54 protein-coding genes and 1 tRNA gene (1 of these 55 cut by a window edge) are annotated in these 55,483 nt (G+C 59.7%); 32 read left to right on the forward strand and 23 right to left on the reverse strand.

The genetic code is table 11. The features are described from left to right. Window positions 1-148: 148 nt before the first annotated feature. Together lpxC and GG26_RS06450 are read right to left on the reverse strand one after the other, a co-directional pair. Window positions 149-1,060, reverse strand: coding sequence for a UDP-3-O-acyl-N-acetylglucosamine deacetylase (gene lpxC / locus GG26_RS06445; RefSeq protein WP_414389492.1), 912 nt, complete (start codon window positions 1,058-1,060; stop codon window positions 149-151). 6 nt (window positions 1,061-1,066) lie between these two features. Beyond that, window positions 1,067-1,642, reverse strand: coding sequence for a hypothetical protein (locus tag GG26_RS06450; protein ID WP_011430773.1), 576 nt, complete (start codon window positions 1,640-1,642; stop codon window positions 1,067-1,069). A gap of 66 nt (window positions 1,643-1,708) precedes the next feature. Between GG26_RS06450 and GG26_RS06455 the strand changes: the two genes are divergently transcribed. After that, complete coding sequence (locus tag GG26_RS06455; protein WP_414389494.1) at window positions 1,709-2,518, forward strand: RNA methyltransferase; 810 nt, start codon at window positions 1,709-1,711, stop codon at window positions 2,516-2,518. A gap of 105 nt (window positions 2,519-2,623) precedes the next feature. Here the strand turns inward: GG26_RS06455 and GG26_RS06460 are convergent. After that, window positions 2,624-2,708 (reverse strand) — tRNA-Ser (locus GG26_RS06460). Between the two features lie 124 nt (window positions 2,709-2,832). On the opposite strand from GG26_RS06460, the gene GG26_RS06465 reads away from it, so the two are divergent. The 4 genes from GG26_RS06465 to GG26_RS06480 are packed head-to-tail and all read left to right on the forward strand — an operon-like array spanning window position 2,833 to window position 6,152. After that, a complete protein-coding gene (locus GG26_RS06465; protein WP_011430771.1) occupies window positions 2,833-3,396 on the forward strand; it encodes a hypothetical protein in 564 nt (187 codons plus the stop codon). A 3-nt stretch (window positions 3,397-3,399) separates the two neighbouring features. Further along, window positions 3,400-3,837: an SRPBCC family protein gene (locus GG26_RS06470; RefSeq protein ID WP_099813044.1), complete on the forward strand. Its 438-nt coding sequence runs from the start codon at window positions 3,400-3,402 to the stop codon at window positions 3,835-3,837. 37 nt (window positions 3,838-3,874) lie between these two features. Continuing rightward, window positions 3,875-4,456, forward strand: a complete 582-nt coding sequence (locus GG26_RS06475; protein WP_011430769.1) for a peroxiredoxin family protein — start codon at window positions 3,875-3,877, stop codon at window positions 4,454-4,456. Between the two features lie 37 nt (window positions 4,457-4,493). Continuing rightward, on the forward strand, window positions 4,494-6,152 hold the full coding sequence (locus GG26_RS06480) for an ABC1 kinase family protein (RefSeq protein WP_011430768.1): 1,659 nt from the start codon (window positions 4,494-4,496) through the stop codon (window positions 6,150-6,152). 534 nt (window positions 6,153-6,686) lie between these two features. On the opposite strand, the gene GG26_RS06485 is transcribed toward GG26_RS06480, so the two are convergent. After that, window positions 6,687-8,108 (reverse strand): FGGY-family carbohydrate kinase, encoded by a 1,422-nt coding sequence (locus tag GG26_RS06485; RefSeq protein WP_414389498.1) that lies wholly within the window; start codon window positions 8,106-8,108, stop codon window positions 6,687-6,689. Window positions 8,109-8,267: 159 nt separating this feature from the next. Then, window positions 8,268-8,753, reverse strand: coding sequence for a 2Fe-2S iron-sulfur cluster-binding protein (locus GG26_RS06490; RefSeq protein WP_099813046.1), 486 nt, complete (start codon window positions 8,751-8,753; stop codon window positions 8,268-8,270). Between the two features lie 179 nt (window positions 8,754-8,932). Here GG26_RS06490 and ylqF point away from each other — a divergent pair, with 179 nt between their 5' ends. From ylqF to GG26_RS06525, 7 genes are all read left to right on the forward strand, one after another. After that, a complete protein-coding gene (gene ylqF / locus GG26_RS06495; RefSeq protein WP_099813047.1) occupies window positions 8,933-9,802 on the forward strand; it encodes a ribosome biogenesis GTPase YlqF in 870 nt (289 codons plus the stop codon). Between the two features lie 217 nt (window positions 9,803-10,019). Continuing rightward, window positions 10,020-12,302: a RelA/SpoT family protein gene (locus GG26_RS06500; RefSeq protein WP_099813048.1), complete on the forward strand. Its 2,283-nt coding sequence runs from the start codon at window positions 10,020-10,022 to the stop codon at window positions 12,300-12,302. Window positions 12,303-12,396: 94 nt separating this feature from the next. Then, window positions 12,397-12,981: a photosystem II reaction center PsbP gene (gene psbP / locus GG26_RS06505; RefSeq protein ID WP_071813523.1), complete on the forward strand. Its 585-nt coding sequence runs from the start codon at window positions 12,397-12,399 to the stop codon at window positions 12,979-12,981. 217 nt (window positions 12,982-13,198) lie between these two features. Beyond that, window positions 13,199-13,993 (forward strand): 3',5'-cyclic-AMP phosphodiesterase, encoded by a 795-nt coding sequence (cpdA, locus tag GG26_RS06510; protein ID WP_041438436.1) that lies wholly within the window; start codon window positions 13,199-13,201, stop codon window positions 13,991-13,993. A gap of 134 nt (window positions 13,994-14,127) precedes the next feature. Then, window positions 14,128-15,282 carry a homocysteine biosynthesis protein gene (locus GG26_RS06515; protein ID WP_011430761.1) on the forward strand — a complete coding sequence of 385 codons (1,155 nt, stop codon included), beginning with the start codon at window positions 14,128-14,130 and terminating at the stop codon, window positions 15,280-15,282. A 143-nt stretch (window positions 15,283-15,425) separates the two neighbouring features. Further along, entirely contained in the window at window positions 15,426-15,950 is a 525-nt protein-coding gene (locus GG26_RS06520; protein WP_011430760.1) for a thermonuclease family protein, read from the forward strand. A 57-nt stretch (window positions 15,951-16,007) separates the two neighbouring features. Then, window positions 16,008-16,676, forward strand: a complete 669-nt coding sequence (locus GG26_RS06525; protein WP_011430759.1) for a cofactor assembly of complex C subunit B — start codon at window positions 16,008-16,010, stop codon at window positions 16,674-16,676. A gap of 38 nt (window positions 16,677-16,714) precedes the next feature. On the opposite strand, the gene bchI is transcribed toward GG26_RS06525, so the two are convergent. After that, window positions 16,715-17,773, reverse strand: a complete 1,059-nt coding sequence (bchI, locus tag GG26_RS06530) for a magnesium chelatase ATPase subunit I (RefSeq protein WP_011430756.1) — start codon at window positions 17,771-17,773, stop codon at window positions 16,715-16,717. A 339-nt stretch (window positions 17,774-18,112) separates the two neighbouring features. Here bchI and GG26_RS06535 point away from each other — a divergent pair, with 339 nt between their 5' ends. Both GG26_RS06535 and GG26_RS06540 read left to right on the forward strand, forming a co-directional pair. Beyond that, a complete protein-coding gene (locus tag GG26_RS06535) occupies window positions 18,113-18,526 on the forward strand; it encodes a DUF4168 domain-containing protein (RefSeq protein WP_011430755.1) in 414 nt (137 codons plus the stop codon). A gap of 111 nt (window positions 18,527-18,637) precedes the next feature. Continuing rightward, window positions 18,638-19,177: a DUF3611 family protein gene (locus GG26_RS06540; RefSeq protein ID WP_414389506.1), complete on the forward strand. Its 540-nt coding sequence runs from the start codon at window positions 18,638-18,640 to the stop codon at window positions 19,175-19,177. 164 nt (window positions 19,178-19,341) lie between these two features. On the opposite strand, the gene GG26_RS06545 is transcribed toward GG26_RS06540, so the two are convergent. Further along, window positions 19,342-19,479, reverse strand: a complete 138-nt coding sequence (locus GG26_RS06545; RefSeq protein ID WP_011430753.1) for a photosystem II reaction center protein K — start codon at window positions 19,477-19,479, stop codon at window positions 19,342-19,344. Window positions 19,480-19,604: 125 nt separating this feature from the next. After that, window positions 19,605-19,850 (reverse strand): photosystem I reaction center subunit PsaK, encoded by a 246-nt coding sequence (gene psaK, locus GG26_RS06550; RefSeq protein ID WP_011430752.1) that lies wholly within the window; start codon window positions 19,848-19,850, stop codon window positions 19,605-19,607. A gap of 340 nt (window positions 19,851-20,190) precedes the next feature. Here psaK and GG26_RS06555 point away from each other — a divergent pair, with 340 nt between their 5' ends. The 3 genes from GG26_RS06555 (at window position 20,191) to GG26_RS06565 (ending at window position 22,976) form a co-directional block, all read left to right on the forward strand. Then, on the forward strand, window positions 20,191-21,165 hold the full coding sequence (locus GG26_RS06555; RefSeq protein WP_011430751.1) for a fatty acid desaturase: 975 nt from the start codon (window positions 20,191-20,193) through the stop codon (window positions 21,163-21,165). Window position 21,166: 1 nt separating this feature from the next. After that, on the forward strand, window positions 21,167-22,048 hold the full coding sequence (locus GG26_RS06560) for a hypothetical protein (protein ID WP_099813051.1): 882 nt from the start codon (window positions 21,167-21,169) through the stop codon (window positions 22,046-22,048). Between the two features lie 70 nt (window positions 22,049-22,118). Further along, window positions 22,119-22,976 (forward strand): SDH family Clp fold serine proteinase, encoded by an 858-nt coding sequence (locus GG26_RS06565; protein WP_414389510.1) that lies wholly within the window; start codon window positions 22,119-22,121, stop codon window positions 22,974-22,976. Here the strand turns inward: GG26_RS06565 and GG26_RS06570 are convergent. Beyond that, window positions 22,973-23,692 carry a J domain-containing protein gene (locus tag GG26_RS06570; RefSeq protein ID WP_414389513.1) on the reverse strand — a complete coding sequence of 240 codons (720 nt, stop codon included), beginning with the start codon at window positions 23,690-23,692 and terminating at the stop codon, window positions 22,973-22,975. The genes GG26_RS06565 and GG26_RS06570 overlap by 4 nt on opposite strands. Window positions 23,693-23,739: 47 nt before the next feature. Here GG26_RS06570 and GG26_RS06575 point away from each other — a divergent pair, with 47 nt between their 5' ends. Beyond that, window positions 23,740-24,018 carry a DUF3082 domain-containing protein gene (locus GG26_RS06575; protein ID WP_011430747.1) on the forward strand — a complete coding sequence of 93 codons (279 nt, stop codon included), beginning with the start codon at window positions 23,740-23,742 and terminating at the stop codon, window positions 24,016-24,018. 239 nt (window positions 24,019-24,257) lie between these two features. Here GG26_RS06575 and GG26_RS06580 read toward each other — a convergent pair whose 3' ends face one another. Beyond that, entirely contained in the window at window positions 24,258-26,384 is a 2,127-nt protein-coding gene (locus GG26_RS06580; RefSeq protein ID WP_099813053.1) for a transglycosylase SLT domain-containing protein, read from the reverse strand. A 67-nt stretch (window positions 26,385-26,451) separates the two neighbouring features. After that, window positions 26,452-28,386: a S9 family peptidase gene (locus GG26_RS06585; protein ID WP_414389516.1), complete on the reverse strand. Its 1,935-nt coding sequence runs from the start codon at window positions 28,384-28,386 to the stop codon at window positions 26,452-26,454. Window positions 28,387-28,783: 397 nt separating this feature from the next. Here GG26_RS06585 and urtA point away from each other — a divergent pair, with 397 nt between their 5' ends. From urtA to urtE, 5 genes are all read left to right on the forward strand, one after another. Then, window positions 28,784-30,058, forward strand: a complete 1,275-nt coding sequence (urtA, locus tag GG26_RS06590; protein ID WP_414389519.1) for an urea ABC transporter substrate-binding protein — start codon at window positions 28,784-28,786, stop codon at window positions 30,056-30,058. A gap of 104 nt (window positions 30,059-30,162) precedes the next feature. Then, window positions 30,163-31,320 (forward strand): urea ABC transporter permease subunit UrtB, encoded by a 1,158-nt coding sequence (urtB, locus tag GG26_RS06595; protein WP_414389522.1) that lies wholly within the window; start codon window positions 30,163-30,165, stop codon window positions 31,318-31,320. 3 nt (window positions 31,321-31,323) lie between these two features. Next, window positions 31,324-32,532, forward strand: coding sequence for an urea ABC transporter permease subunit UrtC (gene urtC / locus GG26_RS06600; protein ID WP_414342394.1), 1,209 nt, complete (start codon window positions 31,324-31,326; stop codon window positions 32,530-32,532). A 170-nt stretch (window positions 32,533-32,702) separates the two neighbouring features. Continuing rightward, window positions 32,703-33,470: an urea ABC transporter ATP-binding protein UrtD gene (urtD, locus tag GG26_RS06605; RefSeq protein ID WP_414389525.1), complete on the forward strand. Its 768-nt coding sequence runs from the start codon at window positions 32,703-32,705 to the stop codon at window positions 33,468-33,470. A gap of 34 nt (window positions 33,471-33,504) precedes the next feature. Beyond that, complete coding sequence (urtE, locus tag GG26_RS06610) at window positions 33,505-34,269, forward strand: urea ABC transporter ATP-binding subunit UrtE (RefSeq protein ID WP_011430740.1); 765 nt, start codon at window positions 33,505-33,507, stop codon at window positions 34,267-34,269. 51 nt (window positions 34,270-34,320) lie between these two features. On the opposite strand, the gene GG26_RS06615 is transcribed toward urtE, so the two are convergent. Continuing rightward, entirely contained in the window at window positions 34,321-35,865 is a 1,545-nt protein-coding gene (locus tag GG26_RS06615) for an ABC transporter ATP-binding protein (RefSeq protein WP_099813057.1), read from the reverse strand. A gap of 59 nt (window positions 35,866-35,924) precedes the next feature. Next, window positions 35,925-36,620, reverse strand: a complete 696-nt coding sequence (locus GG26_RS06620) for a cysteine hydrolase family protein (RefSeq protein WP_011430738.1) — start codon at window positions 36,618-36,620, stop codon at window positions 35,925-35,927. A gap of 191 nt (window positions 36,621-36,811) precedes the next feature. On the opposite strand from GG26_RS06620, the gene mnmH reads away from it, so the two are divergent. Continuing rightward, window positions 36,812-37,861 carry a tRNA 2-selenouridine(34) synthase MnmH gene (gene mnmH, locus GG26_RS06625; RefSeq protein ID WP_099813058.1) on the forward strand — a complete coding sequence of 350 codons (1,050 nt, stop codon included), beginning with the start codon at window positions 36,812-36,814 and terminating at the stop codon, window positions 37,859-37,861. A 76-nt stretch (window positions 37,862-37,937) separates the two neighbouring features. Here mnmH and GG26_RS06630 read toward each other — a convergent pair whose 3' ends face one another. Next, entirely contained in the window at window positions 37,938-38,972 is a 1,035-nt protein-coding gene (locus tag GG26_RS06630) for an adenosine deaminase (RefSeq protein ID WP_011430736.1), read from the reverse strand. A 369-nt stretch (window positions 38,973-39,341) separates the two neighbouring features. On the opposite strand from GG26_RS06630, the gene GG26_RS06635 reads away from it, so the two are divergent. Next, window positions 39,342-40,949: an NAD(P)H-quinone oxidoreductase subunit 4 gene (locus tag GG26_RS06635; protein ID WP_011430735.1), complete on the forward strand. Its 1,608-nt coding sequence runs from the start codon at window positions 39,342-39,344 to the stop codon at window positions 40,947-40,949. 73 nt (window positions 40,950-41,022) lie between these two features. On the opposite strand, the gene GG26_RS06640 is transcribed toward GG26_RS06635, so the two are convergent. Both GG26_RS06640 and GG26_RS06645 read right to left on the reverse strand, forming a co-directional pair. Then, window positions 41,023-41,664 (reverse strand): Uma2 family endonuclease, encoded by a 642-nt coding sequence (locus GG26_RS06640; RefSeq protein ID WP_414389532.1) that lies wholly within the window; start codon window positions 41,662-41,664, stop codon window positions 41,023-41,025. Between the two features lie 43 nt (window positions 41,665-41,707). Continuing rightward, window positions 41,708-42,448 (reverse strand): rhomboid family intramembrane serine protease, encoded by a 741-nt coding sequence (locus GG26_RS06645; protein ID WP_414389535.1) that lies wholly within the window; start codon window positions 42,446-42,448, stop codon window positions 41,708-41,710. A 160-nt stretch (window positions 42,449-42,608) separates the two neighbouring features. Here GG26_RS06645 and GG26_RS06650 point away from each other — a divergent pair, with 160 nt between their 5' ends. Further along, complete coding sequence (locus GG26_RS06650; RefSeq protein ID WP_011430732.1) at window positions 42,609-43,283, forward strand: response regulator transcription factor; 675 nt, start codon at window positions 42,609-42,611, stop codon at window positions 43,281-43,283. A 5-nt stretch (window positions 43,284-43,288) separates the two neighbouring features. Here GG26_RS06650 and GG26_RS06655 read toward each other — a convergent pair whose 3' ends face one another. The 7 genes from GG26_RS06655 to GG26_RS06685 form a co-directional block, all read right to left on the reverse strand. Beyond that, on the reverse strand, window positions 43,289-44,476 hold the full coding sequence (locus tag GG26_RS06655) for a GNAT family N-acetyltransferase (protein WP_011430731.1): 1,188 nt from the start codon (window positions 44,474-44,476) through the stop codon (window positions 43,289-43,291). A gap of 176 nt (window positions 44,477-44,652) precedes the next feature. Then, a complete protein-coding gene (locus GG26_RS06660; protein WP_011430730.1) occupies window positions 44,653-45,711 on the reverse strand; it encodes an ATP-grasp domain-containing protein in 1,059 nt (352 codons plus the stop codon). Between the two features lie 45 nt (window positions 45,712-45,756). After that, window positions 45,757-46,488 (reverse strand): alpha/beta hydrolase-fold protein, encoded by a 732-nt coding sequence (locus tag GG26_RS06665; RefSeq protein WP_414389539.1) that lies wholly within the window; start codon window positions 46,486-46,488, stop codon window positions 45,757-45,759. Window positions 46,489-46,617: 129 nt separating this feature from the next. Beyond that, window positions 46,618-47,265: an LON peptidase substrate-binding domain-containing protein gene (locus GG26_RS06670; RefSeq protein ID WP_011430728.1), complete on the reverse strand. Its 648-nt coding sequence runs from the start codon at window positions 47,263-47,265 to the stop codon at window positions 46,618-46,620. 66 nt (window positions 47,266-47,331) lie between these two features. Continuing rightward, window positions 47,332-47,913 carry a crossover junction endodeoxyribonuclease RuvC gene (gene ruvC / locus GG26_RS06675; protein ID WP_414346959.1) on the reverse strand — a complete coding sequence of 194 codons (582 nt, stop codon included), beginning with the start codon at window positions 47,911-47,913 and terminating at the stop codon, window positions 47,332-47,334. Beyond that, window positions 47,867-48,439 (reverse strand): CDP-diacylglycerol--glycerol-3-phosphate 3-phosphatidyltransferase, encoded by a 573-nt coding sequence (gene pgsA / locus GG26_RS06680; protein ID WP_099813062.1) that lies wholly within the window; start codon window positions 48,437-48,439, stop codon window positions 47,867-47,869. Before pgsA ends, ruvC begins: the two co-directional genes overlap by 47 nt. Before the next feature lie 23 nt (window positions 48,440-48,462). Then, a complete protein-coding gene (locus tag GG26_RS06685) occupies window positions 48,463-49,395 on the reverse strand; it encodes a nucleoside hydrolase (protein WP_011430725.1) in 933 nt (310 codons plus the stop codon). Window positions 49,396-49,546: 151 nt separating this feature from the next. Here GG26_RS06685 and GG26_RS06690 point away from each other — a divergent pair, with 151 nt between their 5' ends. From GG26_RS06690 to GG26_RS06715, 6 genes are all read left to right on the forward strand, one after another. Continuing rightward, on the forward strand, window positions 49,547-50,548 hold the full coding sequence (locus GG26_RS06690) for a circadian clock protein KaiA (RefSeq protein ID WP_240527350.1): 1,002 nt from the start codon (window positions 49,547-49,549) through the stop codon (window positions 50,546-50,548). Window positions 50,549-50,551: 3 nt separating this feature from the next. Then, the gene (gene kaiB, locus GG26_RS06695; protein ID WP_011430723.1) at window positions 50,552-50,854 is read left to right on the forward strand and encodes a circadian clock protein KaiB; all 303 of its coding nucleotides are present in this window, start codon (window positions 50,552-50,554) and stop codon (window positions 50,852-50,854) included. Window positions 50,855-50,879: 25 nt separating this feature from the next. Then, window positions 50,880-52,484, forward strand: a complete 1,605-nt coding sequence (gene kaiC / locus GG26_RS06700) for a circadian clock protein KaiC (protein WP_011430722.1) — start codon at window positions 50,880-50,882, stop codon at window positions 52,482-52,484. Window positions 52,485-52,567: 83 nt separating this feature from the next. After that, the gene (gene thiL / locus GG26_RS06705; protein WP_011430721.1) at window positions 52,568-53,590 is read left to right on the forward strand and encodes a thiamine-phosphate kinase; all 1,023 of its coding nucleotides are present in this window, start codon (window positions 52,568-52,570) and stop codon (window positions 53,588-53,590) included. Between the two features lie 196 nt (window positions 53,591-53,786). Beyond that, on the forward strand, window positions 53,787-54,380 hold the full coding sequence (locus GG26_RS06710; protein ID WP_011430720.1) for a hypothetical protein: 594 nt from the start codon (window positions 53,787-53,789) through the stop codon (window positions 54,378-54,380). 84 nt (window positions 54,381-54,464) lie between these two features. Then, window positions 54,465-55,483: the 5' portion of a S10 family peptidase gene (locus GG26_RS06715; protein ID WP_011430719.1), read on the forward strand. The gene runs 511 nt beyond the window's last position; 1,019 of the gene's 1,530 nt are visible here — the first part of the coding sequence; its start codon is at window positions 54,465-54,467; its stop codon lies beyond the right edge, outside the window.

Genomic DNA, 55,483 nt, shown 5'->3' on the forward strand with positions numbered 1-55,483 from the left:
AGCGGGGCTTCCAGGACTACGTCCCGCTAGCGCGAACGGCGGATTAGCTAAAGCCCGCATGGGCGGGCATTGAACCCAAAGCAAGGCCGCACAGAGAAATTGCAGCAGGCCAGGAACTTTTCACCCATCCCAGCAGCCGGGATCCCCCTCAAAACGAAGAGCGAGATTCCACCCCACCGAGGCAAAGGGGATCCCTTGCTTGCTCTTGAGCTGGCTCCACCTGCAGGGATCCACTCTTGAGCAACTGCTCAGCCAAACGGTGGTGGAGGGCGTGGCCCGCCTTGTAGGCCACAATGTGCCCCTGCAAGCGGCAGCCCAACAAGCTGAGATCTCCTAGTAAATCTACCAGCTTATGGCGCACTGGCTCATCCGGGAAGCGCAACGGCCCCAACCACTCGGTTTTGCTGCAGACGATAGCATTTTCCAAGCTGCCCCCCTGAATCAGCCCCTGTTGGCGGGCCAGCTCCGCATCCTGTTGGCGGGCGAAGGTGCGGGCCGGGGCAATGGATTGGACAAAGTCCGCCCTGTTCTCCCGCCAGCTCAGCCACTGTTGGCCGATAGGGCAGTCGGCAAAATCGATGCCATAGGTAAAGCGAAACCCGGGGTAGGGCACGGCGCTGACAAAGGCTTCCCCTGCCCAGACCGTGACCGGCTCCTGGATCACCCCCAGCAGGGCCGGCTGCTCCTGGGCCAGGATCCCGGCTTGGGCAACGGCCTCCACAAAGGGCAGGGCGGAGCCATCCAGAATCGGCAGCTCCGGCCCCTCCACCTCGATGCGGCAGTTGTCGATGCCCAGCACGTAAAGAGCGGCCAACAAGTGTTCCACCGTCTGCACCTGGACAGGGGGGGATCCCTGCTGTAGACGGGTGCAGAGAGCGGCAGGGGCCAGGGATCCCAACCGAGCGGGGATGGGAGGGGAGCCCGGCTGATCCACCCGCACAAAGACTCGACCGCTGCTGGCAGGGGCCGGATGCAGGCTACAGCGAACCGGCAGGCCGGTGTGCAGGCCCACCCCCTCTAGGGAAATAGAGCTGGCCAAGGTGTGTTGTTGTTCTCTCATAGGTCTCTATGGCCAACGCTCTTGGCCCCGGTCGAAAACGCGATAGTAGAGTTCCCGATAGCCAACGCGCAGGCTGCTGCTGGCGTCTGCCAATTTGCCTTTGCGACTGCCGTAGGCGCTGAACACCTCGTAAGTATCTCCCTCAAAGAAAAACGAGGAGACATCGGAAACCTCTTCCCCCCCCAACAACTGCCAACGCCCCCCCCGAAATCGCAGCCGGTAGTGGGCCCTGTCCAAGCTACCGGAGGGGCGGTCGATGGCGGCGTCGATGCGGCCCTCGTACTCCGGCGGCTCGGCTCCTGCTATGGGTCGAACCTCGACGGAGATATCGCGGTAACGGCAGTTGGGGCGGCTGCACAGGCGGATCGAGCGCATGGCCTCGGCAATGGCTTCCAGCCGCTGTCGCGCCTCGGCCAGAGAAAAGTGCTCCGCACCGCTATCGCGAACGAGCTGGGGCGACACCTGAGTCGGCTCTGCTGCTGGGGAGAGCGACGAATGGGCAGCCAAGGCTGGGGATCCCCAGCAGCACCCCAGCAGCAATAGGCACATCCAACTCAGCCAACGGCGGTAGGCGGATCCCATCGGCGCAATCTATGACAAGATCTAACTCCTCTACTTTAGGGGATCCCTATCTGCGATTTCTGAGCAATGCCGGCATCGTCCAACTGGGCTCAGGAGCGATTGGCGCAGGTACGCCTTGTGTTAGTGCGGCCAGCAGGGCCGCGCAATCTCGGGGCCATTGCCCGCGTGATGAAAAACATGGGCCTGCAGCAGTGGGTGTTGGTGGATCCCCAATGCGATCCCCTCGACGCAGAAGCAGTCACCATGGCCGTGCATGCGACGGACTTGCTCCGCCAAGCCCGGCAGGTGCCAACCTTAGCCGAGGCCCTTCAGGGATGTGTGCAGGTATTCGGGACAGCAGGCCGCCGCGAGCCCTACCCGCCCGAATGGCAAATTCAGTCTCCCCGCCAGGCTTTCCCGGAGCTGCTGGCTGCCGGCCCTGCCGCTCTGGTGTTTGGCCCTGAAGATCGGGGCTTGAGCAACGAAGAGCTGGCCCTCTGCCATCGCCAGATCCAGATCCCCACCGATCCGGCCTACCCTTCCCTGAACTTGGCCCAGGCAGTGGGCATCTGTTGCTACGAGCTGCGCACCCTCCTCTGCCAGAATCTTCCCCCGCCAGTGACCAGCTCTGGGATCTCAAAGCCGGCTCCCTTCGAGCTGCTGGAGGGTTTTTTCGGCCACCTGGAGGCGCTGTTGCTGCAAATTGGCTACCTGCACCCCCACACCGCTCGCCGCAAGATGCTCAAGCTGCGCGCCCTCTTTCACCGCGCCGGCCTGACCGTGTCCGAGGTGGCCCTGTTACGCGGGATCCTGCGACAACTCCAGTGGAGCCAAAAATCTTCTCCTCGAGAACCCCCAAAAAAAGAGGATCCTCATCCTGCTGAGAGTGGATCCTAGCTGCCGCGGCCTCTGGCCGGCTGCCTCTGAAAACAAACCTCTGGGAACTGAGACAAGGGAATCCAGCTAGGTCTGGATGGTCTCCCTGCGGCAAACTTGATTTGACGGAGAGGGTGGGATTCGAACCCACGGTGGCTTGCGCCACGACAGTTTTCAAGACTGCTTCCTTAAACCACTCGGACACCTCTCCAGAACCTATCTTAGGCTGTGCAGTTGCCGCTTGTGCAGCTCGAGGGGTCCTGCTATCCCTGCTAACGGGTTGTGGGGAGGAATGGGGATCCGCTATAACCCACTGAGGGATCCCTGGCTATGCGATGAGAGGACATTTTTGCCCAGGTCAGGTGCAACTTCTGGCTTGGCTGTCGCTAGCGTTGTTGGCTGCCTGTCGCCCTTGGCCAGACGCATCTCCTTCCGAAGCTGCCCCCCCGGATCCGGTGCTGCGCCACATCGGCGAAGATGGCACCCATTTTGAGGCTTCCGTGGGCGATACCCGCGCTCTCCCTCCCCACTTCCCGCACCAGTTGCGCTTGCCCGACGCCACCGTCATCTCTTCGGGGCAAATTTGGGATCAGGAAGGAGGGCTTGCCTCCCTGATTTTGCAGACCTCTCAACCTCTCTCGGAGATCGCCGCCTACTACCGCCGCACCCTCTGGGGCCGGGGCTGGGATCTCCTCTCCGATCTCGAGCAGGCCGGCGGCATCCGCACACTGGTGTTCGAGTCTCCCCCTCGCCCCGACAGGCCGCCCCAGCAGGCGGTCATCCAAGTGGGATCCCCCCGCCGCGGGCCGGATCAGGTGGAGTATCGCGATATCCTGATTTTGCTGAGTACCGTCGTCCCTGGCGGCGAAGCGCAGCCTGCCGCTGCAGCCGCTCCCTAGAGCATGCCCGTCTATACTCAAGCGATTGAAATTGCCGCTGGCGTGGCCCAGGTGGAGCGCTGTCTAATCGATCCAGCGCTGATGCGGCGCTGGCTCAACCCCCTGTTGGGCTGTGAGGCGCTGGGATCCCCCACTGGGCAACTGGGCAGCCGCTACCGCTTTTTCCTGCGCCTGCCGCTGGTTTCCCCCAGCCTAGACTGCGTGATCGCCGAGCGGGCCGAGGGCCTGGTGCAGTGGCAGTTTGAGGGTTTTTTTCAGGGCACCGACCGCTGGGAATGTTGCCCCCAGCCGCTGGGAACGCTATTGGTAAACCGCTTTGAGTTTTGCATCCCCAACCCTTGGGTGGCGGCAGGGTTCTATCTGGTGGCAGCGGAGCTGACCCGGCACGACATGCGGGCACAACTGCGACGGCTAAAGGCAGTGGCCGAGGCTTTGGGTTAGGCTGGTGGCAGGTAGTAAAGAAACGTAAAAAATGGCAATGACCAGCAACAGCAGCCTGTTCAACCGTCGCTTTTTCGACAACTTCATCCCCCAGCCGGCCAACAGCCCTCTGCAGATTGGCGAGCTGGCCCCTGACTTTGAGCTGCCCAATGTGCACGGGGATCCCGTGCGCCTGTCGGACTACCGCGGCCAAAAGCCGGTGGTTCTGGCCTTTACCCGCATCTTTACAGAAAAGCTCTTCTGCCCCTTCTGCTACCCCCACATCCAGGAGCTGAAGGCCCGCTACGAGGAGATCCGGGCTCTGGGAGCAGAGCTGCTGATGGTTACCAGCACCGACCCGGTGCAAAGCCAACAGATCCAAGCCGACCTGGAACTGCCCTATCCGCTGCTGGTGGATCCGGAGTGCAAAACCTTTCGGCTCTACGGCGTCGGCCAAGCCCTGGGGGCGCCCCTGCCAGGCCAGTTCATCGTGGATCGCGAAGGGAGGCTGCGCTATAAGCACCTCTTCTCCTTTGCCGAGCCCAACGCCAGCACCGACGAGGTGCTGCGGGTCTTGCGAGAAGGGCTAGCCAGCGGCTGGGATGGAACCCGCCGGGTGGCTCCCGTGCCCTTTTTCTAAGCCTTCCTAGGCAAGCCCGGAAGAGGAGAGGAAAGAGGTGGTCTTTGCGCGGCTGGCCCAGAATAGCGCCCGTCAGGCGGAGATCCTAGAAGTAGTCCTGCGCCACGGCTGGGACTACATGCGGCGCTTGCTCTCTTTGGGCAAGGCGGAAGAGCCGCAACTGCCACCACCCCTGGTGCTGCGCAACATCCTGGTGGATCTGGGGCCGGTCTATGTGAAGCTGGGCCAGTTGCTGAGCACCCGCCCCGACCTGCTGCCGCGGGAGTATATCGAGGCCCTCAGCACCCTGCAGAGCAATGTGCCCCCCGTGCCCTGGAACGCGGTGGAGATCCTGCTGCGCCAGCAGTTGCGAAAGCCGCTGGAACAGGTATTCAGCAGCCTCGACACGGAAGCGGTGGCGGCGGGATCCATTGCCCAGGTCCATCGCGCCCATCTCGTCAGCGGCGAAGCGGTGGCCCTCAAGATCCAGCGGCCCGGCGTGGAGGCAATAGTAGAGCGGGATACAAGGCTCATCCGCAGCATTGCTGAATTGGTGGCGCAAACAGAATTTGGCCGGCTGGCAGACGTGGTGGCCTTGGCGGATGAGTTTTGCCGGGCCATTCAGGCGGAGCTGGACTTTACCCAGGAAGCCCGCCACACGGAGCAGCTGCGGCAACGCCTGCAGGCTGGCCGTTGGTTTGATCCCAACCAACTGGTGGTGCCGCGCGTCTATTGGGCTCTTACCACCCCCAAGGTGCTGACCCTGGAGTGGATCGAAGGAAAGCCACTCCTGGAGGCGGATCGCAGCGACGCCGAGCCGCAGCAGCTTGCCCGCCTGCTCACCCGCGCCTTTTTCCAGCAGATCTGCATCGACGGCTACTTCCACGCCGATCCCCACCCCGGCAACTTGTTCTATTTGGGATCCGGTCGCGTAGCCCTCTTGGACTGCGGCATGATTGGGCGGCTGGATCCGCGCACGCAGCAGATTGTGCTGGAGCTGATTTTGGCCATCGTCAGCCTGGATGCCCAGCGCTGTGCCGAACTCACCCTGGAGCTGGCCCTGCCGGAAAGCCCCAGGGGCCGCTTGCGGGATCCCGCCGTCAGCCTGGCCCAGTTGCAGCGGGAATACGAGCGTCTTTTGCGGCAGTACTACACCCTAACTGTGGCCGAGCTGGATTTTAGCCAGCTTTTCTCCGAGATCCTGCAAGCAGCGCGGCGCAACCAGATCCGCATCCCCGGCAACCTGGGGCTGTGCGCCAAGGCCCTGGCCAATCTGGAAGGGATCGCCCGCCAGCTCACCCCAGACTACAATCTGCCGGAGCAAATTCGCCCCCTGATGGCGGACGTGTTTCGGCAGCAGTTGCTGGGGGAAGCTCCCCTACCCTCGCTGCTGCGCACAGCCTTGGACCTGAAAAACCTCTCGCTGCAGTCGCCGCGGCAATTGGAAGTGCTGCTTAGCCGCATCACCTCGGAAACCCAACGCTGGAACCTCACCATCCAAGAGCTGGAAGACCTCCGCATCAGCCTGGATCAGTCGGCCAACCGCCTCTCCTACAGCATCCTGGTCGGATCCCTGATTATCGGCGCCGCCATCATCTCGGCGCAAACCCAGCGCTTCCAGGTCTTCTGGCTGAGCGAGCTGCTTTTTGGCGCCGCCAGCCTCTTGGGACTGTGGCTCATCCTCAGCATCCTCCGCTCCGGTCGCCTGCGCAATTAGCCCCTAGCTCGGACTTGCCAGGGATCCCGATCCTAGCCATGTTGCCAAAAGCACATAAAAACGGTATCAACGCTTTTGCGAGCGCCTCGCCAAAACCCGCAAAAGCCGATTTTTTCGTTGACCCGCTCGATGCCTTGCGCCACAAGGCTTTCAGGCCTCTCACCCCTCCTCTGCAAGGCCTTTTTTTGCCCTCTTCAACCGACCCCCTCGCAAATAGGCCTTGCATTCCTTGCCCCGCTTGGGTTTAATAAGGGTAGAGTTCCCCCTTCGGGGGGATCCCTAGAAATTGGAAACACACGAGGGTCAAAGATTCCAACCCACCGTGTAGCATGGTGTTCCCCCTTCGGGGGGATCCCTAGAAATTGGAAACGTTTCCTTCAACAACCAGCCCAGACAGCTGTGGTACTTGTTCCCCCTTCGGGGGGATCCCTAGAAATTGGAAACTTCAGGCGAAACTGAACGGGGCAGCCCACGAACACTTTCAGGTTCCCCCTTCGGGAGGATCCCTAGAAATTGGAAACAAAAGAAAACCTGCTACCCAGTGAGTAGCGGGTTAGTGGCTCTCCCTTCAGGGAATCTCCAGAAATTAGGAAGGCGGCTAAGGAACTCCGAGTAGATCTCGGTATAGGCCTTGACCCACTCGGGATCGGGCTGGATGAGGCGTTCCACCTGCACCAGCCGATCGGCAGCCTGCTGCACCGAGCAGCACCAATAGGCCGAGGCGGCCAGGACAGCTGCCCCTACGGCGGCCTCGGGGTGCTTGACCACTGCTAAGGGGCGGGCAAGGAGGCTGGCGCGCAGGCGCAGCCACAGAGGGCTTTTGCAGCCGCCGCCGGTGGTCAACAGCGTTCCCTCTATGGGGATCCCGTGGGCGGCCAAGGTCTCCAGCCCCAGCCGCTCCACCATTGCCACCCCTTCCAAGAGAGCTGCATAGAAGCGAGGGGATCCCACTTCCGCCTGGGGCAAGAAGCCGGCAAATTCACTATCCAGGATGGGAAAACGCTCGCCGGGTCGGCAGAGGGGATAGCTGACCAAGCCCGTGGGCAGATGGGCTTCCGCCTGCCGATCCAGGGCAGCAAAGTTGCCGCCGGGGAAGAAGTGGGGCAAGACCCCGCCGCCGCAGAAGGAGGCTGCTCCTGGCCACCAACTGGTTCGGTCGGGGTGCAGATGGGAGTAGAGGCTTTGCGTTTGCACGGGATAGGACTCCGTCCCGCTCACGCGAACAGCACTGTTGGCCTTGAAGATGAGGGTTGTGCCCAGGCTGGTGGCAACCTGCCCCAAGCGAGTAGCCCCTGCGGCCAACTGTCCGGCGCAGCCATCGGTGATCCCGGCAGCAATCAGCACCTCTGGCCCCAGCTCCCACTCCGCCCGCACCGTTCCCAGAACCGTTCCTGGCGCCACCACCTCAGGAAAGCGCTTGGGGTCGAGGCCATGGCGAGACAGCCACTCCCGCGGCCACGTGTAGGTTTCCAGGTCGAAGCCGCTTTTTAGGGCATGGGTGTGATCGGTTACCCGCCGGCGGCCTCCCAGTTGGCTTAGGAGAAAGTCCGCCGGGTGGGCCAAGTAGCTGTCCCGGTAGCGGTCGGGATGGGCTTCTGCCCACCACAGCCAGCGGCTGAGCCCCCAACTGGCCGGGATCCCCAAGCGCCGGGCCTGGGCCTGTCCCCGCAGGTCGGAATACAGCCAGGCCTGATCCAGCGGCATGCCCCGCCCGTCTACCGGCAAAACCGTGCCAGAGGTGCTACAGGCACTGAGGGCAACGATGGCGTAGCGATCCCCCAGTTGGGTCTTCAGGTGTGCCAGCAGCGTCTTCAGGGTGCGCAGCCAGCGGCCCGGGTTGGTTTCCGGTGGATCCCAGGAGCGCTCGCTTTTGCCCACTATCTCGCCTGCCTCCGAGAGGGCCACCACCCGCATCCCCGAAGTACCCAGGTCGATCCCAAGAAACACAGGGTTCATAAGGACTTGCTAGCAGAGTAAACTACCCGGCTCCGACCGCCCCCCTTCCCCCCAACCCCCCGTATACGGGGCGCAGGGGGGCGGGGGGATTGAGGGGGGTACGGTGCGGGGCTGCTGCGGTTTCTAGCTGAACTAGCGCGAAGAGCTTCCCTCAAATGGCTAAAAATCTCGGCTGCTGAGGGCCAAGGCCTCTTGGATATCCAGATCCAAATTCTTCACCGACTCCAGCACCGAGCGCGTAATCAGCTTGCCCGCTTGCACCAAAACGGCGCCAGTTACTGGGTGCAAAAGGGGCTGCTCCGCCCGCCGCCCAATCAACACCTCGATATCCTTAAAAGCGTTGATGTACATCCCCACCGGCAACTCCACCACCACCCCTTCCCCCAGAACCCGCGCTTGACAAGCTAGGCGGGAATTGGTCTTACGAGTGGTGATCACCTCCAAGGTGCGCTGCTCCCGGGGGGTCATGGCCGAGAGCGATTCCATCCCCTCTTTTACATACACATGACAGGTGGCGCAGAGGCCGCGCCCGCCGCACTCTTTCAAGACATTCAGCTCTTCCCGCAACAGCACCGAGAGCAAGTTGCTGTTGGTGGCCACTTCCGACACCTGAGCAATGGGATCCAACCGCACCCGCTTGACCATTGTCTCTCCTTCGTTGTTACATCCCTTAACGTTAGCTTGTCCTGGCAAGGGATCCTAGTCACACCTATACTGTATTATTTTTTACTCGCTCTGGGATTGGGAAGGAGCGGGCTGGGCAGGCTAAAGTAGATCCTGTCCTTGTTTGGGTAGCCGTCGAGCTTTTCCAAGGTTTTGGCGGCATGAGCTCTCCGCCCATCCAGTGGTATCCCGGCCATGTGGCCAAGGCCATTGGCCAGTTGCGGGAACAATTGCGGCTGGTGGACGTGGCAATTGAAGTGGTGGACGCGCGGATCCCGCTGGCCAGCCGTCACCCTGAGCTGGACAAGTGGCTGGGGGAAAAACCTCGCCTCTTGGCGCTTAACCGAGCCGATTCCATTGCGGCAAGGGATCTCAAAGCGTGGCAGGAGCATTTTTCGCAGCAAGGGATCCCGGTCTATCCCACCAACGGCCAATCGGGAGAAGGGGTGCCCCGCCTCAAGCAAGCCATCTTACAGATGGGGCAAGCGGTAAACGAGCGGCGGCAACGGCGGGGCATGCGGCCGCGGGCTGTCCGGGCCGTGGTGGTGGGCTTTCCCAATGTGGGCAAGTCTGCCTTGTTGAATCGACTTTTGGGACGGCGAGCCGTCGAGAGCGCCGCGCGCCCTGGGGTAACCCGGCAACTGCAGTGGGTACGGCTGGGAGGGGAGTTGGACTTGCTGGACTCGCCGGGCATCCTCCCGCCTTCGCTGCCGGATCAACAGGCAGCCTCCCTGCTGGCCATCTGTGATGACATCGGCGCCGCAGCCTACGATCCTGAGCAGGTGGCCGCCTACTTCGTGGATCAACTGCTGCAGGTGCAGCCCCAGGCCCAAGCCCTGCTGCAACAGCGCTACGGCTGGCCCGACCCGATCCCCCCTGGCAGCGTGGCAGTGCAAGATCTCGCAGAGCGGCGGTATCGAGGGGATGCCGAACGAGCGGCAAGGCAAATTCTCAACGACTATCGCAAGGGATGGCTAGGGCCTCTAGCTTTGCAACTCCCCCTAGCTGCTAGCCCTCCAGCAAGAGGCTAGTCCACTAGATTTTGGTATATCTTGCTCCGGAATGCTGCAAAGTGAGGGATAGGATAGGCGCAGAGCGTTAAGCTTTTCCCTGCACTTAGGGGCAGGTTTATTGCGCAGCTTTTTTCTTCAACCTGCCTGCAGGCGGCTTGAATCAAGGATAAGCTGTAAGGAACTCCAGTGATCGATACTAGAGGTAGCAGTTAAACCATCCTTTTTGCGGACTCCCATGGGTCAGCCTGCTGTTGCCACCAGCTTAGAAGGAGGCTTTGACCTAAATAGCCTGGATTTTGAGGTGCCGGGATGGCTGCGGGCTTTGCTTTCAGGCGCTGAAGATCTCGGCGATGGGCTGCGATCCTACACGGCGGAAGAGGCAGATTTGCTGCGCCGGGCCTTCGAGTTTGCCTACTGTTTGCACAAGGGCCAAAAGCGGAAATCAGGGGATCCCTACATCGCCCATCCGGTGGCCGTGGCCAGCCTGTTGCGGGAGTTGGGGGGTGACGCCGTTACCGTAGCTGCTGGCCTTCTGCACGATGTTGTCGAAGATACGGAAGTTACCCTGGAGGCCCTAGAGGCCGAATTTGGCCCTGAGGTTCGCCTGCTGGTGGAGGGGGTAACCAAGCTTTCTCAGTTTAATTTCTCCAGCAAAACGGAGCAGCAAGCAGAAAACTTCCGCCGCATGTTTGTGGCCATGGCCAAGGATATCCGGGTCATTGTGGTCAAGTTGGCGGATCGCTTGCACAACATGCGCACGCTGCAATATCTGCCCCCCCACAAGCAAAAACAGATTGCAGCCGAAACTATGGAGATCTTCGCCCCCTTGGCCAACCGGCTGGGGATCTGGCATTTCAAGTGGGAACTGGAAGACTTGGCCTTTAAGTACCTGGACTACGAAGCCTATCGCCAGATTCAAGAGCTGGTCAACGCCAAGCGTAGCGAGCGAGAGGCAGAGATCCAAGCGTTTATTGAAGAGCTGCGGAAGCACCTCATTCAAGGGGGGCTAGAGCACTTTGAGATTAGCGGGCGGCCCAAGCACCTGTACGGCATCTACCGCAAGATGCAGCAGCAGCGCAAAGAATTTCACGAGATCTACGATCTCCTGGCCGTGCGGGTTATCGTGCAAACCGTGAGCGAATGCTACCGGGTGCTGGCGGTCGTTCACAACTGTTTTCGCCCCATTCCGGGTCGTTTCAAAGACTACATTGGCTTGCCCAAGGCCAACCGCTACCAATCTTTGCATACGGCTGTGATCGGCCTACAGGGCCGACCGGTGGAGGTGCAGATCCGCACCGAAGAGATGCACCGCGTGGCCGAATACGGCATTGCCGCCCACTGGAAGTACAAAGAAGCCGGCAGCACCCCCGTAAAGCCCGAGGAAGAGCGCTTTACCTGGCTGCGGCAACTGTTGGAGTGGCAAAACGACCTCAAGGACGACAAAGAATACCTGGACACCATTCGCGAGAACCTATTTGAGAGCGAGGTTTACGTCTTTACGCCCAAAGGAGACTTGCTGGCCCTGCCCCAGGGATCCTGCCCGGTGGACTTTGCCTATCGCATTCACTCTGAAATTGGGGATCACTGTGCCGGGGCGCGGGTGAACAACAAGATCGTGCCCTTGAATACCCGCCTGCGCAATGGCGACATTGTCCAAATCATCACCCACAAGAACGCCCACCCCAGCCTGGACTGGATCAATTTTGTAGCCACCAGCTCGGCCCGCAACCGCATTCGCCAATGGTTTAAGCGCTGCAATCGCGAGCAAAACATCGCCCGGGGCCGGGACTTGCTGGAGCGGGAGCTGGGCAAAACGGGGTTCGATGCGCTGCTCAAGTCGGAGCGGATGCAAAAGGTGGCCGAGAAGCTCAACTACACCAGCGTGGACGACCTGCTGGCGGCGCTGGGCTATGGAGAGGTCACCCCCACGCAGGTGCTCCATCGGCTGCAGGAGGTGAGCAAGCCGGCAGTCTCTCCCCCGCCAGAGGAGGGATCCCTTGAGGAAGCCAAGCTGCTGCTGCCGCGGGCCGATGGGAGCCGAGGTTCCAGCCGATCCCAATCTCCCATCCTGGGGGTGGAGGGTCTGAAACACCAGTTGGCCAAATGTTGCAACCCGCTGCCAGGGGATCCCATCCTGGGCGTGGTTACCCGCTTCAAGGGTATCACCATTCATCATCGCGATTGTCCGCGGGTGGCTCAGGTTCCGGGCGAGCGGCTGGTGCCGGTGCGCTGGAACGAGGAGCAATTACGGCAGAGCACCCAGATCTACCCTGTGGAACTGCGCCTGGAGGTCATTGACCGCGTTGGCGTGCTGCGGGACATCCTTTCCCGTCTTTCGGATCAGAGCATTAATGTGCGCAATGCCAGGGTGCAGACCTTTGCCAACCGTACGGCTCTGATCGATCTCTGTATTGATGTGCGGGACAAAAAACAGCTCGACCAAGTTCAGAGTCAATTGCGCCAGCTCTCGGATGTGCTGGTGTTGCGCTCCCGCCACTACCAGAACGGATCCCGCTGAAGAACTTCTAGGGTCTTTTTTTCGCTGGTTCGAGAGGAGGCGCCCATATTAGGATGATTGAGATGGGTAACCAATCTGAGCGGAGGATCCCGGCATGTCAGCAGCACAAGGTGGGCATCTTGCCCGATTCGGACAGCGGCTCTCTGGGGTGTTGTTACTGCTCTGTGTTTGCCTCAGCTTGCTCACCGGTGCCTGCTCCGCAGGCTCTAACTTGCGCGCCTACAGGGATCCTGGCGGAGCCTTTGCCTTTGCCTATCCCAACGGCATGGTGGCAGTGAACTTGGGGCCAGGGAAAGGGCCAGCGGTGCTTCTGCGCGACTTGGTCTACGAGACGGAGAACGTCAGCCTGATGATTGCCCCCTTTGATAAGGGAGAGACGATTGCCGATCTGGGTGGCCCGGACGAGGTGGGGCAATTGGTGGCGGAGAAGATCATCGCCCCGGAAGGCTCTGGTCGCTCGACCAAGCTGTTGGCCGCCGAAGCTTTTGAGCGGCAAGGCCGGCCCTACTACCTGTTTGAGTACCAAACCGATATCGGATCCCAGCTCCGCCACGAGGTAGTGACGGTAACCGTGCGCCACCATCGCCTCTATACTCTGACTGCCTCCACCCAAGAATCCCGCTGGCCGCAGGTGCAGGCTGCCTTCAGGAATGTGGGCCATTCTTTGAATGTCTCTTAAGACTTTTCTCCAAGATTTTTTGAGAATCTTAGCTGCTCTAGGAAGCCTCAGCCAAGGCAGGCCTGATTGCAGAAATTGCATCAATGCCCAATCCATATAAAGGTTGTACCAATTGAGATCGATTTGGCTCTTCAGATCCCAGGCGAGACATCTGCTGCTAAAACGGTAATGTTTTAAATCTGCAGAGATGGGCTTCTATCCCCCTTCAGTCTGGTCTATGACCGTATACGTGGTTCAGATCAGCGACCTGCATCTGTTTGCCAAGCCGCACCAGCGGCTGTTGGGGGTGGACACGGAGACCTCTTTCCTGCAGGTGCAAAAGGCCATTGCCGCCTTGGATCCCTTGCCCGATCTGCTGCTGCTCACCGGGGATCTCGCCCAGGATGGCAGCGCCGCCGCCTATGCCCGTTTGCGGGAGCATCTGCGAGCTCTTCCCATCGACACCTATTGGCTGGCGGGAAACCACGATCGCCTTCATAACATGAACTCAGAGCTCTGCGCCGAGCGAGTACACCGGGAGAAAAGCTTCAGCCGAGAGAACTGGAGCTTTATTTTGTTGAACTCTCTGGTGCCGGGCAAAGACAGCGGCTACCTAACGGATGGCGCCTTGCTGTGGCTCCGCCAGGAGCTGCAGCGCAGCCAGGCTGCCCAGAACCATGTTCTCTTGGCCCTGCATCACCCCCCCTTCTCGGTGGATTCCGACTGGCTGGATCAGAGTGCCCTGCAGCAGCCGGAGCGGCTGTTTCAGGTTTTGGACGAGTTCGACCACATTCGCCTGGTGATCTTCGGCCACATCCACCAAGACCTGCACCGCCGCCGGCAGGGGGTCGATTACTTTGCCTGTCCCTCCACCTGTGTGCAATTTCGCCCCAAAAGCTCTCGGTTTAGCCTGGACGTGATCCCCCCGGCCCTGAGGCAGATATGGCTGGAGCAGGATGGCAGCTTCAAAACCCAGGTGCAACGGGTGGAAGCCGCCCTGCAAATGCCCAACCTAGCTCTGAAAGGGTACTGAAAGATCCCCCTCTCAGCCGACGGCAACCCTCCCCCCTCGAGCGCCTTTGGGCTCTCTAAGCTATTGATATTGATTGGCGCTGTGGCCCCTCTGGGAGGGAGATCTACCCAGACCCTTGCCATCTTTTGAAGGCGATGGAAAGAACTCTAGAAGAAATTAACCGGCGCATTGCCAAAGGCCAGGTGCGGGTGTGGACGGCCCTGGAAGCCAAGGCCAAGCTGGCCACCCTCAGCCTTGAGGAGGCCTTTGAGCAGGTGGATGTGGTAACCACGGGCACCTTTGAGCCGATGGAGTCGTCGGGGGCCATCCTCAACCTGGGCCATACGGATCCGCCGATCAAGATTCGCCAGGCTTGGCTAAATGGGGTGCCCGCCTATGCCGGCTTTGGCGCCGTGGATCTTTACCTAGGGGCAGCCCAGCCCAGCGAGCAAGCCGATCACCCCTACGGGGGCGGCCACGTTATCGCCGATCTGGTGGCCGGCAAGCGGGTGCACCTGCGGGCTGTTGGCCAGGTAACCGACTGCTATCCCCGCGCTGACTACGAGACCACCCTGACGCGGGATCAGCTCAACCAGTTCTACCTGTTCAACCCCCGCAACGCCTACCAAAACTTCATTGTCGGCGTCAACGGCGGGGATCGGCCCCTGTACACCTATTTGGGCCTGCTGGAGCCGCACCTGGGCAATGCCGTCTATTCCAATCCAGGTGAGCTCTCCCCCCTCCTCAACGACCCCCTCCTGCGCCGGGTGGGGATCGGCAGCCGCATCTTTCTGGGGGGCGGCATCGGCTACATCGCCTGGGAAGGCACCCAACACTTCCCGCGGCAAAAACGGCTGCCCAACCAAACCCCCATCGGCCCTGCCGCCACCTTGGCCCTCATTGGCGACGCCAAACAGATGCAAGCCGAATGGGTGCGGGGCTGCTACTTCCGCAACTACGGCCCCAGCTTGATGTTGGGGGTTGGGATCCCCATCCCCATCCTTTCCCCCGCCGATCTGGAGCCCATCGCCATCCGGGATGAGGAGCTGGTGGCGCCGGTGATCGACTTTTCCATCCCCCGGCGGGTGCGCCCCACCTTTGGCCTGGTGAGCTATGCCCAGCTCAAATCCGGCCACATCACCCTCAACGGCCGCAAGGTGCGCACCGCTCCCCTGGCCAGCCTGCGCCGCTCGATGCAAGTTGCTGAGATCCTCAAACAATGGATTGTAAGCGGTCAGTTTACGCTCACCCAGCCGGTTGCTCCCCTATCCTTGGATCGGGAGTTTCTCGCCCAGAACCCCCACCCATAGTAGGAATCCCCATCTCCCAAACCGGCCATCGGATCCCTGGCAAGGAGTTGTCTTCCAGGCAGTTGCCGCTACCATTACGCCTTAGGTGTTGCCGACAAACGCTCCCTGGGGGAGGGGAGCCGCTATCCGCAAGGGGGAAAGACATGTTCCGGCGTATTGCTGTTGGCTCTGCGGTGTTGGGATGGCTCTTGGCCCTGCCCGGCCACGGCTTTGGGGAGCGGCGGGTCGTGCCCGATACCCCCTTCTACTTCGACAACCACTACTTTGATCGCTACCCGGATGCAGTGGTGGTGAGCGTGGTCAACGGTGACACGCTGGTGGTGCAGGTCGAAGGGGAACAGAAATTGCGCCTCATCCGCCTGGCCGGGATCCAAGGTCTTAGCCCGGAGGAGGATCCCTTTTACCAGCAAGCAATTGAGCTGATGCGGGAGCGCATCCTGCACCGCACCGTCAAGCTGGAAGGGGATAAGCTGCTGCGCAATGTGGATGCCACCGGCTTGGTGGAGGCCTACGTCTGGCTGGAGGGCCAGCAGATGAACGCTATGCTGGTGCGCAACGGCCTGGCCCGCATCGCTCCCTACAGCCACAACATCAAATACGACAGCTACTTCGGTGGCCTGCAAAAAAGAGCCCGCCAAGAGCGCCTCGGCATCTGGAGCCGCCTCTGACGCCTTGGATAGCTCTAGACTGGGTTTACTGGGCACTCTGAGAGACGTCTGCCTGCTTTGAGGGTTAAATCCACTCCGGCTTCCCGGGATCCCAATCGCTGGCTGAGGCGGCTGCCTTTGGTGACCGGCCTTCTGGGCAGCGTCCTTGTGCTGGCCAATCGCCTGCTGTTTACGCCGGAGTTGCTGGCCAGCCAGTCCCGCTCCGACGCCTTGGGGATCCTCCTCAGCGCTGTTTTGATCTTGACCGGCCTGCTGTGGCAGCAGATCCAGCCGCGTCCTCCCCAGGCTGCCCCCCTGCAGGGAAGTCCAGGTTGCGACTGGCACCCGGATCTGTCCGAGAGGGAAAAACTGGAGCTGGCCTGGGCTTCCCACACCCTGCTCAGCACCACCGCCGCCCGCACCGTGGTGATCTGGGTGGAGGGGCGCACCCTGCTGCAGCGGGGGATCCTGGCCAGCCCCGGCCACTTGCCCTCCCTGCAGCTTCAGGGCACCCTGCAGCAGGTATTGGAGACACGTCAGCCCCTCTACCTGGGGGATCTGAGATTTTTCCCCGCCCGCGCCGAGTTCGACGGCCTGTTGCCCCCCGGATCCCAGGCAGTTCTCTGCCAGCCCATCGGCCAGAGGGGATGCCTCATTTTGGGCAGCGACAGGCCGCGCAGCTTCAGCCGCCAGGAGCGGGCCTGGGTTGCCGCCATCGCCGACAAACTGGAAGCCCTATTTGCCTAGCTCCCCTCTCCCAGGGGGAGAGGGGCTGGGGGTGAGAGCTAAGCGGCGCTCTCCAGGCTCACCTGAAACACCTCGCTAAAGGCCTTCTCGACCTTGTAGCCGGAGTCGATGGTTTCCAGCGGATCCTTGCGCAGGCGGTGGCGCAAACACAAGCTGATGACCCGGCGAATATCGGCAACGGTGACCTCGCTGCGCCCCTCCAGAGCTGCCAACGCCTTGGCTGCCCGGTTGGTGACGATATCGCCCCGCAGCCCATCCACCTCCAGCGCCGCACACACGCCGGAGATCTTCAGGCGCAACTCAGGATCCACCATCACAGTCGGCAAGAGGTGCTGGGCCTTTTCAATGCGCTCCCGCAGGCGCTGCTGGGCCTCGGCGTATTTGGCCAGAAAAGCCTGGGGGTCGGCGTCGAACTGGCTGCGCTCCTCCACGATCTGCACTCGCAGGGCCGGATCCCGCACCGTCTCGATGCGGACAAACATGCCGAAGCGATCCAAGAGTTGGGGCCGCAATTCTCCCTCTTCAGGGTTGCCGGATCCCACCAGGACAAAGCGGGCCGGGTGGCGAATGGAAATCCCTTCCCGCTCCACCGTGTTCCAGCCAGAGGCCGCCGCATCCAGCAAGACATCCACCAGGTGGTCGTCCAGGAGGTTGACCTCGTCCACGTAGAGGATGCCGCGGTTGGCCTTGGCCAAGAGCCCCGGCTCAAAAGCCTTCACCCCCTGAGACAAGGCGCGCTCGATGTCGAGAGTGCCGCAGACCCGGTCTTCCGTGGCTCCCAGGGGCAGATCCACCATCGGCACCTGGATCCAGGTGGTTTCCAGGGTTTCCCCCGCCTGCAGGCGCTCCCACACCTGGTCGCTCATCAGATCCCGCTGCCGCGGGTGGCTGTTGAACGGATCCCCCTTGACAACCTCGATCTGGGGCAGCAGATCGGCCAAGGCGCGGATGGTGGTGGACTTGCCCGTGCCGCGATCCCCCATGATCAGCACCCCGCCGATGCGGGGATCGATGACGTTGAGGAGCAGGGCCAACTTCATCTCCTCCTGGCCGACAATGGCGGTAAACGGGAAAACCGGGCGACGTTCCAAGTTCATAGAGGCAACAACGAGCATCTACCCCCATTATCCCAGAGGCCACTCCCCCTGGGCCGTCGAGATGGGCAGGAAAGAGATGGAAAGGCCGCACCAGGAACCTCAAGGCCGCTTTTCGGTCAAATAAAAAGCAGGCTCTGGGATCCCTGGCCTTTTGCCGGGAAAAACAGATAGCATCAGAGCCTATACCCGGAGTGGGTTGAAGCTGGGTAAAGGCGAGAGCTACACCAAAGTAGGGAGGATCCCAAAAGCGCCAGCAACCCTGTTGAAGACCAGTTATCGGGTGGGGAGATAGCAGCGGTGTCAGGTCAAGCAAGTCGGAGACGGTGGACAGCATTCTCCATGCCCAACTTGGCCCAAAAAGGGCTGGTGGGCCTGATCTGGGCCTGTACTTGGATCCCTGTCTTGGGCATTTCCCTTGCCGTAGCCCAAACCCCGGCCACCTCTCTGGTTTTGACCGATGAACAGGTCGCCAAGTACGCCCGCATCGTCCTGGAGATGGAGCCCCACCGACAACAGGCCCAGCAGCGCTCCCAGGCCACCGCGGATCCCGCCAGCAAAGATCAAATCCGGCGGGAGTTCATTCGCACCGCCACCGAGATCATCACCCGCCACGGCATGACCGTGCCCGAATACAACCGCATTACCTTGTGGATTCGCTCCGAAGAAGGCAAAACCCTCCGACATCGCATCGAAGCCGAAATCCTGCGCCTGCAAAGCGGGGATCCCAGCGTGAGCCCTAGCCCCAAACCCTAACCCCCCTTGGATCCCCTGCAGCGCTTTGGCCTGGATGTGACGGAGGACGGAAGATAGCGGTAGGCTGGAAGCGGAGGTCAGTGCTCGTCCGTAGAGAGCGGGGGGAGAGCGATGAACGAGCCTATGTCGCCGTCAGTACGGGTGGCTGTCGAGCGCATGAAGTCTCGCTTGCGCCTGACGCGCCGCTTCGGGCTCTGGTTTCAGGCGGTTCTGGGGGCAACAGCTCTGCTGCTCTGGCTGGGATTTTTGGTTGGCCAGAATACCCTCTATCGCGACGACTCGACGGGGGCCTTTATCGCCTTCTGGTTTACCCTGTTTACCCTTCTAACCCTGGCAGCCGGTCTCTTCTTTAACTGGCGCTACCTGCTCCAGGCGGAGCGCCGCTCAGTATCCGCCGCTACCCCAAGCCAGTTGGATCTGCCCAAGCAGTTGCAATGGGTTACCTATGTCAGCCTGACCGGCGCTTTCTTGGCCCTCATCGCTATGGAGGCGCAGGTGGGAGAGCTGCTGGTGCGGCTGTTTACCCGCACGCTGAGCACCCAGACGGCAGGAGTGCTGCTGCTGGCTGCCAATATCAACGTTACCTTTGCCCACTTCGTCTGCTTGGCAGGGGTGCTCTGGATTACCGGCGCCCTCGACCGCGAGCCCTGAACCCCAGCCAGCCAGTCTCAGCTTTGCAAGGCAGAGAATCAGGCCTGCGGCGCAGCGGCCTGCCCCAAACCTGCCCCAACTAAAACTACCCCCCCGCCAGAACAAGAGGGGTAAGCAAAAGCAGTCCCAAAGTCCGTAGTTGCCAATCGCAGATTCCGAGGGCTTCACTTAAAGCCCACCGCCGCCTGCCAAACAAAAGCCAGCAGGAAAAACAAAACGGGGATAATCGGCAAAATGTCGATCAGGGGATCGAACAACTCATAGCCTTCTGGCAAAGCCGCCAGGAGCATCATCGCAGGCATGACAACAAACCTCGACAAGAAGGAAGTGGAGCTGGAGAAACTGCTCTTTTTCAGGATTGATAGAGAGTTTAACATTGCCGGGCGGAGATTCCCGCTAAGGTCAAGAAATGTAAACGGAAAATGCCTCAGAGAACCCCCATATTGGAGAGGCCCAAGATCACCCCCACGCCCAGCAGATGGCCGAAGCTGGCGACCCCCAGCACTTCCGGCCAGGTCATCCCCAACACAGGCCCGGTTTCTGAAGCCACACCCGAAGAGGACTTGAAGCTTAGGTAGGCCAGCCCTGTGCAGAGCAGGATAATCACCGCGCTCAGGGGAGACCAAGGGCTGGTTTGGGCAGTCATAGCCAACGGCGCAACAATGGGCAGCATGGTTTTCCTCCTCAGCTCAGGTTAACCGCCCCCTAGATTACCCCCATTCCGCAACTCCCAAAGGGATCCCCACATGAATTGCAACAGAGGCCGCAACAAAACCTCACACTGTGGCTTCTTCTGGCCTCATGGCCGATCTACCCCTCGCCGGGAACGGTCGAGACGGGCTGGAGTTGGCAAGAAAAATCCGGCCTGGGCCAACGAGGGGAGCAGCTCTCTGCCGTATACTAACGAAAGTTAACAAATTGTTCTCTTCCCCCGCTTTTGAGGTGATGACCTGGCTTTGTTGCCTTAATCCATCCTCACCGTCTGCGCTGTGCACACCCAAGGATGGCTGCCGATGACTGCTGCTGCGACTCCGCAACCGGATCCCAAGCCTTTTGCGTTACCCCGTGAGCTGTTGGGGCCGCCGCCAGAATTTTGGAATCCCACCCTGCTGATGTTTTTGGCGGCGGTGGCGCTTTCGGCCTCTTGCTTTGGCGGGTACGCCTTTTGGCATTGGCCCCGCTGGCTGGTGTTTTGGCTGAATTTTGTCGCCCTGTATGTTCTGGGCACAGTGATCCACGATGCCTCGCACGGCTCGGCCCACCGCAACCGCTTTTTAAACGAGGCGCTGGGCCATGGCTCTGCCCTGTTACAGGGCTTTGTCTATCCGGTCTTTAAGCGGGTGCACATGCAACACCATGCCCACGTCAACCATCCCGAAGACGATCCCGATCACTATGTGTCTACGGGCGGGCCGCTGTGGCTAATTGCGCCGCGCTTTTTCTACCATGAGGTGTTTTTCTTCAAGCGGCAGCTCTGGCGCAAAGGTCGCTGGGATCTGCTGCAATGGGGGCTGAGTCGGCTGGTGGTGATCCTAACGTTTGCGCTGGCCATTCACTTTGGCTACACCGACTACATCATGAACTATTGGCTGCCCCCCGCCTTTATTATGGGCTTCTTGTTGGGCCTGTTTTTCGACTATCTGCCCCATCGCCCTTTTCAATCCCAAGAGCGGTGGTACAACGCCAGGGTTTACCCTGGCTGGCTGACCAATATTCTGCTGCTGGGGCAAAACTATCACTTGATCCACCATCTCTGGCCCTCGGTTCCCTGGTACAAGTATCAGGCGGCCTACTGGGCGGCCAAACCTGAGCTGGACGCGCGTAACTGCCAGCAAACGCTGGGGATCTGGGAGAGAGGGGAGTTTTGGAGCTTTTTGTACGACGCGCTGATTGGCCTGCACTGGCACAAGCCCAACGGGCCAACCCGTTCCGCTGCGCCAGCCGATCCAGAATCTGCGGGATCCGCTGCGGATCTGAGGCTTAGTTAACATGGTCTTGCCGACGCTGCGGATCCCTCAGTTGCTGCTGTTTGTGGAGGCGGCCAGCTTGCTGCAGGACACCAGCCAGGTTCTCTTACAGGCCGGTCAGGCGACGGCGGATTTGCCAGAGGTGATTGCGGAAGCGCAAGCGCGGGCGGAAGCCCAATTGCAAACCCTTGGGATCCCGGCAGAGTTGCGGGCGCAGGCCCGAGGGATCCTGAGGCTGACTTCGCCGCCGCAGGTGCTGGCCTACCTGCAGGATTTGTTGGACAGGGGATCCGGCCCCGATTTGGAAGCCTTTTTGGAGCAGGCGGGATCCGGCTCTACCCTGTTGCGCTTTCCGCCCCTGTTGGTGGGGGCTGTGGCTTTGCAGGTGTTGCTGGAGCGGCTGGATTTTTCTCCGCAAGAGAAAGCTGTGTTGCAAGCCCAACGGGATCAATGGGAACAGGCCCTGGCAGAATTGGCCGCTCGCCACAAGGTTTCCCCAGAGCCGCTGCGGGCTGCTGCGGAGACAGCGCTGCGGGCTGCCTCAGCAGAAGAGCTGCTGCAACTGGGGCAGGATCTCTTTCAAGATCTCCAGGATCTCGCCGGGGCCGATTCTGAGCCGGAAGCCGAGTCTCAGGTGGAGCTGGCGGGGCCTCTGGTGTTCCTGATGGTGGCCGATCACCTGTTGGCCCAGACAGAGCATCCCCTCACCCCGGAGCAGCGGCTGGACTTACAAATCAACCGCGCCGAGGCAGAAAGCCGCCTTTTGGCCATGCAAAAGCTGGGCCGTCTTGAAAACTTGGCGGAGCAGCGGGCTTACATTCGCTCCTGGATTAACCAAACTTCTGTACCGGATTTGCTGCGGGCCTTGGATCGCTTTTTTGCGGCGTCTGAACCCAACGCGTGAGGCCTGCAGATCACCAGAGGTTCCGTATCCTCTATGCTGGAGGCAAAGGGATCCCGCTTGAGGCGCGAAAGTGGACTGGGGCAGCCTATTTTGGATTTTTTTGATCTTCAGCTCGTTGCAACCCCTGTTGAACCGTCGCGCCCAGGAGTTTCGCCGTTTGTTGGCGATCCGGGAGTTGGAGCAGAAGCGGGGCAGCCGGGTGATTTTGCTCATCCACCGCCAGGAGTCGATTAGTTTTTTGGGGATCCCGGTTTCCCGCTACATCAGCATCGAGGACTCCGAACAGGTATTGCGGGCGATTCGCCTTACCCCACCCAATACCCCGATTGATTTGATTTTGCATACCCCCGGTGGCCTGGTGCTGGCCACGGAGCAAATTGCCCGCGCCCTGATCCGCCATCCGGCCAAAGTGACGGTCTTCGTGCCTCACTACGCCATGTCGGGGGGGACAATGCTGGCCCTGGCCGCCGATGAAATCGTCATGGATGCCAATGCAGTCCTGGGGCCGGTGGATCCGCAGTTGGGGGGGTATGCTGCCGCCAGTATTCTGCAGGTGGTGGCGGATAAACCCATTGCCGAAATCGACGACCAAACCCTGATCCTGGCGGATCTGGCCCGCAAAGCAATGCAACAGGTGCAGAACTTCGTGCGGGATCTCTTGAAGGACGATGTGCCCAAGCGCAAAATTGCCCCTGAACGGATCGAGCCCCTCATCCAGTACCTAACCAGCGGACAAGTTACCCACGACTACCCGATTACGGCTGAAGAAGCGCGGGAGCTGGGCCTGCCCATCTCCACCGAGTTGCCGCCCCAGATCTACGCCCTGATGGACTTGTACCCCCAGGCCAGCATGGGCCGTCCTTCCGTGCAGTACATTCCCACCCCCTACGATTCCCGCCCCTCTCCACCCGGCGGCGGGTCTCGCTAGGGCGAACTCTGGGCGTAGGTGTCTATGGCTTCTCGACGCAACCCTTCCGCCCGCCGAAACAGCTCTTGCCCAGTGTGCAGGTGGCGATCGTCAAAGTTCAGCGGGAAATAGCTCAGCTCCTCCAGGGCATCTTCCAAGTGGTTGAGGGCATAGTAGAGGCGAGAAGCCACCCCCCCTAGGCTGCTGGGATTGGGAAGGCGGCGAAAGATCTGCTGAGCTTGGGCCAGTTTCTGGCTACACTCTTCCAAATAGGTGGCGAAGGACTCCAACAGGTCGGGATCAAAAGGATCTGCCGCTAAGGCATTTAACTGCGGCTTGAGAGAAGACAGTAAAGGCCCCAAAACTCGGTTCAGAGGAGTGTAGACCTGCCGAATCCAGGCTTCGCGGGCAATAGCCTCCTGGCTGACCGTCTCCGAGGGGGAGCCCGTCGGCTGAGGGTGGCGCGAGGCCCAGCTAGCGCGCAGTTGTCGGTCGTACTCGCGGCGGGCTTGCGGATCCTTGAGCACCGCGTAGGCGGCGTTGATCTGGCGAATGCGTTCAGCAGCAGCCCCGTCTTTTTTGGCCAGCAGGCTGTCGGGATGGTGGTACTTGACCAAACGGCGATAGGCAGACTTGATCTCCGCTGCCGTCGCCAGCACCGAAACCCCCAACACTTCGTAGTGGGAAACTGCTTCAGACCCGCTCCCCATCATTTCGTTCTCAGGACAAACGCTCATATTGTACCTGGAGCCTACAATAAGGGTGAGTTTTCCGGTGCTGCCCCATGCCGTCCTCCCCCCATCCCCTCAGCGCCCTCTTGGGGGCTGCCTTTGCTGCCAGTTTGGGCTATGGGTTCCTACAATTGCTGCTCTCGATGCTGGCCAAGTTGCCGCCCATCGACCTGGAAAGCGGATCCCTGGCGCGGGGGATCAGCATTCTGGTGCGCTACCTGCTGGTGGGATCCGTTTCCCTGATCGCCTTCATGTTTTTCATGGTGGGCTTGGGGCTGGCGGCCTACTCGGTGCAGTTGCTGGGGGAAAGGCTGACCTCCTCCCGACGCTAGCTCTAGAAGAGCTGTGAGCCTGCTGGCCAACAGATCGCGCCGGAGGCTACCCTCCAGCCTCTCGCTCAGGTTGGACACTAGTTTGACCAAAACCTTGGCGGCGCAGGCCCCGCGCCCTCTTTCATCCCTCCGTATACGGGGGGGAAAGAAGGAGGCGTGCGGTGGCAATCTCACCGGTACGTCTGCGTAGCTCGCGATGAGCAAGAAAGAATTCCCGCCCCTTGGGGCTGGGGAGAACGTCAATCATTTGACAGGTGCGGTTGCAGGCGCTGGCTGACCAAGGTGCGCCCCTCTTGGGTGTAGAGCTGCCAGTAGTTCCAGTAGTTGCCAAAGACAGACTTGACATAGCCACGGGTTTCGGCGAAGGGGATCTGCTCCACAAATTCATCGGGATCCTCAAAGCCGAAGCGGCTCAGCCACCTGGCCACGTTGCCGGGGCCGCCGTTGTAGCTGGCCAGGGCCAGGAGGGTGTTGTCTTGGTAGGTGCGGTGGGTGTAGTCGAAGTACCAGGATCCCAGGTGAAGATTGTCGGCGGGGTTGGTGAGGCTGTACTGGGCTAGGCCGATTTTTTGGGCAATCCAGCGGCCGGTGGCAGGCATCACCTGCATCAGGCCCAGCGCTCCCGAGGCCGAGACGATCTCTGGCTCAAAGCGGGATTCCTGGCGGATCAGGGCCGCCACCATCAAGGGATTGAGGTTAAATTGCCGCGACCAGCGGGCCAGGCCGGGCTGGGCGTAGGGATCCCTTTCCCAGGTGTTTTCTGGGCTGGCGTAGTAGTGCAGCGGGTAGATGGCCTGCCAGAAATCCTGGCGCTGTCTCAGGGTCGGCAGCAGCGGGTCGGGCTCGGCGCTAAAGCGTAGGGCAGCCACCTGGTTGATGCCCCGCAGGTGCTCGCCGGCGTTGTTGCGCAAAATGCCGCTGGCAAAGCGCTCGGCCACGCTCATCTGGCCGGGATCCCGTTGCAGCAGAGCCATTTCCCCCTGCCAGCGCTCCCAGGCCAGTTGGCCAGCGCCAATGAGATGCAGGGTCTGGGTAGCCTCGGAAACGGCGGGCAAAGGTTGGCGAACGGGCTGAAAATCCACCTCAACCCTTTGGCGGCCGCTGGAGAAATCTCCTACTGGCCAGCCCAGTTGCGCCGCCGCCCGCCAGGCGTAGTAGGTGTGGGGAAACTGCCGCAGCACCTGCTGATAGGTTTGCCGCGCCGCAGCCACCTCCCCCAGCCGTTCCCGCCATTTGCCGGCCCAGTAGAGCAGTTGCGCCCCCATTTCCGTATCCCGCTGGGCCAAGCCAATCTGCTGGGCTAGAGCAATGGCTTGGCTGAGATTGCCCGTTTGCGCCTGGCGCCAAGCCACCGTCCAGGCGGCGGTGGCCGCGGCTTCGCTGACTGGGAAGCGCTCCCAAAGGGTCTGCCGCACCGCCTGGGCCGATTGCGGGCTGCCGTTGCGGTCATACAGTTGGCTGAGGCTGAGCAACGCTTCTGGAGCTTCTCTATCCGAGCCGGATCCCACCTGGCGAAGCAAGTCGATCGCCGTCGGCAGGTCGCTCAGTTCCGCCAAACGGCGGCGGGTGAGAGAAGCCTCTGGCCCATCGGGAAACTGTGCCAGCAGCGCTTGGTAAGCCGCTTTGGCCTGGGGAAACTCCCGCGAGATCTGGTGGCTGCGCCCCTGGCGGTAGAGATTGCGAGAGGTGGTGGGGGCACGCCCGTAGGCGCGGGCGGCTTTGCCGTACTCCCGCTGCTCCCAATAGGCATCGGCCAGGATCTGCCAATCGGAGGCCGTGAGGGATCCCTCTTGGGCTTGCCGCCAGCGATCCAGCAGCGGCGTTAACCCAGGGGTTTGCGGGTGGTGCAAGGCCAGATCCCGCAGCAGGTCATACCGGTCAGGATCCAGCTCCAGCAGGTGCTTGAGGGCGCGGGCCGTCAGGGGGTGGGTGGGAAATTGCCGCCGCAACTGATCCACCTGGCCCATTCCCCAGAGGGCGTAGGCGGCCACCGGGCTGTGGGGATACTCCTGCAAGATCTTGGGCCACCAGATCTGGCGGGCTGTTTCTCGATCCCCCAGCTTTTCATAAGCCTGAGCCCTGAGCTTCCAGATCTCGTCGGTGAGAACTGGCAGCTTTTCTTCCAAGCCCTGCAGGTGCTCCAGGGCCGCTTGCGCTTGGCCGGCCTGCAGGGCTTTGTAGGCGCGCAAAAAGGCGGCGCCAGAAGTCGAGCTCAGGGGTGCTGGAGGCGCCGCCGCCATCTCGACAGGTTCTGCCCAGGAGGAGGCGTAAAAGCCCCACAGGACGCCGCCCAGTACTCCGCCTGCTGCTAAGGTCGCGGCAAGCCATCGCCTCCAGAGTTGCCGGTGGCTTGTTCTGCTCTGCATGCCTCCCTTCCCCAGCGTCCTTGACTAGGATACCCAATGGGGAGGCGCTGAGCCAGGACAAGTAACCTCAACGAGGAGGAGGCCAGTTGGCAATGGGAACCGGCTCGATAAGCTCCGCCAAGGGAAACCCTAGGATCTGGGCGTAGAAATAAAGCTCTGCCTCCAAAGCCCGTTTGATGTTGGCCGCCTGGCGAAAGCCGTGTTGCTCTCCCTCGAAGGGCACATAGGCCACTGGGATCCCTTTGGCCTGCAGGGCAGCCACCATCCTCTCTGCTTGGTTGGGAGGGACGATGGCGTCCTCCAGGCCTTGAAAGAAGATAACGGGGCAGTTGAGACCCTCCAGGTGGTGGATGGGAGAGCGCTCCCGGTAGAGATCCCGCCGCTCCGGGTAGGGGCCAATTAAGCTGTCCAAGTAGTGGGACTCAAACTTGTGGGTCTCCTGGGCTAGGGCCTCTAGATCGCTCACCCCGTAGTAGCTGGCGCCGGCCTTGAAGACGGTGTGAAACGTCAGGGCCGCCAGGGTGGTGTAGCCGCCGGCGCTGCCGCCGCGAATGAGCAGCCGCTCCCCGTCCACCTTGCCCTGGGCTGCCAAGAATTGGGCCCCAGCGATGCAATCTTCCACGTCCACAAGGCCCCAGCGGCCCTTGAGGGCCTCCCGGTAGGCCCGCCCATAGCCGCTGCTGCCGCGGTAGTTGACATCCAAAACGGCAATCCCGCGGCTGGTCCAGTATTGGATCCCCAGGTCGAGCACGGCTGCCGTCGCCCCTGTGGGCCCACCGTGGCTTTTCACGAGCAGGGGCGGTTTTTCGCCGGCAGGGGCAACAAAGTCTCGGTTTTTGGGGGGATAGAAGAAGGCGTAGGCCACTGCCTTGCCGCCACCGGTGGGAAAAACAATGGGCTCTGGGATCGACAGATAGTCGGGATCCACCGCCACGCTGCTGGAACGGGCCACCACTTCCACCTGTCCAGAAGGCAAATCCAAACAAACCAAGGCTATGGCTTCCGTCGGGGATCCGGCCAGGAAAGCGGCTTTTTCCCCACTTACCTGCAGATTGTGGATCTCGGTGTAGGGCAAAGGGATCTCTTCCTGTTGCCCCGACTGGGGATCCAGGTAGGCCAAATGGCACAGACCCCCCTGTTGGTAGCAGGCCAGAATGCGCCCATCCCCAGCAAAGCCGTAGGTGCTCAGGCCAAACACCCACTGCGGCTCTCCAAACTCCGCTTCCATAGGGCAGAGGGGAATGGGGCCCTGGGGATCCCAGCGGTAGAGGTTCCACCAGCCGCTGCGGTCGGAAACAAAGTAGAGATCCCCCTGTGGCGACCACTGGGGCTGGAAAATCGACTCAGCCGGGCCGCCGGCCAGTTTTTGGGGTTCTCCCAAGCTGCCGTCAGGAGCCACTTCCGCTTGCCACAGCTCTGTGCCGTCCCAGGGCATCTGGGGGTGATCCCAGCTCAGCCAGACCAGCGTGCGGCCATCGGGGCTCAGCCGCGGGCTGGCATAGAAGTCGTGGCCCCTGGCCAGAACCTGCTGGGATCCGCTTTCTAGATCGATGGCGACCAGCGTATTTTCCGGCTCTCTCTGACGGCTGTGATCCTCGCGCACGCAGAGGATGCGTCGGAATGCCCTGTCCACCACCCCATCTGCATAGCGATAGGGGCCTGCTTCCGTCAGGGGCTGGGGATCTGAACCCGGCAGCAGGCGGTAGAGCCGTTGGTCAGCGAAGTTGCAAAAATACACTACCCCTGCCGACACCCAATAAGCTCCACCCCCATACTCATGCACCCGTGTCCGCACATTGAAAGGTGCCGGTGTCAGCTCCACCAGGATCCCGTCGGCAGAGCGCCGCATCAACACATTGCGCCCTTTTTCTTGCGGGCGGCCCTCCGTCCAGTAGAGCTCCCCCTGATCCCAAACCATCTGTCCCAAGCGCAGGGATCCCGTCACCACCAGGTCAGCGGTAATCGGGGATCGCCAAGATCCATAGCCAGCCTGTTGCACCATAAGCTGTTAACTCTCAACTAATTCTCGACCCCAGAACCCCTATTATGCCGGCAGCAAGGGATCCCTGCCTTTGCCTACAGCCTGTGGGGAAAGGGAGCCGAGAACAGGCTCGGATTCTGGGAAAAGGTATCCCGCGATACAATTCTCTCCGGGCTGAATGGGTTTGATGGAACACGTTAAGGCAACAGGGATGCACAACGCTTTCTCGACTGCAGGATTAGCCTTTTCCTCTGTTGATGTTGGGAAGGCATTCGGTGAAAGCCTCAGCCGACTGCAGTTGGGCAAATTTAACACATGGGCGAGGTGATGAGCTAGGTGCTTCCCTCTGTTGGCCGGGCTGCTGCAACAACTGGACTTCTTAACACCCTTTGCACTCACTTTGTTTCGGAGATCACCGATGGCTCTATCATTTAATCGTCGTCAAGTGCTGAAAATGGGCGCTCTGGCCGGAGCCGGGGCGGCCCTAGGGCCGCAGATCTGGGTGAAGCGATCCGTGCCCGCCTACGCCCAGGGAGAGACCATCCGCGTTGGCATTTTGCACTCCCTCAGCGGCACCATGGCCATTTCGGAAACCAGCGTGGTGGATGCGGAAAAGCTGGCTATCAAAGAGATCAATGCCGCCGGTGGGGTTTTGGGCAAGCAGATCGAGCCGATTATCGAGGATGGGGCTTCCGATTGGCCAACCTTTGCCGAGAAAGCCACCAAATTGATCGATGTGGACAAGGTGGCAACGGTGTTTGGATGCTGGACTTCGGCCAGTCGCAAAGCCGTGTTGCCGGTGTTTGAATCCAAGCAGCACCTGCTCTGGTATCCCGTGCAGTACGAAGGACAAGAGTGCTCCAAAAACATCTTCTACACCGGCGCTGCCCCCAACCAGCAGATCGAGCCTTCGGTGGAATGGCTGCTCAAGAACAAGGGCAAAGAGTTCTTCCTGGTGGGATCCGACTACGTGTTCCCCCGCACGGCCAACACCATCATCAAGGCCCAGTTGGAAGCCCTGGGGGGCAAAGTGGTGGGTGAAGACTATCTGCCTTTGGGCAGCACAGAAGTTACCCCCATCATCAGCAAGATCCGGGCCGCTCTTCCCAATGGCGGTGTGATCTACAACAGCTTGAACGGCGACAGCAACGTGGCCTTTTTCAAACAGTTGAAAGGGGCAGGGCTGGGGCCAGATCGCTATCCTTCCATGTCCGTCAGCATTGCCGAAGAAGAGGTACAGGCCATCGGCCCCGAATTCTTGGAAGGGCACTTCGCCGCCTGGAACTACTTTATGACGGTGGATACGCCTGCCAACAAGAAGTTTGTGGAGGCTTTCAAGGCAGAATACGGCCAAAACCGCGTCACCAACGACCCGATGGAAGCCGCCTACATCATGGTTTACATCTGGAAGCAGGCAGTGGAAAAAGCGGGAACAGTGGAAATCGACGCCGTGCGGCAGGCAGCCTATGGCCAGACCTTTGATGCCCCAGAAGGCTTGGTAACCATGAACACCAATCACCACCTGACCAAGTATGTGCGGATCGGCCAGGTGCGCTCTGACGGTTTGTTTGATGTCATCTTTTCTACGGATGCCGTGGAGCCGCAGCCCTGGAACCAGTTTGTGGCAGAGACCAAGGGTTTTGCCTGCGATTGGTCAGATCCGGCCAAGGGCGGTCGCTACAAAGTCAGCTAGTCCTGGCCAGGGCTGGGATCCCTTGCCGTTTGGATAGGGTCGGGGATCCCGCCTAGATGCTCGGTTAGCCTCCCTAGTTTAGTTTGAAGGAGGATCCCCTGCCCATGACCTTGCTCCTGGACAGCTTGTTCAACGGCATTAGCATTGGCACCGTCTTGCTAATAGCCGCTCTGGGCTTGGCCATTGTTTTCGGCCTCATGGGGGTCATCAACATGGCCCATGGGGAGCTGATGATGTTGGGGGCCTACACCACTTTTGTGGTTCAGAATGCCTTTCGTCCCCTAGGGGATCCCTGGCGGGATCTGTATATCTTCCCGGCTTTGGTGGCAGCCTTTGCCGTCACTGCTCTGGTAGGGTTGGCCTTGGAGCGGGGGGTGATTCGCTTTTTGTATGGCCGACCGCAGGAAACCCTTCTGGCCACTTGGGGTGTGAGCCTGATCCTGCAGCAGTTTGTGCGCAGCGTCAATTGGGTGCTGGCTTTCCGCTTGGGGGCCTTCGCGGTGCTCTTTTTTGGCGGCTGGTGGCTCTTGGCCAGGCGAACGGATTGGCCGCGCCTCAAAGGGTGGACGCTGGCGCTGCTACTGGTGCTTTCCACGGCAATTGCAGCGGTGGGGGGGCGGGTGCTGGCGCAAACCTATGCTTTGGCGGTTACCCAGCCTTGGTTCGGCGCCCAGAACAAAGACGTGACGGCTCCCCGGTGGCTGGGGGGTGGGATCCCGGTGGGCAACCTGTTTTTGCCCAATACCCGCCTGTTTATCATCGCCCTCACCATCCTCTGCATCCTGGGGCTGTACTTCTTCTTGCAACGCACCCGCTGGGGGCTGCGCATCCGGGCGGTTACCCAAAATCGGGCCATGAGCGCCTGTGTAGGGATCCCCACGCAAAAGGTGGATGCCCTTACCTTTGCCATCGGTTCGGGTCTGGCGGGAGTAGCCGGCGTGGCGGTCAGCCTGCTGGGATCCGTGGGGCCGAACACCGGCCAAAACTACATCGTGGATACCTTTATGGTGGTCGTCGTGGGGGGTGTCGGTAAGCTTTTGGGCAGCATTGTGGCAGCGCTTGGGATCGGGATTGCCAACTTTGTCATCGGCTCAGGGACGCTGGCTTTGATTTTTCCCAACGTGCCCATCCTGACCGATACCCTCAACTTTTTTGCCACCACGAGCATGGCCAAGGTGATGGTCTTTGCTTTGATCGTGGCCTTTTTGCAGGTGCGACCTCGGGGCCTTTTCCCCGAAAAAGGTCGTATGGTGGATGCCTAGGGAATGATCTCGCTTGGCGAAAACTCTAGGACCAGACTCTCCATCTTCTACTCCCTCACAAAGCCCATGAAACTGGTTCATTCCCCCCGTGCTGATCATGAAGTGGCTGCTCCCGCCGCGGGTGGGGATCCCAATTCTTCTCGCAAGCTTCTGTGGGAGGCCGGGATCCTCATCGTTTTGGTGCTGGCCTTGATCTTTGTGGCCCCAACTGTGCTGTCTGGCTTTCGGCTCAACTTGTTGGGGCGGTTTCTGGCCCTCAGCATTGTAGCTTTGGGGATCGACCTCATCTGGGGCTATACCGGCATGCTCAGCCTGGGGCATGGGGTGTTCTTTGCCTTGGGGGGCTACGCTCTGGGGATGCACCTGAAATTGCAATTGCCGGAAGGTCAGATACCGGAGTTTTTCAGCCTCTACGGGGTAACGGAATTGCCCTGGTTTTGGTATCCCTTTTATTCGTTTCCGTTTACGGCTGTTGCTGTGGTCTTGATTCCGGCTTTGGTGGCGGCAGCCCTGGGGTATTTGGTGGTGAGAAATCGCATCCGAGGGGTTTATTTTTCCATTTTAACTCAGGCCACCACGATCATTTTCTTTAACTTCTTCAACGGCCAACAGCGCTTAATCAACGGCACCAACGGCCTGACCAACTTCCAGACTTTGTTTGGCCTAGATGTCAACTCGTCCGAAATGCGCTTTGCTGTCTATGTCACTACAGTTCTGGCGGTGGTTTTGGCTTACCTTCTCTGTCGTTGGCTCACCAGCGGCTTATTCGGTCGGATCCTGGTAGCCATTCGAGATGACGAGCCGCGGGTTCGTTTTTCCGGCTACGATCCCACCGGCTTTAAAGTTCTGGTGTTTGCCGTGTCTGCTGCCCTGGCAGGCATTGCCGGAGCTTTGTTTACCTTGCAAACTGGGATCATCTCTCCCAATGCGATGGCCGTTCCCTTTTCCATTGAGATGGTAATCTGGGTGGCGGTGGGCGGTCGGGCCAGTTTGGTGGGGGCGGTGCTGGGGGCTCTGTTGGTTAACTTTGCCAAGAGCTTGCTGAGCGAAAATTTTCCGGAGATTTGGCTGTTTTTCCAGGGGGGATTGTTCCTGTTGGTGGTGCTGGTGCTGCCGGATGGACTGGTGGGTTGGGTGCGCACCCAAGGCAGGCAACTTTGGGTCACCGTTCAGCTTTGGCGCAGGCGTTTGGCAAATACTTCTCCAGCCTAAATCTGGCTTTCTCTTGAGGATGTCAGTTATGTGCAAGATATAAGTTTAAGGTAAGAGGATTCCATGGGTGAGCCAGCGATGCCAAGTTTCCTCTCCTATTTGATGGGTTTATTTGATGGGTTGAGAATCCGGTTTGACCTTTGGCCTTTCCGTTCTTGGATGTGATCCCTATGCTCACTGCAGCTCCCACCGCTACCCGACAAATTTTACAAACTCAGGATCTCACCGTCAGCTTTGATGGCTTCAAGGCTTTAGATGGGTTGAACTTCTCTCTGGAGGAAGGGGAGCTGCGGGTGGTCATCGGTCCCAATGGGGCGGGTAAGACTACATTTCTCGATGTGCTGACGGGCAAGGTTAAGCCTACTCGAGGCCGGGTGCTGTTTAAAGGAAAAGATCTGACCAAGCTCAAGGAACATGAGATCTCGATTTTGGGTGTTGGGCGCAAGTTTCAGACGCCGCGGGTCTATCAAAACTTGAGCGTGCGAGAAAACTTGGAGCTATCCCTCAACCCTGACAAAAGGGTTTTTTCCACCCTATTGGGCAAAAAGCATCTGCGAGAAAAAACGGATGCTCTTTTGGAAACCATTGGCCTCAGCCGTAAGGATCGGGTTCCGGCAGGGCTGCTTTCCCACGGAGAAAAGCAATGGCTGGAGATCGGCATGGTGATTGCTCAAGATCCGGATTTGCTGCTGCTGGATGAATGCGTGGCCGGGATGACGGACAAAGAAACAGAAGCTACAGGAGAGTTAATTCAATCCTTAGCCCAAAGCCACACCATTTTGGTGATCGAACATGACATGGTGTTTGTCCGGCAAATTGCCCGCAAGGTTACCGTTTTACACCAAGGCTCGGTGCTGTGCGAAGGTACCTTTGAGGATGTGAAAAACGACCCGCGAGTGATTGAGGTCTATCTCGGATCCCACAAGGGGAAAAACTAAGCAAAGAGGCTATAGTTCTGTATCTAATCGACTCATGCGCAGGCCTATGAATACGGAAAACGCGACCGCAACACAAAACTTATCCCGAGATGGATCCGGGCCTCTCCTGGAGGTCTCCAACTTGAGGGTTTACTATGGTCAGAGTTTAATTGTGAAGGATCTCTCTTTTAAGATCTTTCCCGGCCAAGCGGTTTGCCTTCTGGGCCGCAATGGTATGGGCAAAACTACCACACTTAAAGCCCTGATGGGACTTCTGAAAGATTGCACAGGCAAAATTGCTTTTGAGGGCCGTCCTATCAACCATTACCCTCCCAATTGGCGAGCCCGCGCCGGTATTGGCTATGTGCCCCAAGGTCGAGAGATATTTCCCCGCCTAACGGTTGAGGAAAACCTGCTGGTGGGGCTAGAAGCGGCACCGGACAGAGAACGGATCATACCTGAGTTTGTCTATGACCTATTCCCAATTCTGCGTTCTTTTCTTAAACGGCTGGGTGGGGATTTGAGCGGTGGGCAGCAGCAGCAACTGGCCATCGCCAGAGCTTTGGTGGCAGAGCCCAAACTTTTGCTCCTGGATGAGCCTACAGAAGGGATCCAGCCCTCTATCATTATCGAGATTGAAGAAGCCATCAGCCGCATTCAAAAGGAGCGGGGCGTTTCGGTGTTGCTGGTGGAGCAGTATTTTGAGTTTGCCCAAAGTCTGGCCGATTACTTTTATCTTATGGAAAATGGATCCCTTATCATGGAGGGGCAGACCAACCAGATGGATGAAGAAAAAGTTCGGGCTCACCTCTCCATTTGAGGGGAAGCCATGTCATATTCACTGCTGATTACTTACCAAATCACTTAATGCTTAATGTCCGCCCATCTTGTGGCCAACTTCTTTGAGATCCACGCTGCTGATAGGACTTTCATAGACGATCCGACCGCCCGCCATCACCAGCAAACGATCGGAGAGCTTGAGAAGCTCGTCCAGATCTTCGCTGATCAGCAAGACGGCAACTCCTCGGTTACGAGCATCCACAATCTGCGAGTGAATGTAATCTACTGCCGCAAAGTCCAGACCAAAACAAGGATTGGCGGCGATCAAAATTTGTGGATCTCCGGCGAGTTCCCGTGCCAAAATGGCTCGCTGGACATTACCCCCCGACAGGTGGCTGATGGGAGTTTGGGCTGAAGGCGTTTTCACCTTAAATTGCTCGATTAACGCGCGGGCATAGCGCCAAATCTCTTGCCAGATCAACATCCAACCTTTGGCCATAGGATCCCGGTCATAACGACGCAGGGCCAAGTTTTCGCCAACGCTCATGTTGGGGATCGAGGCATTTCTCAGAGGTTCCTCCGGCAAACAGCAAACCCGGTGGCGCACCATTTCTGCGCGGGTGGCCCTGTACAGTTGCCCGTTGATCTTGATCTGCCCGGCTGTAGCCATCCGCTGCCCGGCCAAGACTTCCATCAACTCCCGCTGGCCGTTGCCGGAAACGCCGGCAATTCCCACAATCTCACCTCCATGAACAGTCAGGGTCACCCCCCGCACAGCGGGCAAGCCATTGTCCTTGTCAGCCTGGATCCCTTCAATTTCCAGCAGAGGGGATCCCCCTTTGACCAAGGCTTTCTCCAACTGGATCTGCACCTGTTGCCGGCCCAGCATCATTTCGGCCATTTCTGCTGTGGATAAATCTTTCACTTGTCCATGGCCGGCCACCTTCCCACGTCGCAACACCGTCACCTCATCGGCAAAGGCATTCACCTCGCGAAACTTGTGGGTAATGAGCAATACACTCAGGTCGCCAGCTTCCACCGAACGACGCACAAGGCCCAAGACTTCGTCGGCTTCCTCTGGCGTGAGCACAGAAGTAGGCTCGTCCAAGATCAGGATCTTGGTGTTCAAATAAAGCTGCTTGAGGATCTCGACCTTCTGCTTTTCTCCTGCCGATAGTTCGGAAACAAAAGCCCGCAAGTTGACTTGGAAAGGGGCTGTTTCCATAAAATCTGCCAGCTTTTTTTCCTCTTCTTTCCAGTCAATCACCAAAGGCAAATCTGGGCGGGCCAAGACCAAGTTTTCCGCCACAGTCATGGCGGGTACAGAGGTGAAATGTTGGTACACCATGCCAATGCCGTAGTGATAGGCATCCCGTGGGCTGTGGATGGCACGAGCTCGTTTATCAATGCAAACATCGCCAGAGTCAGCATGATAAAAGCCCATCACGCACTTGACGAGGGTGCTTTTCCCGGCTCCGTTTTCCCCAAGTAAGGCATGAAGGGATCCCGGCTTGAGTTTCATCGAGACGTGGTCTAGGGCCAACAGGGATCCAAATCGCTTGGTGAGGTTGACGACCTCCAGTTCCGGGGGGGCTTTCCGTGCTGTTGAGATTTCAGTTTGGGCAGTGGTAGTCATGGTTGGTCAAGATCTCCTGGTTTGGGTGTCTCACGTAAACACACGTAAAGAAACGAGGTCTAGTCGGTTTTGAGTTCCTGAAGTACTGCTATCAGGGCACCTGAATCGGCAACTGCCCCGAAAACCCCCCCTTGCATCTGGATCATCTTCAGAGCAGCGAGATAATTTCCGTAGTCTGTGGCACCTGTGCAATCGGATAGCAACAAACATTCATAGCCCCGGTCGTTGGCTTCTCGCATGGTGGTGTGGACGCATACATCGGTGGTGATGCCCGTCAAGATCAGGTTTTGGATGCCTTTGCGCCTCAGGATTAAGTCCAGATCGGTGGCATAGAAAGCGCCTTTGCCCGGCTTGTCGATGATCACCTCCCCTGGCAGAGGAGCCAGTTCCGGGATAATTTCCCAGCCGGGTTCTCCTCGCACCAGGATGCGCCCACAGGGACCGGGATCCCCAATGCCTGCCCCAATGCGTTGACTGCGCCAGCGCTTGTTTTCCGGCAAATCTGATAGATCGGGGCGATGGCCTTCGCGGGTATGCACGATGAAAAAACCCAGGGCTCGCATTGCCGCCAAAACCCGTCGGATCGGCTCTATGGGGGCACGGGTGAGGGAAATGTCGTAGCCCATTTTGTCTACATAGCCACCTACCCCGCAGAAATCGGTCTGCATATCGATGACGATCAGGGCGGTGTTCTCAGGCCGTAAGTCACCGTTGTAGGGATAGGGGTAAGGTTCTGCCGCAATATAGGATCCCATAGCACCTCTGGCAAATCAATTCAATAAAGAGCAAAGAAAGAGCAAAAGCCCAATCAAGAGGGATATCCAACCCAAGCCTTCGGGTCACCCTGCGCTTGACCTCGGCTCTCCCAAGTTAAAGCTGGGGCGGTGAGCCTTGGCCAGAACCCTGCCAAGATAGAACACAGCTTACCATTTCCATCCACAGGTTTGTGTCTCCTCCGATTCACTTCACTGCAGAGCCCTGGCTGCACACCTACAGCGAGATTATCGATGTGCGCTCGCCGGCAGAGTTTGCCGAAGACCATTGGCCGGGGGCCATCAACTTGCCCGTGCTCGACGATGCAGAACGGGCAGAGGTGGGCACCCTCTACAGGCAAGTGGATCCCTTTACAGCCCGCAAGCGGGGGGCCAGCCTGGTGGCCCAGAACATCGCCCGCCATTTGCAGACCCACTTTGCCGACAAGGGCCGGGACTACCACCCCCTCATCTACTGTTGGCGGGGCGGGCAGCGCTCGGCCAGTCTGGCGCTGGTGTTGTCCCAGGTGGGCTGGCAGGTAACCGTCTTGCAAGGGGGGTACAAAACCTACCGCGCCTGGGTGCGCCGACAACTGCAGACTTTGCCCCAGGAGTTTACCTACCGAGTGCTCTGCGGGCCAACAGGGAGCGGCAAAACCCAGTTGCTTCACCATCTGCGCCAACAGGGATCCCAAGTTCTCGATCTGGAAAAGCTGGCCTGTCACCGGGGATCCCTCCTGGGGGCCGAGTGGGGGGTGCCACAGCCCAGTCAGAAGAGCTTTGAAAGTCAACTGGTGCAGGTTTTTCTCCAGTGGGATCCCGCCAAGCCAGTCTGGGTAGAAGCTGAGAGTGCCAAAGTGGGCCAGCTCCATCTGCCGCCTGCCCTTTGGCAAGCCCTTACCCAAGCCGACTGTGTCGAAGTGCAGTTGCCTCTAGAGGAGCGGGTGAAGGGGTTAATCGCCCACTATCCCCACTGGATTGCTCACCCCCAAGCGCTGAAGGAAAAATTGCTGCCTCTGAAGTCCCGTCTTGGCCAGGCCCGCCTGCAGCGTTGGTTTGAGCTGATCGACGCCCAAGACTGGCCGCAGTTTGTGCAGGAGTTGCTGGAGCAGCACTACGACCCCACCTATCGCCACGGCCTGCAGCAACACTTTAACCGTATCCGCGCTCGCCTTGAGCTGCCTGACCTCTCCGAGAGCAGCCTACAGGAGGCCGCTGTCCGACTCAGGGGGATGTCGTTTTGACCTGCGCCAGCCCTCGCCGGGCAAGCGCGACCAAGTCTGGCGGCGGAAATGTCAAGCAAAGTCCTGTTTGCCCCTCTCAGAGGGGAACTAGGGACTTCGAGGCTGACTGCTGCAGCTCCGACAGCAACGAGGCGGGGTGCTCCTTGTAGGGCCAGGCAAAAGCGTGACGAAAAGCCGCCTCCTGACAGCGCTTGAGCTGGTCGAAATCGATAATGTCGTGCGTGAGCAAGTTTTCGTACTCAAACGGCAGGCGCACGTTGTGCAGGCCGGCGTTGTCGGTGCAGATGGCGATATCTACCCCCGCGTCAAAGCAGCGGTCGAAGACGATTTTGAGGGGCTCCAAGCTGGGCAGCGTCCCCGTCTTCAGGTAAGTGGTGGGACAGACCTCCAGGCATTGGCCGCGCCGCGCCAGCTCTGGCAGCAGCTCTGGGTAGTGGAGAGGGATCTGGATCCCGTGGCCAATCCGCGAGACATAGGGCAGCAGCTCTGGGTAACAGCCATCCAAAGTCTCATAGAGATGGGCAGTGGTTTTGAGGCCACGGGCCAGGGCATATTTGAACAGCTCAATCCACTCGTCCATGCGTTCGCCGTAGGCCTTATCTCCCCCCGCCAGGTCGATGGCAGACACGTATTCGGACTCGGCGGCGGCCTCCACCATGGCGCGGTTGATATGGCTGGGCAGGCGTGAATGCAAACAGACGATCTGGGTGGTGACGATGGGATATTCCCGCTGCTGGCTGGCTTGCCCTACCGTTTCGATAACTTGGCGCATCTGCTTGAGGCGATCCGCCTCGTCCAAGCTGGGATCTGTGCGCAGATAGGGGGTGTAGCGAATCTCTAGATAGGCCAAATCCTCAAAAACATAGGCCCCCCGCAGCAGACGGTAGATGAAATAAGGTAAGCTTTCCAGGGTTTGCACCTGTTCCACTAGCGTGTGCAGCTCCAAGTAATCTTCAAGGGTGTTGCGCGGGCGGGTGTAGAACTCCTCAAACTCGGCGTAGTCAGGAAAGCGTGCTGCCAGAGGGGATCCCTGACGATGCAGGTAGCGCCACAAAATCCTAGGAACGACCGAACCGCCTAGGTGGCGGTGTAACTCCGCATGCAGTGCCATACTTCAAAGCTTCCCCCAGAGGCTCCCCTCACCGCCCGCCAAGGGCGGACCTGGCTTGGTTGTTAAGTACTATTTCTACTGTTATCCAACAGCGGCAGTCCTGTCCAGGCGCAATTGCGCAGGGTCGGCTAGCCGAGGGCCAGGTGATGAGGTTTCTAATAGCCAGGTTTGATGACCAGGTCAATGCTTGAGTCCTGGTCGAGCCCGGCCAGGGATCCCGGCAAACTAGGTAAAGAGCCTTAAGATAGTTCTGGAGGTTTGCTGAGCAGAGATACTCAGGAGCGATTCTGGTAAAAGGCTGTTGGCTGTAGCCGACGGCAATCCCCCTGGAAGGGTGTGGTATGAACTTAGCGTAACGAGGTTATCTTCATGGCGCTGCCCAGCTTGCACGAGTTTCCCTGGCTGACCACGGTCATCGTCTATCCGGTGGTGGCCGCCCTCTTCATCCCCTTGATCCCGGCGCCCGCTGGGGATCCCACTACCCGCGTCTACGCGCAAAAGTTGGCAGAACGGGTTCGCTGGTTTGCCCTCTTCATCGCGGTTACCGACCTGCTCATTTTGCTGGCTGGCTTCTATGTCGGCTATGACCCCAGCCAGACAAGCTTACAACTGCTGGAGCGCTACACCTGGGTGCCGCAGGTGGGGCTGAGCTGGTCGGTGGGGGCCGATGGCCTTTCCATGCCGCTGATCCTGCTCACGGCTTTTGTGACCACGCTTGCCATCTTGGCCGCCTGGCCGGTCACCCTCAAGCCGCGCCTGTTTTATTTTCTGATGTTGGCCATGTACGGCGGGCAGATCGGGGTGTTCGCCGTGCAGGACATGTTGCTGTTCTTCCTGATGTGGGAGCTGGAGCTGATCCCGGTGTATTTGCTCCTCTCCATTTGGGGGGGGTACAACCGCCTCTATGCGGCCACCAAGTTCATCCTCTACACCGCCCTCAGCTCCCTGTTTATCCTGGTGGCAGGCCTGGCCATGGCCTTCTACGGGGATCCCATCAGCTTTGACATGACGGATCTGGCCCACAAGGCCTATCCGCTGAGCTTCCAATTGCTGCTGTATGGGGCCTTCCTCATCGCCTACGGGGTGAAGCTGCCCGTCTTCCCTTTGCACACCTGGCTGCCCGATGCCCACGGCGAAGCCACGGCGCCGGTTCACATGTTGCTGGCCGGGATCTTGCTTAAGATGGGGGGCTATGCCCTGATGCGCATGAATGTGGGCATGCTGCCGGATGCCCACCTCTACTTTGCGCCGGTGCTGATCGTGCTGGGGGTGGTGAACATCATCTTTGCCGCCCTCACCTCCTTTGCCCAGCGCAACCTCAAGCGCAAGATCGCCTACTCTTCCATCAGCCACATGGGCTTTGTCCTCATCGGGATCGGATCCCTGACCGAAATCGGCATGAGCGGCGCCATGCTGCAGATGATCTCCCACGGGCTGATCGGGGCCAGCCTGTTCTTCTTGGTGGGGGCCACCTACGACCGCACCCACACGCTGGAGCTGGAGGAAATGGGCGGCGTCGGCCTGAAGATGCCCAAGATTTTCTCCATGTTCACCGCTTGCTCGCTGGCCTCTCTGGCTCTGCCGGGGATGAGCGGCTTTGTGGCGGAGCTGATGGTGTTCATCGGCATGGCCACCACCGATGCCTACTCCCTCCCCTTCCGGCTGGTGGTGGTCTTTCTGGCGGCGGTTGGGGTGATCCTGACTCCTATCTACCTGCTGTCGATGTTGCGGCAGATCTTCTTTGGCCCGGAAAACAAAGAGCTGACCGAACACGAGGAACTGGTGGATGCCGAGCCGCGGGAGGTGTTCATCATCGCCTGCCTGCTGATCCCCATCATCGGCATTGGGCTCTATCCCAAGCTGGTCACTAGCCTCTACGACCAGTCCACCAATGCCCTGGTGGCGCTGCTGCGCCAAGAACTCTCCTCTATTGGAGCGACGGTTGCCCAAGCTCCTGCTCTCTACAGCGCCGACTGAAATGGAGGCGAGGGAGGCTGGGGCAGCTTGTCAGCAAGGCGTGCCACTGGTCCAGCCGGTCTCGGCTTTTTTCTCACTGGGCACCGGAAGGGCTGGGGTTAGGCGAGTGCCCCGCCTGTGTATCTCCGCTGTGCTTGCCGCTCTCGTCAGCTCGAACCCGCATCCAACCAAACAACGTTTCGACCGTCAGTTGGATCCCTTGGGCAAACGCGGGAACGGGGATCAGCTCTTGCGGATCCTCATGCACGGTTGGCTGCTGTCCGGCAGGGTAGGCGAAAACGAGCCTTTCTTCGGGAGCTACGATCCACCCCATCTGGCAGCCGTGGGCCAAGCCGATCAAGATTTTTTTGACCAGCTTCACTTGGTTTTGATCGGGAGAGAGAATCTCGATCACCCAATCAGGGCAGAAAGGTATGAGGTTTTGAATAGTGCCGTCTTCATCCACAGGAATCCGCTCCCAGACGATCACAGCAATGTCGGGCACAATTGCATATCCGGCGAAGGTGCAGCGTAGCTCTGGAAAGGCCATCCCTAGTTGAGGAGGCTCCAACAGCTCGTTGATGAAGCTGCCCAGTTTTAGTTGGAGACGGCTATGTTTTGCTTGTGGCGTCGGTTTTTGGGTAATTTCTCCCTCCATGAACTCGCTAGGAGGCTCAGTTTCCGGCTGCTGTAGAAACTCCTCCAGAGTTAAAGACTTGGCAGGTAGACTGACCATGCTTTTTTCCTCGCAAGTTGCCTTTGGAATCTGACAGTCAGAGCTACAGATCTAAGTCTGGGTAGTGCTGCTGCTGGCGGTCATAGGGGCTTTTGCCAGCAAACAGCCCCATCAAGGGCCCCAAGATGAGGCCAAACACAAAACCTCCGGCATGGGCCCAGTAGGCGATCCCTCCCCCCTCCATGCCAATATTGATAGGAGTCTGCAGGCTAGCAATGCCATAAAATGCCTGTTGCACAAACCAAAAGCCCAAAAACACCCAGGCAGGAACATAGACGGTTGTGGTAAAAAGGCCCAGGGGCACCAAAGTCAGGATCTCAGCCTGGGGAAACCGCAGGATGTAGGCTCCCAACACCCCCGCAATAGCCCCACTTGCCCCCAGCGAAGGGATGGCGGACTCCATATCGAAAAACCACTGAGTTAGGGCGGCCAAGGCTCCACAAGTTAGGTAAAAAATGAGGTAGCGCACATGGCCCAGGCGATCCTCGACGTTGTTGCCGAAGACCCACAAAAAGAGCATGTTGCCGCCAAGATGCAAAAAGCCCCCGTGCAAAAATTGCGAGGTAAATAGCGTTACCCATTCGGGGCGCAGCGAAGAGGTGGCCTCCCCCCGAAAGCTGGCCGTCAGTTCCGCTGGCACCACTGCCCACTCTCGGAAGAAAGCCGCCAGCTCTTGCGGTGATAGGGTAAGCTCATACACAAAAACCAGGATGTTGATAAGCACCAAAGCATAGGTAACGTAGGCAGTGCGGGTGGTTGGGTTGCGATCTTGCAGGGGTACCACAGTCGGGATCCGGTTAACATCACCCTCTAGCCTACCCTGCTGCGCCTTCTCAGGCCCAACTTGGGGCTACACTAGGGTAGTTTGTCGGTGGGATCCCTAAACTGCAAAGGGGTTTTGGCCGTCCCCCCGCAGCCGACGCTGGATTTGGAGGAGTGGATCGATGTTTGAGGTCGAGAGCCGAACTGCCCCGCTCAAGTTCTTGATTGTCGAGGATCATCCCGAGGTCGCCCAAAACAATTGCGAATGGCTGCAACGGCTTGCAGCCGATGCTCAGTGCATCACAGTCTCCAACCCGATGGACGCCATCCTGCGCCTGCAGCGGGAACAGCCGGACTTGGTAGTAGCCGACTTGCTCTACGGCCAAACCAGCGGCGAACAGTCTGCCGAGCCGGGCCTAGAGTTCTTGCGCCATATTTTCGAGAACTACCCCACCCTGAACGTGATGGTTTATTCCAGCGAGCCGCTGCTGCTAACTCCCCTGGTGGGCCTAATCAGCAAGCACCAGGGCGGATTTGCCGCCGTCAACAAAATGGAGCGGCGCAGTGTCTTCTTGGAAGGAGCCAAAAGTGCCCTCAATGGGGAATTGCGCATGCCGCGAGAGTTGCGCGGCTTAACAAAGCTGACGGAGCGGGAAATCGAGGTCTTGAACCTGCTCTGCAAAGAGGCCCTCACCGACCAGGCCATCGCCGACCGCATTCACACGAGCAAAAAAACCGTACAAAACTGTATTCAAAGGCTCAAAGAGAAACTGGATATCTTTGGCTCTGAAGATGAGATCAACGCTCGCGTTGCCATGTGTATGGCAGCCGTTCAGAAAAAGCTTATCCAGTGGTAGTTCATTTAACCTCGCGTAAGAGTAGACAGAGAGGGTAGAATATCTTCTCGAAAGGGAACCTCGTTTTGATTTACCCTCTCCAGCTCAGCCAACATGAGAGGGTTGACGCGATTCAGATAGGGGATTAGCACCTGCTTTAGCCTGGGGCGGTAGAAACGGTGGTAGCTATACACGGGAGTGGCTGGAAATCCCCGCCGAATCTTGTGGGATCCTCCAGCTCCGGGATCAAAGTTGCGGATCCCTTCGCGGATGGCTAGGGCAATCGGCTCGTAGTAGCACACATTAAAGTGCAAGAACTTCACCTCTTCTCGGCAGCCCCAGTAGCGCCCAAAGAGGCGATCCCCTTTGCGGACGCAAAAAGACATCCCCACAATTTCTGTATTTCGTTCCCCGGCCACCAGCACCAGCCGCTGCCGGTAGTTGGGATAGAGAGATTCGAAAAAGCGGCGGTTGAGATATTTGCTCCAGTTCCAAAATTGGGCGCAGGTGTTGCTGTAAAAGTCGTACATGAGAGAGAGAAGGCGCGGCGTGATCTCCTCTCCGGTGTAGATCTTGAGTTCTATGCCGCTTTTTTCCATGGCGGCCCGCTCTCGCTTGATGTTGCGCCGCTGGTTGGCGTTGAACTGGCTCAAAAAGTCTTCGTAAGAGCGATAGCCGGGATTGTGCCACTGGTAGTTGTGGGTAATTCGGGGAGTCAATCCATCGGCCTCCAGTTGGGCCCGCCAGTCTAAGTCCACATAGAGCAGGCTGAACAGCGAAATATCATTGTCCTGGCAGAAGCGATCGATAGCAGCCAGCATCGACGGCCACACCTCTGCTTCCGAGTAGTCGGGATGGACGAGAATGCGATAGCCGGTGGCCGGCGTAAAAGGGGCCATGCCGATCAGCTTGGGGTAGTAGCGTTCTCCCAGTTGGTTGGCAACCGCAGCCCACTCTTGGTCGAAGACAAATTCGCCCTGGCTATGGCTTTTCAAATACAAGGGGGCAGCGGCGATGAGTTGCCCATCCGACTCCACCAACAGGTGACAGGGCAACCACCCCGTGTTGCGGCTGGCACAGCCGGAGGCTTCTAGGCTGTGCAGCCACTCGTACTCCAAAAAAGGAGAGGTGCGCTCCGTCTGCAGCGCTTGCCAGGCAGATGCTGGGATCCCGCGAATATCGTGGCACCAGCGCAATTTCAAACCGGTTGACATTTGCCTGTCCGGATAGACCAACTTGCCCTGCCGCGGCTGGGAGGGGATCCCCCCTCTAAGCTCAACCTAGGATGGAATCCCTGCGCCTCAAGGGTCCCATAGACGAAAGCCAGGCAACTGCTCTTTGCCCAGCCCAAAGCTTTCCCAGCGCTAGACCGTGCTTTTGTTAAGTTATTTTATTCGGGATCCCTGGGCTCGTAGTAGCGGTTGGCCAGCTCGAGAGCCATCTGAAACTTCTGCTCACGGGTGAGGTCGGCTCGCCGGGCGATCTGGGCAAAGCGGTTGACGTCTGGGGGCAAGAAGTCGAAAGGACGCTGTTCCCGCACAATATCTACGACCAAATCGCAAAGGGCCTGCTGGTAATCGTTGTAAAAAATTTCTCCCAAAGCCTTGAGGCGGCCATCGGGCACCGGATTGTTAAAGTCAATGGCCTGTAGCTCCCCTTGTTCGTCGATAAACAGCTCCACCGAGTTCATTTCATAGCCCAACGCCCGATTGATGATCCGGCAGGTGTCGATAACTTTTTTGCCCATCTCCGGCGTGAGAAACTCTGGATCGAACAGATATTCGCTGGCATCGAACTTGCGAAAGATGTATTTAATTGGGATGATCTTTCGGCCAATACAGAGAGCGCGAATCTGCCAGGGATAAGGACTTTTAACCTTCTCCTGGAGCATCATCACCTGGGATCCGGAGCGGTCGTAAAAGTAGAGAAGCTGCTCCATGTTGTAGGCGATTTCGACTCCGATGGCCTCCCGTCCCTCTGCCGGCTTGATCACGATTGGCCAGCCGAGATCTTCTGCCATCCCCTGCCAATCGAAGAACTTGTGATACTTAAAATCTTCGGCTTTCAAAGCTGGGGCCTCCTTGGGGGGCAGAATGTAAGTCTTGGGGATGGAGATCCCCAGCTCTTTGACCACCATGTAGGCGGCATCTTTGTTGCGCAGGTAGTAGTAAAAGCTGAAGGGGTTGTTGATGATGTACACCCCCCTGAAGGCAAAGCCCATGAACAGGCCGATGGCCTGGGGGTAAAGGTAGCTGAAGCGGTCTAGGATGAGGCGGTACTTGGTGCGGTAATCCAGGTTCACCTCGTGAATGGTGACATGTTCCGCCCGGATCTTGTAGGCTTGGCCGTTGCGGGCTTGAATGGGGGGAAGGGCGTTGAGACGGGCCAGGGTGTCGTCCCCAAAAGGCTCGCTGAAGTGCAGGCTGCCAACCCAGTAGTCTTCGATCATCCAGGCTCTCTCATCAAAAGCTCTCTGACTCCTCTGCAAGGGATCCTAGGCGAAGGCGCGGATTTGCGCTTGCCAAGTGGGCCAGTCGTGATCCCCCTCCCATACCTCCAGTTGATGGGGGATGTTGTTGCGGCTAAGCACTTCCGCCAGACGCAGGTTGTCGCTGAGGCAGTGGTCGCGGCGAGCGGTGAGCAACTTCAGCTCGGTGTTGCGCCCGCCCAACTGATCCCAGAGTTGTCGGCTCATGTTGGACAGGTAGGCCAAGGGGTTGATGAAATACAGCTCCTGTTCCGCCTGTTGGGGATCCCAGCCGGTGACGGAGCCGAGGGCCGCCACATCGTAGGGCCCCCCCAGCGCCAGACAACGGCGCACCAGGCCAGGGTGCCGGCAGGTGAGGTTGACGGCGTGGGTGGCCCCCAGAGAGAAGCCTGCCACCACCAGAAAGTCATTTTGCGCTTCTGCTTTGGCGTAGGGGATCAGCTCTTCTACCCAGTGTTGCTCCAACAACAGCCAGCGATCCCGCCGCTGGGGCACGTCCAGCTCGCGGTTGAACAAGGTCTCCCAATCAAGGGTTTCCACGCAAAAGGCCTGCAAATAGCCCTGCTCCAAGTGATGGCCGAGGCTGGCGATAATGCCGCGATCTTCCAGATCGAAAAAACGCCCATTGCTGGTGGGCAGGCAGATGAGCGGGTAGCCGCGATGCCCAAAGTGGAGCATCTCCATTTCTCGGCCCAGAACCCGGGAGGCAAAGCGCAGATAACGGCGAGGGTAGGACATCGGATCCCTGGACAATCACTGAACCTCAGCCGGCTTTTGCAGCCGCCGTTGAGACGGGTGGCAACGCGAGCGCCAGAACGGCTGACAACTCCCCCGTGGCCTGCGTCTTTCAAGCGATCCCAAGAAATTTTAGGAGATTTCGGAGAACAAATCCTTGAGGGCAGTGCGGGCGGCCAAGTGCTTGCGGGTGGACTCGAGGATCTCGGCTTCCCGCCGCAGGCGATTTTCGGTGCTGACCATTTCCAGCAGCGCTTGCTGCTCCCGGGGAGCCCCGTGAAAGTGGCTGGCAACCCAGTAGGATAACTCTATCGGGGTAGTGGGCAGTCGCTCCGGCAGCTCCGTCTCCCGCTCCATTAGCTTGCCGGAGAGGCGCACCACATCCTGAAGTAGGGTGGAAACCTGCTGCACCAAGCCCTGCAAATCCGCAGTGGTCGGCTCATCCTCAATCCACTCCACCAGCCCCACCCGGAAGGGCTTTTCCCGCACGTAGTTCAACACCCGGAAGCGCTGCTGCCCCAAGGTCAAAATGTCCATGCGGTCATCCGGCAACCGCTGTACCTGCAACACCTCGGCACAACAGCCCACCCGCACCGGGGATCCCGTCTGGGGATCGAACATCAGCACCCCGAAACGGCGATCCGTCTCCAGGATGGTGTTGATCATCATGCGATAGCGGTACTCGAAAATGTGCAGCGGCAGGGGGCGGCCCGGAAACAACACCACCTCTGGCAGGGGAAACAGGGGTAGCTCACGTACGTCCACAGAAGAGGAAGGCATAAGGCTTTGCTTTTTGCGCTACTGAGTCTAGTTTAGCGATCTCGACGGAGCCACACCGACCGATTCCTAAGCAAAGCGGTGGTGCCAAAGGGTGATGGCGATGGCCAGGGCATCGGCAGCATCGTCGGGGCGGGGCAGGCTGGGCAGATTGAGCTCGCGGGCCACGGCGGCTTGCACGGCCTGTTTGTCAGCGCGCCCGTAGCCCGTCAGGCTTTGCTTCACCTGGGCAGGGGTGAACTCCACCGGCACCAGATGATACTGGGCCAGGACGAGTAGGATCACCCCCCGCGCCTGGGCGATGGGGATGGTGTTGCCCATTTTGTAGAAGAAGAGCTTTTCCAACCCCACCTGATGGGGCTGAAACTGGCGCAGCAGCTCCTTTAGATCCTCGTAGAGGGTTTGCAGCCGTTCCGGGATTGATTGCTCCCCAGGGGTGCTGATGACTCCGTAGTCCAGGGAGCGAAGTCCGCCGGCACCTGCCAGGATGCAGCCAAAACCCACCGTCCCCAACCCCGGGTCGAGGCCGAGGATACGCTGCTCAGGGGTGGGGTCTGAGGACTCCGTCCCGCTGACGCGAGAGGACTCCGTCCCGCTGACGCGATCAGGCAGGGGGTCTCTCCTTGCCGGCAGAGGCGTCCGGCGTGGCATGGTCGGTGTACAAATAGGTCAACCCCGAGATCAGAGTGAGGGCCACCGCCACCCAAAAACAGGGGATCCCGATAGGCCAGTTCAGGATCAGCAGGGCGATGGCCAGGATTTGGGCGACCGTCTTGGCTTTGCCCCAGAGATTGGCGCCGCGGATTTGGCTTTGGTTGGCCCGCCAGCCGGCGATGGCCAGCTCTCGCCCCACCAACAAAAACACTCCCCAAGCGGGGATCCGCCCCAGCTCCAGCAGGCTCAGCAGCGGGGCCAGCACCAGCAGCTTGTCCACCAGGGGATCCAGAACCTTGCCCACATCGGTCACCAGCCCATAGCGGCGGGCCAAGTGGCCGTCCAGCCAATCAGTTGCCGCCGCCAGCAAAAACGCCCAGAAAGCCAGCCCTTGCCCCAGCGGGGATCCCAGGCCCAGCCCCAGCAGAATCAAAGGGATCCCTCCAAGGCGCAGCAAGGTGATGGCGGTGGGCAGGTTGAGCCACGCCGGCTTGGGAACTAGGACTGGGCTGGTAGGGTTCACCTCGACCTCCTTGACGACCTCGACTACCGATAGCGGCCTAAGCGCTCGGTGAGCAGGCGGTAAAACTCCTCGGCATCCACCCCAAAAGCTACCTGCACATTGGCGGGGCGGCCACTCAGCCCCCAGCGATCCACCACCGTCCGGCCCAGATTGAGGGGGCTAGCCGTCTCCACCTCCACGTAGCAGGGCTTGAGCTCGAACAACTGCGGCTGCAGCAGGTAGGCGACTACACAGGGATCGTGCAGCGGCCCCCCCGGCAGGCCGTAGCGCCGGATGTCGAACTTGCCGTAGAAGGCGAGCATGTCGGCCACCGTCTGGCCTACCCGCGTGCCGAGGGCGCGGATCCGCTCGATCCGCTCCGGCGTACTGAGGACTTGCTGGGTAACGTTCAGGCCCAGCATCACCACCTCGGGGATCCCGGCGCTGAGCACGATCTGAGCAGCATGGGGATCGGTGAAGATGTTGAACTCGGCGGCCGGGGTGGTGTTTCCCTCAAAGGCAGATCCCCCCATGAACACCAGACGTCGGATGCGCTCCACGATGCGGGGCTGCTGCACCAGGGCTACTGCCAAGTTGGTCATCGGGCCCAGCAGCGCCAGGGTAACCGGCTCCTGCGCCGCCATCAAGGTCTCGATCAGGTACTGCACGGCGTGCAGGGATCCCAGCGGCATCTGGGGCTCCGGCAAGTTGGCCCCGTCGATCCCGCTTTTGCCGTGCACCTCTTCGGCAGTCTGCAGCGGGCGCAACAGCGGGCGGGGACAGCCGGCATAGACTGCCATCTGCGGGCAGCCGGCCAGCTCGCAGATCTGCCGGGCGTTGCGGCTGGTTTTTTCCACAGAGACATTGCCGGCCACCGTGGTAATGCCCAGCACCTCTAGCTCCGGCGAAGCCATCGCCAGGAGCAGGGCCACCGCGTCGTCTTGGCCGGGGTCGCAATCGATGATCAGGGGCACCATAGGGCTCCCAGAGGCCTTTCACCCCTAGTGTAGGCGGCAATGGCACGCTCTCTTTGAGTCTCCCTTGGCTGACTCTGAAGGCCAAGGCAGATTCCGGTCAGGTTTAAGAAGATTTAAGATCGAAGGCGGTTCTTATCGTTTTCTATCCTTATTGAAGCCCGACACCCACCCACTGCACATCAGCCTTTTGCTCGACTGGGAGCCGCCTGCTGGAGAGCCGCTGGCGGCAGAGGCTTTGTTGTCGCCAGAACGCTTTGTGGCTGAGGTCTTCCAGGATCCGGAAGCCTTTCTGGAGGCTCTGCGAGGGGAGGAAAACCATCCGGACTGCCTGGTGCTGCTGGTGGAAGCGACGCGGCTGGACAAGCTGGAGGCGTTGGGCTGTCAGCTTTGCAAGCAGGGACTGTTGCTGCCGACAGTGGTGGCCATTGTGTCGGAAGAGCTCAAACCGGAAGGCGGCGCCAGCCGCTCCGGCGAAGCGTCCTCCCCCCCTGTTCCTCCGGGGGCGAGAGCTCTGCTCAAGCGGGAGCGGTTTTTCTACCACAACGCCACTCTGGTTCGCCTCGTCTCGCCGTCAGAGCTGTTGCCGCCAAAGGGATCCCAGGCCACTCCTTCTGCTTCTCCCTTGGAGCTGCTGATCAACCGAGCCATTGCCCTGTTTCTCCAGATTTCCCCCACCTGCAGCCTGCCTGCAGCAAACCCTCACCCCAAGGATCAGCCCTACCTGCTCTACACGCACCAGCAGCAGCGGCGGCTGGCGGAAAAGCTGCGGGAACGCCTCGGCTACGCCGGCGTGTACTACCATCGGGATCCGGAGCTGTTCTACCGCCACCTGCCCCCCGACGAGCAGCAGGCCCTCATGCGGCGGCTGCGTAACCTTTACCAGGCTATTGTCCTGGAGTATTTTCAATCTCCTGAGACCGTCAATGCCCGCATCGACGAGCTGGTGGCCCTTGCCTTTTTTGCCGACATCGGCGCCGCCCAACTGTTGGAGCTGCACATGAACCTAATGGAGGATTTTGCCAAACAACTAAAACTGGAGGGTCGCAGCGAAGAGATCCTGCTGGATTACCGCCTCACTCTCATCGACGTGATGGCCCACCTGAGCGAAATGTACCGCCGCTCCATTCCCAAATCTGCCCCAAGGGATCCCTAGGTTATGTCCACTCGCAAAGCCTATGTCCTCAAGCTCTACGTGGCGGGCAATACCCCCAATTCTCTGCGCGCCCTCAGCACCTTGCAAGACATTCTGGAAAAAGAGTTCCGCGGCGTGTACAGCCTGAAAGTCATCGACGTCTTGAAAAATCCGCAACTGGCAGAGGAAGATAAGATCCTGGCAACACCGACCCTGGCCAAAATCCTGCCGCCGCCGGTGCGGAAGATTATCGGCGATCTGTCCAACCGAGAGAAGGTGCTCATCGGCCTAGATCTGCTCTACGAAGAATTGGACGAAGAGGCTTAGGACAGGTTTTAGGGGAGAGAGGGGCATGAACCAACCATTGGAACCTTCTGAGTCAGAAAAGCTGCAAGGTAACGCCGCGGAGGGGATCCCATCGACCTACTTCCTGGGCGGGCCCGAGCCGCGGGGGATCCCGAAAAAACAGACGGGTATCGAGGGTTTTGAAGACATCAGCCACGGCGGGCTGCCCCTGGGCCGCACCACCTTGGTCAGCGGTACCTCCGGCACTGGCAAAACTCTGTTTGCCCTGCAGTTTCTCTACAACGGCATTGTCAAGTACCAGGAGCCAGGGATCTTTGTTACTTTTGAGGAGACCCCTGCCGACATCATTCGCAACGCCGCCAGCTTCGGCTGGGATCTGCAGGCCCTCATCGACAAGGGGCAGCTCTTTATTCTGGATGCTTCGCCGGATCCGGAGGGCTACGAGGTAAGCGGCAATTTCGATTTGTCGGCCCTCATCGAGCGCATCCAATATGCCATTCGCAAATACAAAGCCAAGCGGGTGGCCATCGACTCGGTAACGGCCATCTTTCAGCAGTATGAGCCGGCGGGCGTGGTGCGGCGGGAGCTGTTTCGCCTGACAGCCCGCCTCAAGCAGGCCAACGTCACCACGGTCATGACCACCGAGCGCACTGAGGAGTACGGCCCCATCGCCCGCTATGGGGTGGAGGAGTTCGTCTCCGACAACGTGGTGATCCTGCGCAACATCCTGGAGGGGGAGAAGCGGCGGCGTACCATCGAGATCCTGAAGCTGCGGGGCACCACCCACATGAAGGGGGAATATCCCTTCACCATCACCAACGAGGGGATCAACATCTTCCCGCTGGGAGCGATGCAACTGACGCAGCGCTCTTCCAACGTGCGCGTCTCTTCCGGCATCGAGAAGCTGGACGAGATGTGCGGCGGTGGCTTTTTCAAAGACTCGATTATCTTGGCTACCGGCGCCACCGGCACAGGCAAGACCTCGCTGGTGAGCAAGTTCCTCGAGCGAGGCTGCCTAAATGGGGAGCGCTGCATCCTGTTTGCCTACGAAGAGTCGCGGGCCCAGCTTGCCCGCAATGCCTCTTCCTGGGGCATCGACTTTGAGGAGTTTGAGCGGCAAGGCCTCCTTAAGATCATCTGCGCCTACCCCGAGTCCGCCGGCCTGGAAGACCACCTGCAGAAGATCAAAACCGAGATGATGGCCTTCAAGCCCTCCCGCATGGCCATCGACTCGCTGTCGGCGCTGGCGCGGGGTGTGAGCCAAAATGCTTTTCGACAGTTTGTTATCGGCGTAACCGGCCTGGCCAAGCAGGAGGAGATCACCGGCTTTTTCACCAACACCACCGATCAATTCATGGGATCCCATTCCATTACCGAGTCGCACATCTCCACCATCACCGACACAATCATTCTGCTGCAGTATGTGGAGATTCGCGGCGAGATGGCACGGGCGCTCAACGTCTTTAAAATGCGGGGATCCTGGCATGACAAGGGCATCCGCGAGTACCTCATCTCGGATTCGGGGATTCAAATTCGCGATTCCTTCCGCGGCTACGAGCGGATTATCAGCGGATCCCCGACCCGCATCAATGTGGATGAGAAGAACGAGCTCTCTCGAATTGTGCAAAATGTCCAATCTTTGGACGAGTAGGGGCTTGGGCTTGACCGGCGCCAACTGCCCCTAACATTTTGCAACCATAGGTTTTTGGCTGCGTGCATCCGCCAGGGGCTCCTTTGTTCAGCGATCTTCCCGACTTTTTCCCTCAACCCAAGAGCAGCTCTTCTCCCACGCCCATCTCGGCCATCGGCGAGGCGGGGCTGTTGCAGATCGTGCAGCGCTACTGTCCTGCCCAGGTGGTGGGAGACGACGGGGCGGTGTTGCCCGCTCCTGAGGGGCAGTTGGTGGTGAGCACCGATGTCTTGGTGGAGGGGGTTCACTTTAGCGACGTGACAACCCCGGCCCACGCGGTGGGCTGGCGGGCGGTGGCGGCCAATCTCTCGGATCTGGCAGCGATGGGATCCCGTCCGCGGGCGTTGGTGGTGGGCTTGGGCCTGCCGGGATCCACGCCGGTGGCTTGGGTAGAGGAGCTCTACGAAGGGATGCGGGCCTGCTGTGCCCGTTGGGGAGCAGAATTGGTGGGGGGGGATCTGTGTCGGTCGCCGCAGCGGTTTGTGGCGATCACGGCCCTGGGATCGGTGCAGCCGGGGCGGGCGATTGAGCGCAGACGGGCTCAGCCGGGCGATTGGCTGGTGGTCACAGGGCCCCACGGCGACGCGCGGGCCGGCCTGGAGCTGCTGCTCCATCCCGAACAGGGATCCTCAGCCACGGCAGCACAGCGGCAGCAGTTGATCAGAGCCCACCAATACCCGCGCCCGCGCTTGGATGTTCTGTCCCTTTTGGAAGCGCTCCCCGGTCCTCTGCGCCTGGCCGGCATGGACACCAGCGATGGCTTGGCGGACGCCCTGGTGCAGGTGTGCCAGAGCAGTGGGGTAGCGGCGCGGATCGCGGCGGAGCGGATCCCGATTTCGGTGGCTTTGCGCCAGGCGTTCCCGGCCCAAGCTTTGGAGTGGGCGCTTTATGGGGGCGAAGACTTTGAGCTGCTTCTCAGTGCCGAGGTGTCGGTGGCCAAGCATCTGTTGGAAAAGTTGCCAGGAGCCGCCTGGATTGGGGAAGTAACCGGCTGGGATCCGCAGGGGACGGTGCGGTTGCAGGACGGGCAAATCCTCAGCCGCCAGCAGGCCTTCCAGCACTTTTGAGCCTGTCTGAAAAACTCACTGGCCACCTAGGCCGCTCAAAACTGCCCAAAGTTGAAAACCAAGCTACTCGAGTCGGAAAGGAAACCGGAACTGGGATTGGGTAACCTGGAAGTGTAGAGAAAACCGCAAAAGGACAAACCTTGGCCCGAAAAGGCCGCGGGCACGTGCAGAACTTCGGAGAATTGGAGACTTCTGGATGAAAGCTATCTTAGCAGCAGCCGCGATCGGTTTGGCAGGGATCCCTCTGCTGGCCCCCTTGCCAGGAGAGGCCCAGCCGCTTTTCCAATTGGGTGCCTACCGCCTTGAGCAGGGGACGATTATTCCCGTCGGCAGCCTCAGCAGCGAAGGGCCGCAATACTTTTACCCCGACACCATCTACCCGCTGGAGGTGGCCGTCACGCAAAACATTTTCGACAACCAGGGGCGTTTGGTGATCCCGGCGGGCAGCCGCGTTTTTGGGCAAATGGAACCGGCACCGGGCGGATCCCGCTTTGTTGCCACCTCCATCGTCCTCGGCGGTCGCACCTATAGCCTGCAGGCCTCTTCCGGCATCCTCCACGACGAGAAGGATCCCCGCCAGTATTCGGCTGAGGCCATCGCCCAGGATGCAGCCATCGGGGCAGTCGCAGGCACCCTTTTGGGAGCCATCAGCGGCGGCGTCTCGGCGGGCAATGTTCTAGGCGGGGCAGTGGCTGGCGTGGTGGTGGGCAATGTAACCGCTCCCCAGGTGGTGGTGCTGCGCCCCGGCCAGTCGTTTAATCTGACTTTGGAAGCGCCGCTCACCCTGTAATCCCCGGCTTCTGTTCCAAGGCAGGGGTGGAGATCCGGCAACTTGTGATTCACTGGATCAGCAAGTTGTGGATCCCGTGTCTCTATGCCTGCAGAATCCAAGTCCACTCCTGTCCTGCACACCACGGAGCACACGTTCAACGCCGGGGGAAAGTCCTTCCCCTACAGGGCGGTGGCCGGCTGGCAGACCCTCTTCCGGCGGGAAAAGCCGGTAGCCGAGATCTTCCACGTCGCCTATCTGAGGCAGGAGGTTGACTCCCGACAGCGGCCTCTCACCTTCGTCTTCAACGGCGGGCCGGGGGCGGCCTCTGCCTATTTGCACATGGGATCCCTGGGGCCGAGACGCCTCCGCTTTGGGCCCAACGGCAGCTTGCCGCCCTCGCCAGTGCAACTGGTGGATAACGGCGAAAGTTGGCTGCTGTTTTCTGATTTGGTCTTTGTCGATCCGGTGGGGACGGGGTTCAGCCGCGCCCTGCCCAAGGAGTCTCAAGACGCCAAAAGTTCTCAGGAAAAATCCGATCCGGCGGCCAAGCCCACCCAGGCGGAGGAAAAGGAAGACGAGCCCCCCAAGGAGGCTCCCTTTTGGGACGTGGAGCGGGATTTGCAATCCTTGGGCGAGTTTATCCAGGGCTTCCTCTCGCGCTACAAGCGCTGGCTCTCTCCCATTTTCATTGCCGGCGAGAGCTACGGGGGCTTTCGGGTGGCGCGGCTGGCCAAGGAGCTGCAAGCCAAGTTTGGCGTGGGCCTGTCGGGGGCTATTCTCATCTCGCCGGCCATCGAGTTCGGGCTGCTGGAGACCACCGATTACAACCTCAGCACCTGGGCAATGCTTTTCCCCTCCTATGTCGCCACAGCAGCCTATCATGGGCGGTGTGGCTGGGGGGAGGATTTGCAGATCCTGCTGCCCAAAGCAGAAGGCTTTGCCCGCCAGCGGCTGTTGCCCCTCTTGGCCATGGGAGAGGCGATGCCAGAAGCGGAGCGGCAGGCCATCTACGCGGAGATGGCGGCAGGGATCGGACTCTCGCCGGAGTATGTGGCCCACAAGGGGGGGCGGATCGACCCGGCCAGCTTTGCCCGCGAGCTGTTGCGCTCCCAGCGGCTGGT

Source organism: Synechococcus sp. 'PEA 65AY6A-5F PE A' (genome assembly GCF_047462575.1).
Lineage (GTDB): Bacteria > Cyanobacteriota > Cyanobacteriia > Thermostichales > Thermostichaceae > Thermostichus.

What these genes read in the sequence shown, in the direction of transcription:
- lpxC (WP_414389492.1), bottom strand. Translation starts at nt 1,060, where the DNA reads ATGAGAGAACAACAACACACCTTGGCCAGCTCTATTTCCCTAGAGGGG.
- GG26_RS06450 (WP_011430773.1), bottom strand. Translation starts at nt 1,642, where the DNA reads ATGGGATCCGCCTACCGCCGTTGGCTGAGTTGGATGTGCCTATTGCTG.
- GG26_RS06455 (WP_414389494.1), top strand. Translation starts at nt 1,709, where the DNA reads ATGCCGGCATCGTCCAACTGGGCTCAGGAGCGATTGGCGCAGGTACGC.
- GG26_RS06465 (WP_011430771.1), top strand. Translation starts at nt 2,833, where the DNA reads ATGAGAGGACATTTTTGCCCAGGTCAGGTGCAACTTCTGGCTTGGCTG.
- GG26_RS06470 (WP_099813044.1), top strand. Translation starts at nt 3,400, where the DNA reads ATGCCCGTCTATACTCAAGCGATTGAAATTGCCGCTGGCGTGGCCCAG.
- GG26_RS06475 (WP_011430769.1), top strand. Translation starts at nt 3,875, where the DNA reads ATGACCAGCAACAGCAGCCTGTTCAACCGTCGCTTTTTCGACAACTTC.
- GG26_RS06485 (WP_414389498.1), bottom strand. Translation starts at nt 8,108, where the DNA reads ATGAACCCTGTGTTTCTTGGGATCGACCTGGGTACTTCGGGGATGCGG.
- GG26_RS06490 (WP_099813046.1), bottom strand. Translation starts at nt 8,753, where the DNA reads ATGGTCAAGCGGGTGCGGTTGGATCCCATTGCTCAGGTGTCGGAAGTG.
- ylqF (WP_099813047.1), top strand. Translation starts at nt 8,933, where the DNA reads ATGAGCTCTCCGCCCATCCAGTGGTATCCCGGCCATGTGGCCAAGGCC.
- GG26_RS06500 (WP_099813048.1), top strand. Translation starts at nt 10,020, where the DNA reads ATGGGTCAGCCTGCTGTTGCCACCAGCTTAGAAGGAGGCTTTGACCTA.
- psbP (WP_071813523.1), top strand. Translation starts at nt 12,397, where the DNA reads ATGTCAGCAGCACAAGGTGGGCATCTTGCCCGATTCGGACAGCGGCTC.
- cpdA (WP_041438436.1), top strand. Translation starts at nt 13,199, where the DNA reads ATGACCGTATACGTGGTTCAGATCAGCGACCTGCATCTGTTTGCCAAG.
- GG26_RS06515 (WP_011430761.1), top strand. Translation starts at nt 14,128, where the DNA reads ATGGAAAGAACTCTAGAAGAAATTAACCGGCGCATTGCCAAAGGCCAG.
- GG26_RS06520 (WP_011430760.1), top strand. Translation starts at nt 15,426, where the DNA reads ATGTTCCGGCGTATTGCTGTTGGCTCTGCGGTGTTGGGATGGCTCTTG.
- bchI (WP_011430756.1), bottom strand. Translation starts at nt 17,773, where the DNA reads ATGAACTTGGAACGTCGCCCGGTTTTCCCGTTTACCGCCATTGTCGGC.
- GG26_RS06535 (WP_011430755.1), top strand. Translation starts at nt 18,113, where the DNA reads ATGCCCAACTTGGCCCAAAAAGGGCTGGTGGGCCTGATCTGGGCCTGT.
- GG26_RS06540 (WP_414389506.1), top strand. Translation starts at nt 18,638, where the DNA reads ATGAACGAGCCTATGTCGCCGTCAGTACGGGTGGCTGTCGAGCGCATG.
- GG26_RS06545 (WP_011430753.1), bottom strand. Translation starts at nt 19,479, where the DNA reads ATGCCTGCGATGATGCTCCTGGCGGCTTTGCCAGAAGGCTATGAGTTG.
- psaK (WP_011430752.1), bottom strand. Translation starts at nt 19,850, where the DNA reads ATGCTGCCCATTGTTGCGCCGTTGGCTATGACTGCCCAAACCAGCCCT.
- GG26_RS06555 (WP_011430751.1), top strand. Translation starts at nt 20,191, where the DNA reads ATGACTGCTGCTGCGACTCCGCAACCGGATCCCAAGCCTTTTGCGTTA.
- GG26_RS06560 (WP_099813051.1), top strand. Translation starts at nt 21,167, where the DNA reads ATGGTCTTGCCGACGCTGCGGATCCCTCAGTTGCTGCTGTTTGTGGAG.
- GG26_RS06570 (WP_414389513.1), bottom strand. Translation starts at nt 23,692, where the DNA reads ATGAGCGTTTGTCCTGAGAACGAAATGATGGGGAGCGGGTCTGAAGCA.
- GG26_RS06575 (WP_011430747.1), top strand. Translation starts at nt 23,740, where the DNA reads ATGCCGTCCTCCCCCCATCCCCTCAGCGCCCTCTTGGGGGCTGCCTTT.
- GG26_RS06580 (WP_099813053.1), bottom strand. Translation starts at nt 26,384, where the DNA reads ATGCAGAGCAGAACAAGCCACCGGCAACTCTGGAGGCGATGGCTTGCC.
- GG26_RS06585 (WP_414389516.1), bottom strand. Translation starts at nt 28,386, where the DNA reads ATGGTGCAACAGGCTGGCTATGGATCTTGGCGATCCCCGATTACCGCT.
- urtA (WP_414389519.1), top strand. Translation starts at nt 28,784, where the DNA reads ATGGCTCTATCATTTAATCGTCGTCAAGTGCTGAAAATGGGCGCTCTG.
- urtB (WP_414389522.1), top strand. Translation starts at nt 30,163, where the DNA reads ATGACCTTGCTCCTGGACAGCTTGTTCAACGGCATTAGCATTGGCACC.
- urtC (WP_414342394.1), top strand. Translation starts at nt 31,324, where the DNA reads ATGATCTCGCTTGGCGAAAACTCTAGGACCAGACTCTCCATCTTCTAC.
- urtD (WP_414389525.1), top strand. Translation starts at nt 32,703, where the DNA reads ATGCTCACTGCAGCTCCCACCGCTACCCGACAAATTTTACAAACTCAG.
- urtE (WP_011430740.1), top strand. Translation starts at nt 33,505, where the DNA reads ATGCGCAGGCCTATGAATACGGAAAACGCGACCGCAACACAAAACTTA.
- GG26_RS06615 (WP_099813057.1), bottom strand. Translation starts at nt 35,865, where the DNA reads ATGACTACCACTGCCCAAACTGAAATCTCAACAGCACGGAAAGCCCCC.
- GG26_RS06620 (WP_011430738.1), bottom strand. Translation starts at nt 36,620, where the DNA reads ATGGGATCCTATATTGCGGCAGAACCTTACCCCTATCCCTACAACGGT.
- GG26_RS06630 (WP_011430736.1), bottom strand. Translation starts at nt 38,972, where the DNA reads ATGGCACTGCATGCGGAGTTACACCGCCACCTAGGCGGTTCGGTCGTT.
- GG26_RS06635 (WP_011430735.1), top strand. Translation starts at nt 39,342, where the DNA reads ATGGCGCTGCCCAGCTTGCACGAGTTTCCCTGGCTGACCACGGTCATC.
- GG26_RS06640 (WP_414389532.1), bottom strand. Translation starts at nt 41,664, where the DNA reads ATGGTCAGTCTACCTGCCAAGTCTTTAACTCTGGAGGAGTTTCTACAG.
- GG26_RS06650 (WP_011430732.1), top strand. Translation starts at nt 42,609, where the DNA reads ATGTTTGAGGTCGAGAGCCGAACTGCCCCGCTCAAGTTCTTGATTGTC.
- GG26_RS06655 (WP_011430731.1), bottom strand. Translation starts at nt 44,476, where the DNA reads ATGTCAACCGGTTTGAAATTGCGCTGGTGCCACGATATTCGCGGGATC.
- GG26_RS06660 (WP_011430730.1), bottom strand. Translation starts at nt 45,711, where the DNA reads ATGATCGAAGACTACTGGGTTGGCAGCCTGCACTTCAGCGAGCCTTTT.
- GG26_RS06665 (WP_414389539.1), bottom strand. Translation starts at nt 46,488, where the DNA reads ATGTCCTACCCTCGCCGTTATCTGCGCTTTGCCTCCCGGGTTCTGGGC.
- GG26_RS06670 (WP_011430728.1), bottom strand. Translation starts at nt 47,265, where the DNA reads ATGCCTTCCTCTTCTGTGGACGTACGTGAGCTACCCCTGTTTCCCCTG.
- ruvC (WP_414346959.1), bottom strand. Translation starts at nt 47,913, where the DNA reads ATGCCACGCCGGACGCCTCTGCCGGCAAGGAGAGACCCCCTGCCTGAT.
- GG26_RS06685 (WP_011430725.1), bottom strand. Translation starts at nt 49,395, where the DNA reads ATGGTGCCCCTGATCATCGATTGCGACCCCGGCCAAGACGACGCGGTG.
- kaiB (WP_011430723.1), top strand. Translation starts at nt 50,552, where the DNA reads ATGTCCACTCGCAAAGCCTATGTCCTCAAGCTCTACGTGGCGGGCAAT.
- kaiC (WP_011430722.1), top strand. Translation starts at nt 50,880, where the DNA reads ATGAACCAACCATTGGAACCTTCTGAGTCAGAAAAGCTGCAAGGTAAC.
- GG26_RS06710 (WP_011430720.1), top strand. Translation starts at nt 53,787, where the DNA reads ATGAAAGCTATCTTAGCAGCAGCCGCGATCGGTTTGGCAGGGATCCCT.